Source organism: Streptomyces hygroscopicus subsp. hygroscopicus (assembly GCF_030269125.1).
Lineage (GTDB): Bacteria > Actinomycetota > Actinomycetes > Streptomycetales > Streptomycetaceae > Streptomyces > Streptomyces hygroscopicus_C.
In genome coordinates this window covers 170,476-218,939 of sequence record NZ_BSSM01000014.1, presented here as the reverse complement: position 1 = coordinate 218,939, position 48,464 = coordinate 170,476, and the positions used below count along the sequence as shown (strand labels likewise).

General features: G+C 73.0%; 36 protein-coding genes and 2 pseudogenes (1 of these 38 running past the window's edge). 19 read left to right on the top strand and 19 right to left on the bottom strand.

Translation table 11 applies throughout. From position 1 onward, the window contains the following. From QSK45_RS28295 to QSK45_RS28280, 4 genes are all read right to left on the bottom strand, one after another. A partial coding sequence (locus QSK45_RS28295) for a cellulase family glycosylhydrolase (RefSeq protein ID WP_285561723.1) occupies positions 1-1,546 on the bottom strand: 1,546 nt, incomplete at its 3' end. A 966-nt stretch (positions 1,547-2,512) separates the two neighbouring features. Further along, on the bottom strand, positions 2,513-3,562 hold the full coding sequence (locus QSK45_RS28290) for a LacI family DNA-binding transcriptional regulator (RefSeq protein ID WP_285561722.1): 1,050 nt from the start codon (positions 3,560-3,562) through the stop codon (positions 2,513-2,515). A 313-nt stretch (positions 3,563-3,875) separates the two neighbouring features. Continuing rightward, positions 3,876-5,372, bottom strand: a complete 1,497-nt coding sequence (locus QSK45_RS28285) for an MFS transporter (protein WP_285561721.1) — start codon at positions 5,370-5,372, stop codon at positions 3,876-3,878. Between the two features lie 130 nt (positions 5,373-5,502). Continuing rightward, the gene (locus QSK45_RS28280; RefSeq protein WP_285561720.1) at positions 5,503-5,775 is read right to left on the bottom strand and encodes a hypothetical protein; all 273 of its coding nucleotides are present in this window, start codon (positions 5,773-5,775) and stop codon (positions 5,503-5,505) included. A 171-nt stretch (positions 5,776-5,946) separates the two neighbouring features. Between QSK45_RS28280 and QSK45_RS28275 the strand changes: the two genes are divergently transcribed. Then, entirely contained in the window at positions 5,947-7,455 is a 1,509-nt protein-coding gene (locus tag QSK45_RS28275; protein WP_285561719.1) for an MFS transporter, read from the top strand. 9 nt (positions 7,456-7,464) lie between these two features. Here the strand turns inward: QSK45_RS28275 and QSK45_RS28270 are convergent, their stop codons facing one another. Beyond that, complete coding sequence (locus QSK45_RS28270) at positions 7,465-8,247, bottom strand: SDR family NAD(P)-dependent oxidoreductase (RefSeq protein ID WP_285561718.1); 783 nt, start codon at positions 8,245-8,247, stop codon at positions 7,465-7,467. Between the two features lie 1,266 nt (positions 8,248-9,513). Beyond that, positions 9,514-10,395 carry an SDR family NAD(P)-dependent oxidoreductase gene (locus tag QSK45_RS28265; protein WP_285561717.1) on the bottom strand — a complete coding sequence of 294 codons (882 nt, stop codon included), beginning with the start codon at positions 10,393-10,395 and terminating at the stop codon, positions 9,514-9,516. A gap of 69 nt (positions 10,396-10,464) precedes the next feature. On the opposite strand from QSK45_RS28265, the gene QSK45_RS28260 reads away from it, so the two are divergent. Next, entirely contained in the window at positions 10,465-11,133 is a 669-nt protein-coding gene (locus QSK45_RS28260; RefSeq protein WP_285561716.1) for a TetR/AcrR family transcriptional regulator, read from the top strand. 391 nt (positions 11,134-11,524) lie between these two features. On the opposite strand, the gene QSK45_RS28255 is transcribed toward QSK45_RS28260, so the two are convergent. Continuing rightward, complete coding sequence (locus QSK45_RS28255; protein ID WP_490993628.1) at positions 11,525-12,190, bottom strand: TetR/AcrR family transcriptional regulator; 666 nt, start codon at positions 12,188-12,190, stop codon at positions 11,525-11,527. Positions 12,191-12,322: 132 nt separating this feature from the next. On the opposite strand from QSK45_RS28255, the gene QSK45_RS28250 reads away from it, so the two are divergent. The 6 genes and pseudogenes from QSK45_RS28250 to QSK45_RS38635 form a co-directional block, all read left to right on the top strand. Next, entirely contained in the window at positions 12,323-13,513 is a 1,191-nt protein-coding gene (locus QSK45_RS28250) for a cytochrome P450 (protein WP_285561715.1), read from the top strand. Between the two features lie 7 nt (positions 13,514-13,520). Then, positions 13,521-13,742 carry a ferredoxin gene (locus QSK45_RS28245; protein ID WP_285561714.1) on the top strand — a complete coding sequence of 74 codons (222 nt, stop codon included), beginning with the start codon at positions 13,521-13,523 and terminating at the stop codon, positions 13,740-13,742. Between the two features lie 142 nt (positions 13,743-13,884). Then, the gene (locus QSK45_RS28240) at positions 13,885-14,304 is read left to right on the top strand and encodes a hypothetical protein (RefSeq protein WP_285561713.1); all 420 of its coding nucleotides are present in this window, start codon (positions 13,885-13,887) and stop codon (positions 14,302-14,304) included. Positions 14,305-14,544: 240 nt separating this feature from the next. Then, on the top strand, positions 14,545-15,006 hold the full coding sequence (locus tag QSK45_RS28235; protein ID WP_285561712.1) for a MarR family winged helix-turn-helix transcriptional regulator: 462 nt from the start codon (positions 14,545-14,547) through the stop codon (positions 15,004-15,006). Beyond that, positions 15,003-17,354 carry an MFS transporter gene (locus QSK45_RS28230; protein ID WP_490993627.1) on the top strand — a complete coding sequence of 784 codons (2,352 nt, stop codon included), beginning with the start codon at positions 15,003-15,005 and terminating at the stop codon, positions 17,352-17,354. Before QSK45_RS28235 ends, QSK45_RS28230 begins: the two co-directional genes overlap by 4 nt. Positions 17,355-17,598: 244 nt before the next feature. Beyond that, positions 17,599-17,691, top strand: a pseudogene (locus QSK45_RS38635) (SDR family NAD(P)-dependent oxidoreductase); the annotation flags it as partial. Positions 17,692-18,105: 414 nt separating this feature from the next. Here the strand turns inward: QSK45_RS38635 and QSK45_RS28220 are convergent. Next, positions 18,106-19,092 (bottom strand): alpha/beta fold hydrolase, encoded by a 987-nt coding sequence (locus QSK45_RS28220; protein WP_285561711.1) that lies wholly within the window; start codon positions 19,090-19,092, stop codon positions 18,106-18,108. A 143-nt stretch (positions 19,093-19,235) separates the two neighbouring features. On the opposite strand from QSK45_RS28220, the gene QSK45_RS28215 reads away from it, so the two are divergent. From QSK45_RS28215 to QSK45_RS28185, 7 genes are all read left to right on the top strand, one after another. Beyond that, the gene (locus tag QSK45_RS28215; RefSeq protein WP_285561710.1) at positions 19,236-19,841 is read left to right on the top strand and encodes a helix-turn-helix transcriptional regulator; all 606 of its coding nucleotides are present in this window, start codon (positions 19,236-19,238) and stop codon (positions 19,839-19,841) included. 308 nt (positions 19,842-20,149) lie between these two features. After that, positions 20,150-21,367: an acyltransferase family protein gene (locus tag QSK45_RS28210; RefSeq protein WP_285561709.1), complete on the top strand. Its 1,218-nt coding sequence runs from the start codon at positions 20,150-20,152 to the stop codon at positions 21,365-21,367. A 1,008-nt stretch (positions 21,368-22,375) separates the two neighbouring features. After that, positions 22,376-23,266 carry an STAS domain-containing protein gene (locus tag QSK45_RS28205; protein WP_285561708.1) on the top strand — a complete coding sequence of 297 codons (891 nt, stop codon included), beginning with the start codon at positions 22,376-22,378 and terminating at the stop codon, positions 23,264-23,266. Further along, complete coding sequence (locus tag QSK45_RS28200) at positions 23,263-23,640, top strand: STAS domain-containing protein (protein WP_285561707.1); 378 nt, start codon at positions 23,263-23,265, stop codon at positions 23,638-23,640. The genes QSK45_RS28205 and QSK45_RS28200 overlap by 4 nt, the downstream gene beginning before the upstream one ends. Beyond that, a complete protein-coding gene (locus QSK45_RS28195; protein ID WP_285561733.1) occupies positions 23,640-24,086 on the top strand; it encodes an ATP-binding protein in 447 nt (148 codons plus the stop codon). The genes QSK45_RS28200 and QSK45_RS28195 overlap by 1 nt, the downstream gene beginning before the upstream one ends. Continuing rightward, positions 24,083-25,120, top strand: coding sequence for an ATP-binding SpoIIE family protein phosphatase (locus QSK45_RS28190; RefSeq protein WP_285561706.1), 1,038 nt, complete (start codon positions 24,083-24,085; stop codon positions 25,118-25,120). The genes QSK45_RS28195 and QSK45_RS28190 overlap by 4 nt, the downstream gene beginning before the upstream one ends. Next, positions 25,117-26,787: a PP2C family protein-serine/threonine phosphatase gene (locus QSK45_RS28185; protein ID WP_285561705.1), complete on the top strand. Its 1,671-nt coding sequence runs from the start codon at positions 25,117-25,119 to the stop codon at positions 26,785-26,787. Before QSK45_RS28190 ends, QSK45_RS28185 begins: the two co-directional genes overlap by 4 nt. Before the next feature lie 52 nt (positions 26,788-26,839). Here QSK45_RS28185 and QSK45_RS28180 read toward each other — a convergent pair whose 3' ends face one another. The 5 genes from QSK45_RS28180 to QSK45_RS28160 all read right to left on the bottom strand — a co-directional run bounded on the left by QSK45_RS28180 (position 26,840) and on the right by QSK45_RS28160 (position 34,509). Next, positions 26,840-27,082 (bottom strand): chaplin, encoded by a 243-nt coding sequence (locus QSK45_RS28180; RefSeq protein ID WP_285561704.1) that lies wholly within the window; start codon positions 27,080-27,082, stop codon positions 26,840-26,842. 129 nt (positions 27,083-27,211) lie between these two features. Then, the gene (locus QSK45_RS28175; RefSeq protein WP_285561703.1) at positions 27,212-29,476 is read right to left on the bottom strand and encodes a catalase; all 2,265 of its coding nucleotides are present in this window, start codon (positions 29,474-29,476) and stop codon (positions 27,212-27,214) included. A gap of 390 nt (positions 29,477-29,866) precedes the next feature. After that, entirely contained in the window at positions 29,867-31,330 is a 1,464-nt protein-coding gene (locus tag QSK45_RS28170) for an aminotransferase class I/II-fold pyridoxal phosphate-dependent enzyme (RefSeq protein ID WP_285561702.1), read from the bottom strand. Between the two features lie 281 nt (positions 31,331-31,611). Next, the gene (locus tag QSK45_RS28165; RefSeq protein WP_285561701.1) at positions 31,612-32,430 is read right to left on the bottom strand and encodes an inositol monophosphatase family protein; all 819 of its coding nucleotides are present in this window, start codon (positions 32,428-32,430) and stop codon (positions 31,612-31,614) included. 906 nt (positions 32,431-33,336) lie between these two features. Further along, a complete protein-coding gene (locus tag QSK45_RS28160; RefSeq protein WP_285561700.1) occupies positions 33,337-34,509 on the bottom strand; it encodes an FAD-dependent oxidoreductase in 1,173 nt (390 codons plus the stop codon). A 219-nt stretch (positions 34,510-34,728) separates the two neighbouring features. On the opposite strand from QSK45_RS28160, the gene QSK45_RS28155 reads away from it, so the two are divergent. Further along, the gene (locus tag QSK45_RS28155; RefSeq protein WP_285561699.1) at positions 34,729-35,739 is read left to right on the top strand and encodes a Ppx/GppA family phosphatase; all 1,011 of its coding nucleotides are present in this window, start codon (positions 34,729-34,731) and stop codon (positions 35,737-35,739) included. A gap of 45 nt (positions 35,740-35,784) precedes the next feature. On the opposite strand, the gene QSK45_RS28150 is transcribed toward QSK45_RS28155, so the two are convergent. Next, positions 35,785-38,424, bottom strand: coding sequence for a WD40/YVTN/BNR-like repeat-containing protein (locus QSK45_RS28150; RefSeq protein WP_285561698.1), 2,640 nt, complete (start codon positions 38,422-38,424; stop codon positions 35,785-35,787). A 707-nt stretch (positions 38,425-39,131) separates the two neighbouring features. Here QSK45_RS28150 and QSK45_RS28140 point away from each other — a divergent pair. The 3 genes from QSK45_RS28140 (at position 39,132) to QSK45_RS28130 (ending at position 41,757) form a co-directional block, all read left to right on the top strand. Beyond that, a complete protein-coding gene (locus QSK45_RS28140) occupies positions 39,132-39,548 on the top strand; it encodes a PaaI family thioesterase (RefSeq protein ID WP_285561697.1) in 417 nt (138 codons plus the stop codon). A 310-nt stretch (positions 39,549-39,858) separates the two neighbouring features. Beyond that, positions 39,859-41,073, top strand: a complete 1,215-nt coding sequence (locus QSK45_RS28135) for a carbohydrate-binding protein (protein WP_285561696.1) — start codon at positions 39,859-39,861, stop codon at positions 41,071-41,073. Positions 41,074-41,265: 192 nt separating this feature from the next. Beyond that, positions 41,266-41,757 carry a hypothetical protein gene (locus QSK45_RS28130; protein WP_285561695.1) on the top strand — a complete coding sequence of 164 codons (492 nt, stop codon included), beginning with the start codon at positions 41,266-41,268 and terminating at the stop codon, positions 41,755-41,757. An 88-nt stretch (positions 41,758-41,845) separates the two neighbouring features. Here QSK45_RS28130 and QSK45_RS28125 read toward each other — a convergent pair whose 3' ends face one another. The 5 genes and pseudogenes from QSK45_RS28125 to QSK45_RS28105 all read right to left on the bottom strand — a co-directional run. Next, entirely contained in the window at positions 41,846-45,220 is a 3,375-nt protein-coding gene (locus QSK45_RS28125; RefSeq protein ID WP_285561694.1) for a pyruvate carboxylase, read from the bottom strand. 236 nt (positions 45,221-45,456) lie between these two features. Further along, positions 45,457-46,332: a hypothetical protein gene (locus QSK45_RS28120; protein ID WP_285561693.1), complete on the bottom strand. Its 876-nt coding sequence runs from the start codon at positions 46,330-46,332 to the stop codon at positions 45,457-45,459. A 345-nt stretch (positions 46,333-46,677) separates the two neighbouring features. Next, the gene (sigJ, locus tag QSK45_RS28115; protein WP_285561692.1) at positions 46,678-47,538 is read right to left on the bottom strand and encodes an RNA polymerase sigma factor SigJ; all 861 of its coding nucleotides are present in this window, start codon (positions 47,536-47,538) and stop codon (positions 46,678-46,680) included. Beyond that, positions 47,535-48,110, bottom strand: coding sequence for a carboxymuconolactone decarboxylase family protein (locus QSK45_RS28110; protein WP_285561691.1), 576 nt, complete (start codon positions 48,108-48,110; stop codon positions 47,535-47,537). Before QSK45_RS28110 ends, sigJ begins: the two co-directional genes overlap by 4 nt. A 91-nt stretch (positions 48,111-48,201) precedes the next feature. Beyond that, positions 48,202-48,464: pseudogene (locus tag QSK45_RS28105) on the bottom strand (MFS transporter) (it continues 845 nt past the right edge of the window).

Sequence of the window (48,464 nt, the reverse complement as noted above, 5' to 3'; positions counted from 1 at the left end):
TCACCACCCGCAGACCCGGCTTGATCTGATTGTCGGTGGCCGAGCTGTCGTTGTTCTTGTACTGCACCTTCACCGCACCCGTGCCCGGCGTACCACCACCACTCGCGGCCGTCGTCGCCGTCACCGCGCCGGAAGCCGCCGACACATTGCCGGCCGCGTCCCTCGCCTTCACCGTGTACGAGTACGCCGTCGAGGCCGACAGCCCGCTGTCCGTGTACGACGTCGACGTGGTACTGCCCACCTTCGTCGACCCCCGGTACACGTCGTACCCGGTCACCCCCACATTGTCCGTCGAAGCCGACCACTTCAGCGACACACTCGACGCCGTCGTCCCCGACACCGCGAGGTTCGTCGGCGCGGACGGAGCGGTCGTGTCGGAGGCACCACCGCCACCGGAGCCGAACCCCGGCGCCTTGACGGACGTCAGATAGCCGTCCTTGGCGGTGTCGACCGTCTGCCAGTCGTCCTTGAGGATGCCGCCGGTGTCACCGGAGTCGGGGTTCCAGCACCAGAAGGTCCACTGGAAGCTGTCGGCGCCGTACTGCGAGGTCGGGCGGAGGTAGTCGACCAGGGCCTTCAGCCAGGTCTGGTCGGTGGCCGACTGGAGCGTCGTGCCGAACTCGCCGACCCAGACGGGGGCGATGTTGTTCTTGAAGAGGTAGCCCCAGTGCTTGTCCCAGATGCCGGGCATGTTGCTCGGGAAGGACGGGTCGCTGAACCAGGGCTGGTCGGCGACGCTGGTGGCGTAGTCGTGGGCCGAGTAGACCACGCGGTTGGCCACGTCGAGCTGGACCGGGTAGGTGCCGGCGCCCTCCAGGTTGCCGCCCCACCAGGTGGAGTCGCCGTTGTACGTCTGGACGCCCTCCACGAAGATCAGCATGTCGGGGTTGGCCGACAGCACCGCGTTGCCGCCGCGCTCGGCCGCGAGCCGCCAGTCGATGCTCGTGTCGCCGCAGCCCCAGCAGGCCGGGTCGTGCGGCTCGTTGTGCAGGTCGATGCCGATGACCGTGGGATTGTTCGCGTAACGGCTCGCCAGCGACTTCAGGTTGGCGATCCAGGTCGACTCCGGAACGCTGTTGGTGTACCAGAGGGCGCTCTGTCCGCTGGAGTCCGGCCGGTGCCGGTCGAGGATGACCTTCAGACCGATCTGCCCCGAGTAGTCCACGATCTTGTCCAGGACATGAAGGGAGTCGAGCCCCTGGAGGTCCGCGTTCTTGCCGCTGGAGAAGTCGATGCTGGACGGCGTCGTGCCGGACTTGAGGATGTCGTCGGAATACGGGATGCGCAGCGTGTTGTATCCGGTCGCGGCGATCTGGTCGAGCATGCTCTTGTAATCCCGTGACCACAGGCCGTGGACCACGTGGTTGTCGGTCTCGAAGCCGAACCAGTTGATCCCGGCGATGCGTACCGGGTTGCCGTTCGCGTCCACGATCTGGCGGCCGCTGGTGTGCCAGTAGCCCGATCCCGCGGTGCCCGCCGCCCGCGCGGGCGCCGTACCGGCCACGGCGGCCAGCAGGGCGAGCAGGATCACGGCCACGGTCCCCATGACCGTATACCGCCGAGGTGGTCCCAACTCCGCAGGTCTCATAGCAGCCAACTCCTCTTGTATGGCGTGCCTTCGTGCTGCTGACGGCGCTGCCGCACCGTGGCGCGCCGTTGCGCCGCCGTGCGGTCGGACATGCGGTTCGCATGCGGTGCGAATCGGTGGTACTGCGCCGGGGAGCGCCGCCCTGGTGCCACGGACCGCAGGCTTCCGCCACTCGGTACCGGGGGCGTCAACTCCGGCTTGGGTTAAGAGCGTTGAACGTGGGAGCGCTCCCAGCGCTGAGGAAAGTAACAACTCGAAACAGCGCTGTGAAGGGGCCTCGGCGAAACCTGGGCGCAATGGCGTGTTCACGTGCCCTCTCAAAGAGGGGACCGGCGTGCTCGGCGGCGGCGGGTCGTCACCACCCGAAAACGCGGTGAACTCGCCGCATCCGGCGGCGATGCATGACCGGGCGGAGACCTACCGCCGGGTATCCGACGCGGGCCGTCGGGGACCGGACGCCGCGCCGAGGCAGAGGCAAGACGGAGAAACAGCCATTCGGCAATTGCACGGACGACGCCGCGCGCCGCGCCCGCGTTCCCCCGGTTTGACGCAGGGGTTGCGAGGGCAGCCCTCATGGCCGACGGCAGGGAGGAGCCGGGGCAGGCTCCGACTCGACGGCATGCGCGAGACCAGACAGACCCCCGGCTCGACGGCGCACGGATACCGGGGGCAAGGACTTCACGGTCCGACGGCGTACCGGTACCGACACAGGGCCCACAACTCGACGGCATGCGCGAGACCGGACGGCCCCCGACTCGACGGCGCACGGGCACCGGGGCAAGGGCCTCGCGGTCGACGGGACACCGGGCAGACCCTGGCGGGGCGGAATGCCGCTACCGGAGTCACACGCCTCCCTGCGTGCGAACGCCCCGGGCAAACCACCGTCACCCCGGGTGCGGTGCCGGGGAAACCCCGGTACCGTCCTCAGGCGGACCCGCGGAGCACCAGCTCCGTGGACAGCACCACATGGCGCCGGACGCCGGTGCGGGACTCGATCTCCTCCAGCAGCACCCGCGCCATGGTGCGGCCCATCTCCTCCGTCGGCTGCCCCACGCTGGTGAGCGGCGGATCGGCGTGCCGGGCCACCGCGGAGTCGTCGAAGCCGACCAGCGCCACGTCCTCGGGGACGCGACGGCCCGACTGGCGCAGGACGTGCAGGGCGCCGCTGGCCATGACGTCGGAGGCGGCGAAGACGGCGTCGATCCCCGGGTGCCGCTCCAGCAGGGCCCGCATGGCGGCGCGGCCGCCCTCCTCGGTGAAGTCGCCGTGGGCGACCAGCGAGGTGTCCCCGCCGAGCCCCGCGGAGTTCATCGCCTGGGTGTAGCCGTCGAGCCGGCAACGGGCGACGTACATGTCCAGGGGGCCGGTGATCGTGGCGACGGTCCGCCGGCCCATTCCGAGCAGGTGCTCGGCGGCCGACCGGGCGCCGCCGACGTTGTCGGCGTCGACGTAGGACATCCGTTCCCGCTCCGAGCGCCGGCCGTTCAGCACGGTCGGCACCCGCAGCCGCTCCAGGAGGCTGGGCAGCGGGTCGTTCTCGTGCACCGACACCAGCAGCACGCCGTCGACGCGGCGGGCCTCCAGGTGCTGGGCCAGACGCTGGCGTTCGCGTGGGGTCCGGATGAGGGTGAGCAGCAACTGCATGTCCGTGTCGGCGAGTTCGGTGCTCACGCCGCGCACGATGTCCAGGAAGTACGGCTCCGCGCCGAGCCGCGTCTCCGGTTCCGGGATGACCAGGGCGACCGCGTCCGTGCGGTCGGCGGCCAGGGCGCGGGCGGCGCGGTTGGGCACATAGCCCAGCTCCGCGATCGCCGCCTCCACCGCCGCGCGCGCCTGGGCGCTGACCTGCGGGGAGCCGTTGACGACCCGCGAGACCGTGCCCCGCCCGACACCGGCTCGCGCGGCGACCATCTCCAGCGTCGGCCGGCCGCCCCGCCCCTCGCCCGCAGCCGTCGTGCCCTTGCCCGTCACCATGGATGACAACCCGTCAGTCGCACCAACTCGGAGTGTTCGTTCCCTTGACACGCCCGCGGGAACGGCGGACCTTCATTATGCCAACCTGGGAGCGCTCCCACGGGAGCGCTCCCAGATTAATGCCGCTTTGATCACGCCGCGGTCCGGGAAGAACGGCGTGAACGCACGGTCACGGAGGGGAGGGGGCAGGATGCGCGGGTCGTCTCCACGCCGGGTCCGCGTCGCCCGCGCGTGCCGGATCACCGGGCTCGGTGATCCCGGTGATCCGGAAGGAACCGGTGGCCGACGGGGCCCGGCGGGGACGGCCCGGTCGTCAGAACTTCGGGGCGGGTGACTGGGCCCTGACCAGTTCCACGGCCTCCGCCTCCGATTCCACTGACGGCGGGGAGCCGTCCAGTGGCTTGTTCGCCGTCTCCCTCATGCACAGGACGGCGACGACGCCGACGGCCGCGGCACCGACGGCGTAGAACGCCGGCACCAGATCGGTGTGGAACACGCCGATCAGAGCGGTGATCACCAGCGGGGTGGTGCCGCCGAAGAGCGAGGCCGAGAAGTTGTAGGCGACCGACAGGGAGCCGTAGCGGACGTGCGTCGGGAAGATGGCCGGGAGGGCCGCCGACATCGTGCCGAGCATGGCCACCAGGGACAGGCCCATCAGGAGCAGGCCCAGGGTGATCAGCGCGACGCCGCCCTGCCGGATGAGCAGGAAGGACGGCACGGACAGGACCAGGAACCCGAGCATCCCCGTCATCAGCAGCGGTTTACGGCCGAAGCGGTCGGAGAGGCGGCCTACCTGGTTGATGACGCACATTTGCAGGACCATCACGATCAGCAGGATCAACAGCCCGTGGTTGGTGTCGTAGCCGAGTTCGTCGGAGAGATAGGTCGGCATGTACGACAGCAGCATGTAGTCGGTGATGTTGTACGCCGCCACCAACGCGACGCACAGCAGCAGCGGCCGCCAGTAGCGGGTGAAGATCTTGCCGAGGTCGGCGGCGGCGGAGGTCTCCACCGCGTCGGCGGCCTCGGTCGCCCGCGCCTGGCCGCCCTCCAGCTTCTGGAAGGCCGGCGTCTCGTCCAGCCTGAGCCGCAGATACAGGCCGATGAAGCCGAGCGGGGCCGCGACCAGGAAGGGGACGCGCCAGCCCCAGTGCAGCATCTGCTCGTCACTGAGGAGACTGGTCAGCGCGACGACCAGGCCGGACGCCCCGACGTAGCCGGCGAGCGTGCCGAACTCCAGGAAGCTGCCGAAGTAGCCGCGCCGCTTGTCGGGCGCGTACTCCGCGATGAAGGTGGAGGCGCCGCCGTACTCGCCGCCGGTCGAGAAGCCCTGCACCAGACGGAAGAAGATCAGCAGGGCCGGGGCCCACATGCCGATCGCGGCGTGCGAGGGGATCACGCCGATGGCGAAGGTGCCGACCGCCATCATGATCATGGTGAGGGCGAGGATGCTCTTGCGGCCGATCCTGTCGCCGAGCGGCCCGAGGACCATGCCGCCGATGGGCCGCACCAGGAAGGCCACCGCGAAGGTCGCGAAGGTGCTGAGCAGCTGGGCGGTGTGGTTGTCCGAGGGGAAGAAGACCTTTCCCAGGGTCGCGGCCAGATAGCTGTAGATGCCGAAGTCGTACCACTCCATCGCGTTGCCGAGCGCCGCGGCCTTCGTGGCGCGTTTGACCGCGGGTTCGTCGGTCACGGTGATGTCGCCGCGGCGCAGCTTGGGGTGGCGTCGCTTCTCGATGGCGCGGAAGAGCATGCGGTGGCGTCTGACCGCGGCGGGATCCACCGGACTGTCTTGGTCAGTCGCCGTCATCACGGGGCTCCTCTCGCCGATCTCGTTGCACACGCCAACGCCTGCGCAGATCTCGCGCGTTCAAACTCGTCGCTTCGTACCGTACTCGCGACGTCACGTGGGGTGCATGACGATCCTGGTCCGGTGCGCGTCAGGGGATGTCGCCGGTCCAGTCGAGACGGGTGCGGTCACCGGGGCGCGGGATGTATATCGCCCGGCCGCCGGTGCCGAACCGGCCCAGCTCGGTGGGGAGCGCGATGCCCGTGGCAGAGGCGTCGTCGGCCCGGTCGGTGATGTCCAGGAGCAGGCCGTCCAGGGGGCCGCCGACCAGTTCGGCGTACCTGCGGTCCGGGCGCGGGCCCGGGTCCTCGTGGTCATGGCCGTAGACCCGGCCGCGCAGCAGCTGCTCGTCGTCGCCGTTCATGGTCCAAGCCTCGCAGCCACCACTGACAACGGGATCTTGGCCTATGGCCTCGCCGATGGTGCTCGGGCGGATTTTCTTCCCCCCCCTTTGCGGTTGCAGCTAGAGGTGTGTTTCCGTGACCCGGCGGGGAACGTGGTTCCTCCTGGCGGGTCCGAGCGGAGAGGAGCCCAGGTGACAACGTCGACGCCGGCGGCGGACGGTCGCGGCCGGGGGGCCCAGGAGGCCGGTTACCAGCCGGACCCACGCCGGTGGCGCGCCCTGTGGGTCACGCTCGTGGCCGGCTTCATGAGCCTGCTGGACGTGACGATCGTGGCGGTCGCCCTGCCCACCATCCAGCGCGATCTCGGCGCCTCCCCCGCTCAGGTGCAGTGGGTGGTGTCCGGATACGCGCTCACCTTCGCCCTCGCCCTGGTGACCGCCGGACGGCTCGGCGACGCCCTGGACCGGCGCCGGATATTCCTGCTCTCGCTCAGCGCCTTCGTCCTGGTCAGCGCGGCCTGCGGGGCGGCGCCGAACATCACGCTGCTGGTGGTGGCCCGGCTCGCCCAGGGTCTCGCGGCCGGGTTCATGGCGCCCCAGAACTCCGCGCTCATCCAGCAGTTGTTCCGGGGCGCGGAACGCGGGCGGGCCTTCGGGTTCTTCGGCGCGACCGTCGGCATCTCGTCGGCCGTCGGGCCGATCACCGGCGGCGCGATCCTGGCACTGGCCTCGGGCGCCGACGGCTGGCGGTGGATCTTCTACGTCAATGTGCCCATCGGCATCCTCGCCGTGCTGCTCGGCCGCCGGCTGCTGCCCCGGGTCGAGGGTTCGGGGCGGGGCCATGTGGACGCGACCGGTGTCCTGCTCCTCGGGCTCGGTGTGCTCGCGCTCATGTACCCGCTGGTCCAGGCGGAATCCGGCGGGATCGACCGGCTGTGGTGGCTGTTCCCGGCGGGCGCCCTGGTGCTCGTCGCCTTCGCCCAGTGGCAGCGCCGTCTGGTGGCCAGGGGCGACCAGCCGCTGCTCGATCCGCGCCTGTTCAGCAGCGTGCGCGGCTACGCGGTCGGCGCGGGTGTCGGCACGCTGTACTTCATCGGCTTCAGCGGGGTCTGGCTGGTCTTCGCGCTCTTCTACCAGCACGGTCTGGGCTTCTCCCCGCTGCGCTCCGGGCTCGCCGTGACCCCCTTCGCGGTGGGCTCGTCGGTCGCGGCCGTCATCGCGGGGCGGCTGGTGGAGCGGCTGGGCCGCCTGCTCACCGTGTGCGGTCTCGCGGGCGTGATCCTCGGCCTGGGCGGCACCGCGCTGCTGCTGCGCTCCGTGGACCTCGGCGTCGCGCCCTGGGTCGCCGCCCCGGTGCTGTTCCTCGGCGGTGTCGGCAGCGGGTTCGTGGTCTCCCCCAACTTCACGATGACGCTGCGGGACGTGCCGGTGCGGATGGCGGGCGCGGCGGGCGGCGCGCTGCAGACCGGGCAGCGGCTCGGTGCCGCGGTGGGCACGGCCGCCCTGCCCGGCCTCTACTACCTGATGCTCGGCCGGCACCACGACTACCGATCCGCCGTCGTCCTGGCGCTGGGTGCCGCGCTCATCGGCATGCTGGCCTCCCTGGCGCTCGCCACGTTCGACTGGCAGCGGGACCGGCCGGCCCGCGTGGGCCCTCCTCGGGAAGTGGCCGACGACCCGGTGCGGTCCGGGCGGTCCTGAGCGCCCGGATCAGAAGAAGCCGCCGTCCAGGGGGAGCGTACGGCCGGTCATGTACGCGGCGTCGTCGCCGGCCAGGTAGGCGTAGCCCGCCGCGATCTCCTCGGGCCGGGCCAGACGGCCGAGCGCGCCGTGCACCGACAGCCACTTTCCGAGCGGCACGTCGCCGCGCAGCCGGGGGTGCTGGTACCCGGCGGCGTTCTCGGCGGCCATGTCCGTGTCGGTGCCGCCGGGCGCGATGGCGTTGATCGTGATGCCTCGCTGTCCCAGCTCGGCGGAGAGGTTGAGGACGATCGCCTCCACGGCGGCCTTGGAGGCGGCGTACAGGGTGTGCGCGAAGACCGCGCGGGAGGCGCTGACCGAGGAGGTGAGCACGATCCTGCCGCCTTCCCGCATCCGGGCGGCCGCGTACTGGGCCGCGAAGAGCTGGCCGCGGGTGTTCACGGCGAAGACGCGGTCGAAGTCGGCCGGGGTGAGGTCCGCCAGGGCGCCGAAGTGTTCGATGCCCGCGCAGGAGGCCAGCACGTCCAGGCGTCCGAACTCCGCGACCGCGCGCTCGATCAGGGCCTCGCTCTGGCCGGGATCGGCCACGTCCGCGCCGTGGGCCACGGCGCGGCCGCCGTCCGCCTCGATCGCGGAGACCAGCGCGTCGGCCGCGGCCCTGTTGCCGCGGTAGCCGACGACGACGGCCGCCCCCTCTGCCGCCAGGCGCCTGACGACCGCCGCCCCGATGCCCCGGCTGCCGCCGGTCACCACCGCGGCCCTGCCCACGAAACGCCCGGTGTCCCTTGTCATGGAGACCTTCCTTCCTGTCCTTCGCGGGTCCCTCGTCGCCCGCGCCCAGCGGCGGTCGGACGCAGGCGGGTCGCGGACGGCCCGATGACGCGTGGGCAACGCGCCATCCGCGTCCGGCCCCTCGTCAGAGTTGCGAGCCCGGTGGGGTCATGTGATCAAATCTGCCGATGCGTACCCCCCACACAGCGACGCATCACACCTCTCACTCCGACGGACCCGGCCTCGGCCGGCCTCCGTCCGCGCGAAGTCCGTACGACGAACCGGCCACGCTCGGGCACGATCCCTCGGAGCGCCTCGGGGACGATCCCGCGGAGCGCCTCCCGGCGATCCCGCGGGCGGCCCCCCGGACGATCCGCTGGACGCCTTCCTCCAGGTGAACGACACCCCGGAGCCGCGCGACGAGGAAGCCGACGCTCCCCGGGCGCCACCCGACCACAGGCGCCGGGGCCGCCGCCGCAACCGGGCCACCGGGCTGCCCACCCTGCTCAGGCTGCTCGTCCGGGTGCTGACATACGCGTCGACGGCGACGGACCGACCGCCGTACGCGGGGCCCTGGTTATCAGCGGACGCACGGACAGGTGCCGCTGTCCTTCGCCGACATGGACCGGGAACCGGGCGCCTCCCAGGTGTCCTTCAGCGCCCACGGACCGGGCCGGATCCGGGCGCTCGGCTCCCCGCGGCCGGCCGGCCACGACGTGCGGGTGCGCGCCGACGCCCAGGTCCGGCGCGACGGGGACCGCGGCTCAGCACCTCGGTGGCCGGGATGCGGCCGGACATCGGCGACCTCGCGACCTACCGGCCCGGCACCGGCCGCGCCGAGGGGCTGCACCACACCCGGTCGGCGGCGCGCCGGATCACCAAGGAGACGGACAGGATCGAGGCGCTGCTGGGCGTCGCGGAGATCGTCCACCGCATGGGCGTGCCGGACGGCGCGGCGCACGCCGCGCCGCACGACGAGGACGAACTCCCACCGGCTCACCGGGGCGTCGCGCTTCCTGCACCAGCTGGCCCGGGTGAACCTGATGGACGTGGCGCTCGCCCACCCCGGGGTGCTCAAGCGGCTCGGCGTCGGCCCCTCTCTGCCCACTTCCCGGCCGAGCTGACCCGTCCGCGGATCGCGGACCGGTTCGCATCCGCCTTCCGGGTCCCGGAGCCGCCCTCCGGGACCCCGCGGTCGAGCGGGTCGCCGTGGACAAGGCCGGGGTCCACGTCCACGTCAGCGGGACGGGACTGCTCCTGGGCGAGCGAGCCGCCCCCCGGGCGGGGTTACGCGGGGTCCGCGGACGGGAGCGGCGCGGGATAGGGCTCGCCGAAGTCGGCCGAGCGGCTCACCTTCTCCCAGGCGCTCGCCTCGGCGAGCTGACGGCGGGAGTAGTCCAGCGCCATGGTCACGGCGTTCACCCCGAGCAGGAGATGGCCCGGGATCTCCCCGCTCCGCACCGTCTCGACGATGATCCCGGCGGCGCGGCGCGGGTCCCCGGCCGCGCCGGCCGTGTTCTGCCGCACCAGCCGGTTCATCGCGCCCACGGTCGCGTCGTAGGCATCGGGAACGTCGTGGACGGTCATGGAGGAGCCGGCCCAGTCCGTGGCGAAGCCGCTCGGCTCGACCACCATGACCCGCACCCCGAACGGCGCGGTCTCCGTCGCCAGCACCCGGCTGAAGCCGTCCACGGCGAACTTGGCCGCCTGGTAGGACGCGATGCCGGGTGAGCCCCCGACCCTGCCGCCGATCGAGGAGAACTGCACCACGGTGCCCGCCCCCTGCCGGCGCAGGACCGGCAGCGCGGCCTTGGTGACGTGGTAGACGCCCCAGAAGTTCGTCTCGAACTGGGCGCGGAAGTCGTCGTCCTCGGTCGTCTCGATGGGCGAGACGTTCGCGTACCCGGCGTTGTTCACCAGCACGTCGATGCGCCCGAAGCGGGCGACGGCCGCCTCGACGGCCGAACGCGCCGCGTCCGCGTCGGTGACGTCCAGGGCGACGGTCAGGACGCGGTCGCCGTACGCGGCGAGGTCCGCCGCGAGGGCTTCTGGGCGGCGGGCGGTGGCCACGACGCTGTCGCCGGCCTCCAGCGCGGCGGCCACCAGGGCGCGACCGAGGCCGCGCGACGAACCGGTGATGAACCAGATCTTGGGATCCTGTGCACTCATGCGCTTAGTACAACACTGTTCTCTTATTAGCGCAACACCGTTGCCTTAACTCTTCCTATGATGTCCTGCATGAGTGAGCCTGCCTTTCAGCGTGCGCGCAGTGCCGAGGCCAAACAGGCGCGGGAAGCGGCGATCCTGGACGCCGCCCGGACGCTCGGCGGACTGCGGGGGGTGCGGGACGTCACCCTCACGGACATCGCGGCGGAAGTGGGCATGCACAAGTCGGCACTGCTGCGCTACTTCGAGACGCGGGAGCAGATCTTCCTCGCGTTGACCGCCGAGGGCTGGCGCGAGTGGTCCGCCGGACTGCGCGGCGATCTGGGGCGACGGGCCGAGGCGACGCCCGCCGAGGTGGCGGCGGTGTTCGCGGGCACGCTGGCGGCGCGGCCCATGTTCTGCGACCTGCTCGCGCAGGCGCCGCTGAACCTGGAACGGAACGTGTCGATCGAGTCGGTGCGCTCCTTCAAGCTCGTCACGCTGAAGGAGGTCGAGCTGATCGGCGGCGAACTGGGCCGGCTGCTCGGCCTCGACGAGTCGCAGGGCGTCGACACGATCGCCACGGCGACCAGTCTCGCAGGGGCACTGTGGCAGATGGCCACCCCGGGCCCGCGCCTGCGCGAGCTGTACACGAGCGATCCCCGGCTCGGGCATGCGGTGGTGGAGGTGGAGCCGCGGCTGAACCGGGTGCTCACCGCGTATCTCACCGGACTCGGCGTACGGTCGCCCGCGGTCGGCTGAGCCACGGGCCGCATGCGCGGCCCACGTCGCCCGCGGGCGCAGACGCCGGCCTGCGCGCCGGAGACCAGATCCACCGGTCGGAGGCCAACCCCCGCCAGAGGGCCGGACCGCACGCCGGAGACCCGTGCCCCCGGACCGGAGGACCCCACGCCAGGGACCGAATTCGGCACCCGAAGAGACGAACCCCCACCGGACGACGGCCCGCACACAGACGACCAGCCCCCGCCCGGAGGCCGACCCCGCACCCGAGGACCAGCTCCCCGGCCGCGAGGGCCCCACGCCGGGAACCGGATCCCGCGGCGGAGCGGACGGACCGCACGCCGGCGACCGGCCTCGCCTCCGGAGGCGATGTCGTACCGGGTACGGCGGGTGGGTGTCGTACCCACAGGTCTCAGGACCGCACGCCCGGCCGCTCCTCCCCCGCCCGCGTCTCTTCCCCGGGCGGCATCGGCAGCAGCCGGTCAAGGGCCGTGAGGACGTGGGCGCAGACGGCGTCCGGTGCGGCGCTCGCCAGGGGTTCCTGGCGTACGACGACCCGCATCAGCCCGATGCCGAGCAGCCAGGCCATGGCGAGCTGCGCGCGCAGGGTGCCGTCGTCGGCCTCGGAGAGGGCGGCGAGCGCGGCGGCGTACTCCTCGCCCAGCGCGCGGACCGTCTCCGGGGCGGCGTCCCCGCTGCCGATGGAGCGCAGATAGACGGCGAGCAGCCGGTCGGCGTCGGCGCCGCCCTCGGCGAGGACGCCACGCAGCGCGGTCTCGAACAGCCGCTCGGGCGGCGTGGTGCTCACCTGCTCCTTGCCGTCCTGGGCCATCACCTCGGTGAGCAGGGCTTTCTTGGAGCCGAAGTAGCGGAATATGAGCGCCTGGTTCACCCCGGCGCGGGCGGCGACGTAGCGGACCGTTGCCGCGTCGTATCCGCGTTCGGCGAAGACCGCGCCGGCCGCGCGGAGGATGCGCGCGCGGGTCTCCCGGGCGTCGCGCGGACGCTGCGGCGGCTCCCCGCCCGGGACACCGCCGGCACTCCGGTCCTGGCCCTGCGTGTGCTCGCCGCCGTCCACCCGCTGCTCCTTCCGCCGCCCCGCGCCCGCGCGCCTCCGAGGACCCGCAGAGTAACGGCCGATTAGCGTCGTTGCGCCGTCGGTGAGCAGCTCCTAGCGTTGTAAGCGTGTGCTTACACAAGGGAGACAGCTGTGACGGCAACGGACCACGCACCCCTCGCCTACCCCTTCAACTCCGCCTCGGACCTGGACCTGTCCGAGGCGTACGACCGCGCACGTGACACCCCCGGACTGCTGCGCGTGCGGATGCCGTACGGGGAGCCGGCCTGGCTCGCCACCCGGTACGCGGACGCCCGGCTGGTCCTCGGCGACCAGCGTTTCAGCCGCGCGCTGAGCCTCGAACACGACGAGCCGCGGGCTTCCGAGGGCCGCCGGGACAGCGGGATCCTCAGCATGGACCCGCCCGACCACACCCGGCTGCGCTCCTTGGTCGCGAAAGCGTTCACCGTGCGCCAGGTGGAGAAACTCCGGCCGCAGGTACGGGAGTTGACGGCGTCCCTGCTGGACGCGATGGAGGCGGCGGGCCCGCCCGCCGATCTGGTCGACCGCTACGCCCTGCCCATTCCGGTGGCGGTGATCTGCCGGCTGCTCGGGGTGCCGGAGCGGGACCGGCCGCAGTTCCGCGTGTGGAGCGACGCGGCGCTGTCCACCAGCTCGCTGACGGCCGAGGAGTTCGACCGCAACCGTGAGGAACTGCGTTCGTACATGGCCGACTTGATCGCCGCGCACCGTGCGGAGCCGCAGGACGATCTGATGACGGCGCTGATCGAGGCACGCGACCACGGCGACCGGCTGTCGGAACTGGAGCTGGTCGACCTGTGCGTCGGCATCCTCGTGGCCGGGCACGAGACCACCGCCACGCAGATCCCCAACTTCGTGCTCACGCTGCTCGATCACCCGGAGGCGCTGGCCCGGCTGCGCGCGGAGCCCGAGCTGATCACACAGGCGATCGAGGAGCTGCTGCGGTTCGTGCCCCTGGGCAGCGGGGCGGGGCAGGCCCGTTACGCGACGGTGGACATCGAGGTCGGCGGCACGCTGGTGCGGGCCGGGGAGCCGGTGCTGGTCGCCATCGGCGCGGCCAACCGGGACGCGCTGCGCTTCACCGACGCAGGGACACTCGACATCTCCCGCGGTGGCAACGCGCACCTGGGCTTCGGCCACGGCGTGCACCACTGCCTCGGCGCTCCGCTCGCCCGGCTCGAACTCCAGGAGGCCATCGGGGCGTTGGTGGCCCGCTTCCCCGAGCTGCACGTCTCCGGTGACATCACCTGGAAGACCGAGATGCTGGTGCGCGGGCCCCGTGTCATGCCGGTGGGCTGGTGAGGCGGCGATGAGCTGGCAGTTGCGTGTGGACCCCGGCCATTGCATCGGTTCCGGCATGTGCGCCGGGGCCGCTCCGGACCTGTTCACCCTCGACGGCGACCGTTCGCATCCGGTGCGCGAGCACCTTCCGGACGGCGACGAACGCGCCCTGGACGCCGCGGACATCTGCCCGATGCGGGCCATCACCGTCCGGGACGCCGACGGCAAGGAGATCGGGCCCCGGGAGTGACCCCACGGCTGTTACAGAACGAGGACGAACCATCAGTGAACGCCCGCCCTCGTGGTGTCGTCGTTTCAAGTGACCGCGCCAAGCGGCATGTTCCTCTCCTTTGGCGTGAACAGTTGAACTCACCACAGAAAAGGACAGAATCATGATGGTCACGAAGCGGCGTTCCCTGCGCCTCGCCGTCGTCGGCGTCCTCGGCGCGACCTCTCTCGCCCTCGCGGGCACGGCGATGGCGGCCACCCCGGCCGCCCACACCGTCGCTCCCACCGGTGCCCGCACGGCTACGGCCGCCAAGCCCGCCATCACGGCCACGCCGTCCGTGTCCTCGGTGCGTGCCTGGACGCTGTTCCGGGTCACGGGCAAGACCACCGGCATCAAGGCGGGCAGCAAGGTGACCCTCCAGCAGAAGCAGCACGGCACGTGGGTCACCCTGCCCGCCTCCACGCCGGTCGACCGCAGCGGCTCCTACGCGCTGCGCGTCGAGCTGGGCCTGAAGGGCAAGAACGACCTGCGCATGGTCAGCGGCGGCACGGCGTCCCCGGTCTTCGGGGTCACGGTGCTCTAAGCGGCCGCTTTTCCACGGAACACCGGTGCCGGGACGGGTCATCCGTCCCGGCACCGGCATGTCCGCGCGGTCTGCGGCCCGACCCGTTCCCCGCCCCGGAACTCCTTACGAAAATTTTCATAGGGTTCCTATATAGGCGGGTGATACTTAAAGGGTGTGGATCACTCTCACAGAGATCACCCTCACCGAGACGCGGACGTGCGGCAGACCGCACAGTCACTGACGGAGACGGCAGCCGCCGTGATCAGAGCCGTGACGGACCACCGGGACCTCAGTTTCACCGCGGCCTCCACCTTGGCGCGACTGGAACGCGAGGGTCCGGTCCGGCTCACGCTCCTCGCCGCCGCGGAGGGCGTGGCCCAGCCCTCCATGACCCAGTTGGTGCAGCGACTGGAACGCCAGGACCTGGTCATGCGCGTCGGTGACGCGATGGACGGCCGGGTGACGCTGATCGCCATCAGTGACGCGGGACGGCAGGTGCTCGCCGCCCGCCGCCGGTCGCGCGACGCACGCCTGGCCGAGCTGATGGCCGCCCTGCCGGACGACGACCAGCGGGCCCTCGCCGACGCGATGCGCGTCGTCGCACCGCTCGTGCGGCGCATGCTCGGCGGCACCGCGCGGCCCGCGCGGCCCGCGCGGCCGGCCCGGCCCGACGAGACCCCCCGTTCGCCCGAACGACCTGACACCGGGAGCGACCGATGACGACCAGGGAGACCGGCCTCATACCCGGCGCCGCCGACGCCGGGCAGCACCGCCGGCGCGGCTGGATCGGGGCGGACCACCCCGGCTACAAGTGGGTGGCGCTGACCAACACCACCTTGGGCATGCTGCTCGCCACCATCAACAGCTCGATCGTGCTGATCTCGCTGCCCGGCATCTTCACCGGTATCCGCCTGGACCCGCTGGAGCCCGCCAACGTCAGCTACCTGCTGTGGATGCTGATGGGGTACATGCTCGTCACCGCGGTGCTGGTCGTGGCGCTCGGCAGGCTCGGCGACATGATGGGCCGGGTCCGCATCTACAACGCGGGCTTCCTGATCTTCACGCTCACCTCGGTGGTCCTCTCGCTCGACCCCTTCCACGGCGGCGACGGCGCGCTGTGGCTGATCGGCTGGCGCATCGTGCAGGCCGTCGGCGGTTCGATGCTGATGGCCAACTCGGCGGCGATCCTCACCGACGCCTTCCCCGCCCGCCAGCGCGGCATGGCGCTGGGCGTCAACATGGTGGCCGGCATCGCCGGTTCGTTCCTCGGCCTGGTGCTCGGCGGTGTGCTCGTCACCTGGAACTGGCGCTCGATCTTCTGGGTCAACGTGCCCATCGGCCTGATCGGCACGGTGTGGGCGTACAAATCGCTGCACGAGACCGGCGTCCGCAGGCCGGGACGGATGGACTGGTGGGGCAACATCACCTTCGCCATCGGCCTGACCGCGCTGCTCGCCGGGATCACCTACGGCATCCAGCCGTACGGCGGCCACACCATGGGCTGGACCAACCCGTGGGTGCTGGCGGGCCTGATCGGCGGCGCCGTGATGCTCGGGGTCTTCTGCCTGGTGGAGACCAAGGTCCCCGAACCGATGTTCCCGCTGCGGCTGTTCCGCGACGCCGCCTTCGCGGGCGGCAACGCCGCCACGCTGCTCGGCGCCATCGCCCGGGGCGGGCTGCAGTTCATGCTGATCATCTGGCTGCAGGGCATCTGGCTGCCGCTGCACGGCTACGACTATGCCGACACACCCCTGTGGGCGGGCATCTACATGCTCCCGCTGACCATCGGCTTCCTGCTGGCGGGGCCGCTGTCGGGCGCCCTGTCGGACAAGTTCGGGGCGCGGCTGTTCGCGGCGTGCGGCTTCCTGGTGATGGCGGTGTCGTTCGCCGGGCTGCTCGTGCTGCCGAGCGACTTCTCGTACTGGGTGTTCGCCGCGCTGATCTTCCTCAACGGGCTCGGCGGCGGTCTGTTCGCCGCCCCCAACACCGCGATCATCATGTCGAGCGTGCCCGCCCACGCCCGCGGCGCGGCCTCCGGCATGCGCGCCACCTTCCAGAACGCGGGCATGGTGCTGTCCATGGGCGTGTTCTTCTCGCTCATGGTGGCGGGTCTCGCCGGCACCCTCCCCGACACCCTCACCACGGGTCTGACGGCCCAGGGCGTGCCCCCGGGGGCCGCGCACACGGTGTCCGCGCTGCCGCCGGTGGGCGTCCTGTTCGCCGCCTTCCTCGGTTACAACCCGATCCAGCACCTGCTCGGCCCGGACATCCTGCACCATCTGTCGCCGGGCGCCGCCGCGCACCTCACCGGCCGCGAGTTCTTCCCCCACCTGATCTCGCAGCCCTTCCACGACGGCCTCGTCGTGGTCTTCTCCCTCGCCATCGCGATGTCGCTGGCGGCGGCGGGAGCGTCACTGGTCCGCGGACGCGGGCCGGAGCCGGTGGCCGCCGCGGGATCGCCGGCTCCGGCACCGGCAGGGGCCGCGGCCCCGGCCGAGGACGCCGACGTCCCTGCCGAGGCGTCGCACCAGGCCGCCGCGACCACCACCGCGCCGGCCACCGGGGTACTGCGCGGCCGGGTGTACGACAGCGCGGGGCGGCCCCTCGCACGGGCGACCCTCACCCTGGTCGACCGCTTCGGCCGGCAGCGGGCGCTGACCGGCACGGACGAGGACGGCAGTTACGAACTGGCGGCGCGGCCGTCCGCGTACACGCTGGTCGTCGCGGCCACCGGACACCGCCCGCGGGCCGTCCGGCTCGACGCCGAGGCCGGTCCCGTCGTCCCGGACGTCACCCTCGCGGGCCTGGGCGGCGTCCACGGCACGGTGCGCCACGAGCACACCGGCCTGCCGGTCCCGGACGCCCTCGTCACCCTGCTCAGCGCCTCCGGCGAGGTGATCGCCTCGGCCACCACGGACACCGACGGCACCTACACCCTGCGGAACCTGGCCCCGGGCGCCTACACGGTCGTCACCTCCGGCTACGCCCCCGTCCTCACCGACGTGGAACTGGGCGAGGGCGGGTCCCGCGAGGTGGACCTGCACGTGGGCCACCACGACGCCGACTGAGGTCCGGCGACTTCGAGGGGCGCGGTTCAGGCAACCGCGCCCCTTTCCGCGACCTGACGACCCGCAGGGTTCCCGGTGTGAGTAGTTGCGGTACAGGAAATCCCGGTGAGATCGATCCTGCTGCGGTTCCCCACTCCTGATGAGGCCCGGGTGTGGTGCATACGGCAGCGGTCTCCTCGGGTTCGGTCTCCCACCGTCGAAGCGTCCCTGGTCCGGCTCTCTCGTCCAGGCAACCATCGAAGGCATGACGATCACTCTCATCACCGGAGCCACCAAGGGCATCGGCCGCGAGACCGCCCGCCGCCTCGTCGCGTGCGGTCACACCGTTCTCCTGGGCGGAGCTTCGACGGGCGGGCCCGCCTTCCACGGCCGCCCCGGGCCGCGGTCCTCGGGGACGGTCACCTCCAGCTCCCGCGGAGCGCGGGGACGAGGAGGAAGCGGGTGGTGTGGTACTTCGTTACGCATTTCCCGCTCCGAGTGCGGCAGGCGCCGCCCGTCGGGGCTTCACACTTCGGACGGTCGTTTCGCCCTACCGCGTCTGCTGCTTGATCGGGCGCCAGTCCACCCGCGCAGTCTGTCAGAACCGTCTCGCACACCATGCTGGTCGGATTCGTGAGCAGCACCGGTGTGTTCGCAGAACTCTCGCAACCGGTCATCTGTGAGAATCACGCGGCACCCGGCCGTAGCCGCCGCGCTCGGGTACGCGGGCCGAACTGTTCCATGTACGGAAGCCCCGGCCGCGCCTGGCGGTTCAACCCGTGAGGGTGTTGAGCCAGCCGGTCAGCAGACGGTTGATCTCCTCGGGGCGTTCCTGCTGGATCCAGTGGCCGCAGCCCTCTACGAGGTGGGAGGCGGTCAGGCCGGGGAGGGTGGTGGGGAAGGCGTCGATAGCGTCGGACATCCAGGTGGTGGAGGCGTCCAGGGCGCCGCCGATGAACAGGGACGGCTGCTTGATCGGGGCTCCGCGGTGGGGGGTGAGGTCCTCCCAGTCGCGGTCCACGTTGCGGTAGCGGTTGAGGGCGCCCGTCAGACCCGTGCGCTCGAACTCCCCGGCGTAGACGTCGAGGTCGTCCTCGGCCAGCCAGGCCGGGAGGATGCCGGCGGGAAAACGGTCACGCAGCCGGCCGCCGTGGGCGACGAAGTGCGGGTCGGGCTCGCCCTGGGCGGGCATGGTGTCGGCGGACAGGGCGGCGTAGAAGCCCGCGAGCCAGCCCCGCACGTCAGGCTCGATCTCCGTCTCGGCGCGGCCGGGCTCCTGGAAGTAGGAGACGTAGAACTCCTGCTCGGGGCCGCCGACCTGGCCGAAGACGTCGGTGGGGCGGGGGCCGCCGGGTGGCGCGTAGGGGACGCTCAGCAGGGCGACGGCCCGGAAGACCTCGGGGTGGAGCAGGGCGGAGGTGGCGGCGATGTTGGAGCCCCAGTCGTGGCCGACGACCACCGCGTTCTCCTCGCCGAGGGCGCGCACGAGGGCGACGTTGTCCTCCACCAGGTCCAGCAACCGGTAGGCATCGGTCTCCGCAGGCTTGGAGGAGCGGCCGTAGCCGCGCACGTCGAGCGCCACCGCCCGGTAGCCGGCCGCGGCGAGGGCCGGGAGCTGGCGGCGCCAGGAGTACCAGGACTCGGGGAAGCCGTGCACGAGCAGGACCAGCGGGCCGGTGCCCTGCTCGACCAGGTGCAGGCGCCCGGCAGGGGCCTCGACGATGCGGTGGCGGAGTGCGGCGGACGGCTCGGGCTGCATGGGTTCTTCTCTCGGTTCGCGGGTGGACGCGGGTACGCATCGATCATGCGGCGCGGCGACCGTCCACCGCGATTACCCTTGCCAATCTGGCAAACCTGCACGACAGGATGGTGGAGCGGCACGTCCGGAAGGGGGCGGAGCGGGTGACAGGCGACGACGTGGCCGACACGCTGGCGGCGATGGGCCCCCGGCTGCGGGCCGCACGCGAACACCGCGGCTCCACGCTCACCGGCGTCAGCTGCGCGACCGGCATCTCCCCGAGCACGCTGTCGCGGATCGAGACCGGCCGGCGCAAGCCCACCCTGGAAGTGGTGCTGCGGTTGGCGAAGGAGTACGGCGTCTCCCTGGACGAGCTGGCCGGCACCGCTCCCGCCGCCGAGCCCCGCACCTCCGCGCTCCAGCGTTTCGGCGACGACAAGGCGGTGCTGCCGCTGACCCGGTACGTCGGGGGCCTGCACGCCCACAAACACGTCCTACCCGCCGTCCAGGAGCCGCCCGCGCGGCCCCGGCAGGTCTCCCACGACGGCTGGGAATGGCTGTGCGTCCTGTACGGGCGGCTGTGGCTCGCACTCGGCACTCAGGACCTCGTCCTGAGTGCCGGGGACGTCGCCGAGTTCGACACCCGCAATCCCCATGGGGTCGCGAACGCCGGCCGCGGCGGCCCGGTCGAGTACCTGATCATGTTCGGGCCGCAGGGAGAGCGCCTGCGACCGCGCACCCCGCCCGCCCCCGGCCCCAGGGCCCGGTAGCAAGCAGCGAGCGAACGGCCTGACGTCCCGGGTACGCCCAGGATGTCAGGCTCGTACCAGAACGGGCGTTTGAGTTCGGCCCTCTGATGTGCCCCCAGCCGCCATGTCGTGGCCGTACGTCGGCGCGCGGCCACGCGGTGGAGGTGGTGTCGCTCGTACGGGTGGAGCGGGGGGTGATGTCCGTGGCGCGCGCGGGGTTGTCTCGTTCGGCATCTGTGTGATGTTCGACATGTGACGTGATGGAACGGGGAGGAGCGGGCAGCAGTTCCCTTCCTTCCCCATGCCAACCCTCTGCGGCAGGTGATTCGATGACCACGGCGACGACCCGGGCGCTCCGGACGACGCCGCCCGCTCCGACCGGCACGACGAACGCCCGTGTCCCACCCGCCGCCAATCCCTCCCTGCCGTCCTTGACGGGGCTGCGGTGGATGGCGGCGCTGCTGGTGTTCGGACTGCACGTCAACAACTTCGGCTATTTCGGAGGCACCGGAGGCCACCTGGTCAGCTGGGGATTCGGTGCCGGTGCCACCGGGGTGTCGTTCTTCTTCGTCCTGTCGGGATTCGTCCTGACCTGGTCGGCACGGCCGGGCGACAGACCCCTCGCCTTCTGGCGGCGCCGCCTCGCCCGGATCTACCCGGTGCACCTGGTCACCCTCGCCGTGGCCCTGCTCATGGGCCTCACCCTGGCGCACCAGAGCGAGCCCGCGCCGCAGCAGGCCCTGGCCAACGCCCTGCTGCTGCACTCCTGGTGGCACCCCTGGTGGCAGACGCTCAACCCGGTCAGCTGGTCGCTCGCCTGCGAGGCGTTCTTCTACGCCGGCTTCCCGCTGCTGATCCTGCTGCTGCGCCGCCTCGGCCCCCGCTCGTCGGCCGCGCTGGGCGCCCTGTCGGCGGCCTCGGTGCTCGTGCTGGCCTGGTCGGACGCGCACCACTGGTGGACGTACACGCTCTACTCGTTCCCCGCGGCGCGGCTGCCCGAGTTCGTGCTCGGCGCGGTCACCGCCAGGCTGGTGCTGCTCGGCCGGTGGCGCGGGCCGGGCATGGAGGCATCCCTCGCGCTGGCGATCATCGGTTACTTCTTCGTACCCCAGGTCACGCCCGGCTATTCCGCCACGGTGTGCACGCTTGCCGGGTTCACCCTGCTCATCCCGGCGGCGGCCGTCGCCGATCTGAACGGGTTGCCGTCCCTGTGGCGGCACCGGCGCCTGGTGCGGCTCGGGGAGCTGTCGTTCGCCTTCTACATGATCCACCTGCTGGTGCTGCGCGCCGCCACCGAGCTCCTGGGCAGCAAACCCCACTTCGGCGCCCTCGCGGGTCTCGCCGTCACCGCCACCGCGTTCGCGATCTCGCTCGGGCTGTCCTGGGTTCTCTACGAGGCGGTCGAGTGCCCGGCCAGACGACTGCTGCTGCGGCGCCGACGGGGGGCCGCCCCGGAGGCGCAGCGACAGCAGCCGCAGCCGGACCCCCTCCCGAGTCGCCCTGCGGTCCCGACAGGTACGTCGGAGCGACGGGCCGAGAGGGAATAGAGGAGCGGCGGGGGACGGGGCACCGGCGGGGCTCCGGCTGCCCCTCGGGCGCGCGCCCTGCCCTCCGGCGAGGCTCCCGCCGCGGCCCGGCTGCCCCTCGGGCGCGCGCCCCGCCCTCCGCCGGTGCCACGCGGGCATCCACGGGGTGGAGGACCTCGGCCCCGGTCCGGTCCCCGCCGGCCGGGTGCTGGGCCTCGGCTGCGGTCCGGCCGCAACGCGCCCTCGACGAGCGCGGCTTCGCGGTGGACGCCGTCGGGCCCTCCCCCACCGCGCTCGGCGCGGCCGACGAGCGCGGGAGGCCGGCGCGGTGTCCGCTTCCGCTCCGGGAACGTCTTCCCGCCCGTCCCCGAGGCGCTGCGCGGCCCCGTACCGCTGATCCACGACTCGGCTGTTTCCACTTTCCACCACCCGCCCCCGCGCCGCCGGGTCGGCCGTCCCGCCTCCCGGCCCCCGCCCCGGCGCCCGGCGGGTACGTCTCGCTCACCCGCTTCGCCGCCGGGCTGACGGGCTGACGGGCTGACGGGCTGACGGGCTCGGAGCCTTCCGACGCGGCCGTCCACCGCGAGCAGAGTCCGCGCGGCGGTCTCGCCCTCCGCGCCCGAGGCGCTGCGCCGCGTCTTCGCCGACCTGGGAAAGGGCCGACCACGCGCCGTGGGGGACGAGCCGCCGGAGTCCGCGTTGTTCGGGCGGCCCCTGCCGTGGACGGCCCTCTTCCGCCGACCGGCCGGGAACACCCCGGGCGGCCACCCGGACGGGTGACATCCGCAACAGTCGGGAGACTCTCGCGCCATCCGGGGTAGACGGCCAACCGGCAACCGCGCCGCAACGCGGTGCCGGATGGCCGCCACCGGACCTCGGCTGTGTCAACGCCCTTCGCTACGACGGGAGTTGGCAGGTCAGACGCCCTCTTGGGTTTGGCCCGTCCGGACGGTGGGGGCTAGGGTGCCGGGCGGCGAGGATCGACTGCCGGACGATGGCGCCCGGGTGTGCGAGAGGAGAGTGTGAACAGTGCCCAAGGAGCAGGACGCGGCCGCGTCGGCACCGCAGTTGGTGGGGTCCTTCCTGGAGCGGCGCCGCGAGCAGATCGCCCAGCGGTGGGCGGACGCCCCCCTGTTCAGGTCGGTGTTCACGGTCTCCCGGGACGAGGCGGTCGAGGCCAGCAAGGCGGTCGTGGACGCCCTGTCCGACGTGGCCGTGAGCGGGCGCCTGGAGGACACGGGCGCACCCGGGTACGAGCCGGTGCGCGATCAGTTGGGGCGGATGACCCAGAACCGGGCCCGCACCGGTGCCACGCCGTCCGGGATCGCCGACGAGGTGGCCGCCCTGCGCGCCCCCGCCGTCGGCCTGCTGCGCGAGGAGTTCGCCGACCCCACCGCCCCGCAGGCCCAGGAGAGCGTGCTGGCGCTGACCCTGCTGCTCGGCACCCTTCGCCTGGTCGTGATGGAGACCGCCCTGGACGCGGGCGCGGAGCTGATCGAGCGGCAGCGCCAGCAACTGCTCGAAGTGGCCACCCCGGTCATCAAGCTGTGGGAGGGCACCGTCGCCGTACCGCTGATCGGGACCCTGGACAGCGCCCGCAGCCAGGTCGTGATGGAGTCGCTCCTCGAAGCCATCGTCGACCAGCGCGCGCGGTACGCCATCCTGGACATCACCGGCGTGCCCACGGTGGACTCGCTGGTGGCGCAGCACCTGATGAAGACGGTGGCCGCGGCGCGGCTGATGGGGGCCGAGTGCATCGTCTCCGGTATCCGTCCGGCGATCGCGCAGACCATCGTGCAGCTCGGCATCGACCTGGGCTCGGTGCTCACCCGGGCCTCGCTCGCCGACGCGCTGGCCTACGCGCTGAGCCGGCAGGGCATCGAGGTCTCCCGTGCGCAGACGGGTACGAGCGCCCGGTGAACGAGCCCACCCCCCATCCGGCCCCCGTACCGGTGCTCGCCCTGGGGGACGTCCTGCTCGTCTCGCTCCAGGGCGAACTCCACGACGGCCTCGCCGAACAGCTGCAGCAGGACCTCAGCCACCGCGTCGCCACCACCAGGGTGACGGGGGTGGTCATCGACATCTCCGGAGTGGACGTCGTCGACTCCTTCCTCGGGCGGGTGCTCGCGGAGATCGCGTCCACCGCCCGGCTGCTCGCCGCCCGTACGGTCCTCGCGGGCATGCGGCCCGCCGTCGCGATCACCCTGGTGGAGCTGGGGCTGGCGCTGCCCGGTCTGACCACCGCGCTGGACGTCGACCGGGCCATGGAAGTGCTGTCCCAGAGGGGGAGATGATGCGGTCGTCCGGCCAGACGTCCGCGACCAGCGTGCCCATCGGTTCGGACGCGGATCTGGCCTGGGTGCGGCAGCAGGTGCGGCAGTGCGCGGCGGCCCTCGGATTCGGTCTGGTGCAGCAGACGAAGCTGGTCACGGCGGCGAGCGAACTGGCCCGCAACACCCTGGTGCACGGCGGTGGCGGGCACGCGGAGATCACTCCGCTGGACAACGGCCGCGCCCGCGGCCTCAGGATGAGCTTCGTCGACAGCGGACCCGGCATCCGCGACCTGGAGCTGGCCATGACCGACGGCTACACCACCGGGGGCGGCCTCGGGCTGGGACTCAGCGGTGCCAAGCGGCTGGTGCAGGAGTTCAGCGTGGACACCGAACCGGGCCGGGGCACGACCGTCACGGCCGTGGCCTGGGTGAACCAGGTGCCTTCGTCGCGGCCGGGGGTGGGATGAGCCGGGTGTGGGAGGTCCCGGTGCACGACTCCACGCGGGTCCGGGACGCCCGTACGGCGGTCCGGGAGGCGTGCGGGCAGGCGGGACTGGGACCGGACCGTACGGCGGCCGGGGAGCTGGTGGCCACCGAGCTGGCCACCAACCTGCTGCGGCACGCGGGCGGGGGCACCCTGGTGGTCAACCTCGTGGCCTCGCCCTCGGGCACGGGCACCTCGGTACGGCTGTTCGCGCTGGACCACGGGCCCGGCATCGCCGATGTCGCGGCGGCCCTGCGCGACGGCTGCACCACCGCCGAATCCTCCCTCGGCGCGGGACTCGGCAGCTGTCTGCGCAACGCCGACGTCTTCCGGCTGTACGGCGCCCCGGGGCGCGGCACGGTGGCGACGGCGCGGATAGATCCGGAGCGCGAGCGGGGCGGCCCGAAGACCGAAGGTCCCTCGGCCGGCGGCATCGTCGTGTCCCTCGCTCGGGCCGAGACCTCCGGGGACGCCTGGGACTGCGTGCGCCGGGACGGGCGGGCGACCCTGCTGCTCGCCGACGGGCTGGGGCACGGGCCCAAGGCGGGGCACGCGTCCACCGCGGCGGTGACGGAGCTGCGGCGGGCCGCGCACCTGCCGCCGCCGGAGATCCTGCGGCGGCTGCACGGCGCGCTGCGCCCGACCCGGGGAGCCGCGGTCGCCGTGGCCCAGGTGGACACGGCGAAGGGGGAACTCGCGTTCGCCGGGGTCGGCAACATAGGCGCCCGGCTGCGCACCGCGGACGGGTGGACGTCCCTGGTGTCGCATCCGGGGATCGTCGGGGCGTACTTCCCGGCGCACGTCCCCTTGCGCCGCGTGCCGTGGCACCGGGACAGTCTGCTCGTGGTGCACAGTGACGGGCTGCCCAGCCGCTGGACCCCGCCCGAGGACCCGCGGCTGCTCGCCCACGATCCGTCGGTGCTGGCCGCTGCCGTCCTGCGGGACGCGGGCAGCCCCGCCCGCCCCCCGCGCGACGACACCAGCGTCGCCGTACTCGCCCCGGACCCGTGCCCATGACGACGACCTCCGCCACCTGGACCCTCACCGGCCCCGTCGACGCGGCCCGCGCCCGTGCCCTGCTGGCGCGGCTCACCGCCGACGCGGGGGTACCGGCGCGCGACCGCGCCCGTTTCCTGGCCGCGCTGACCAGCCGGCTGCGGCCCTGCCGGGACGGGCAGCGGCAGCAACTGACCCTGACCGCCGGCGGGACGCTCCGCCTCGCCCTGGACGGTCCCGAGCCCTGGCGGCACACCCTGGCCTGTCCCTCCCCCTTGCCCCGGCCCCTGCCCCGGCCGGGCGAGGTGACCGAGGCCGACCTCGCGCGGGCGCTGCTCGACGCGGGCGAGGACACCGCCGTCGTGCTGGCGGGGCTGGACGAGGCGGAGGAGCTGGTCCGGTTCCATCGGGAGGAGCTGCACCAGACCAACCAGGGTGTGCTCGCACTGCACGCCGAGCTGGAGGCGGCCGCGCTGGCGCAGCGGGAACTGCTCGACGCCGAGCGGGCGGCTCGCGCGGAGGCGGAGGACGCCCGCCGTCTGCTGACCTTCCTCGCCGACGCCAGCGCCGCGCTCAACGCCTCCCTCGACCACGAGGACATCCTGCGCCGGCTGCCCAAGCTGCTGGTGCCGGAGTACGCCCGGCACGTGGACGTCTGGCTGGTCGACGACGAGCGGACCCCGCCGGCCGAACGGGCGGCGGCCGCGGTGACGGCGGCCCGCACCGGGCGCCCCCAGCACGCGGGGCCCTACCCCGGTGGACTGCCGGGCGTGGACGATCTGCCGGCCTCCGCGCTCTCCCCCGACCGGCCGCTGTTGTGCCTGCCCCTGGGCGCGCGCACCGTGCAGGGCGTGCTGACCCTGTCGGCGCCCGGCGAGCGGTTCGCCCCGGACACCGCCGTGATGCTGCTGGAGCTGGCCCGCCGGGCCGGCATCGCGCTGGACAACGCCCGCCAGTACGAGCAGCACCGGGACGTCGCCGAGGCCCTACAGCGCGCCCAGCTCACCGAGTTGCCGGACACGCCGGGCCTCGCGCTCGCGGCGCGCTATCTGCCGGCCACGCACGGGCTGAACATCGGTGGCGACTGGTACGACGCGTTCCCCGGGCCCGACGGCAGTGTGCTGGCGGTGATCGGGGACGTCACCGGGCACGGGCTGCGCGCCGCGGTGATCATGGGCCAGTTGCGCACCGCGCTGCGCGCCTACGCCGTGGAGGGCAACGGGCCCGCGCGCATCCTCACGCTGCTGCACCGGATGCTGCGCCATCAGCAGCCGGAGCTGTACGCGACCTGTGCCGTCGCCCGGTTCACGCCCGGCGAGCCCGGGGTGGTGTGGGCGGCGGCCGGGCATCCGCCCGCGCTGGTGCGCGGCCCCGGCGGCGAGGTGCGGGTGCTGGACGCCAAGCCGGGGATCATGCTCGGGGTGCCGGTGCCGTACGAATACGAGGAGCACCACGAGGAGTTGCCGCCGGGCGCCATGCTCGCGCTCTACACGGACGGCCTGGTGGAGCGGCGTTCCGCGGGGATCGACGCGGGCATCGAGCGGCTGGCGCGGGCCATGGGCGCGCTCGGCGCGGCGGAGCTCCGGCAACTGGACGCGGCGGCCGACGCCGTGTTGAGGCCGATGCTGCGCGACTCCGAACACGACGACGACATCTGCCTGTTGCTGTGCCGTACCGCGGCGTCCTGACGGCCCCGTGCGCCGGCCCCCCGGGGCGGGGAGCCGGCGCACGGACGCTCCGTCACTGGTTGACGCAGGTGTTGCCGACCGCCGGGTTCAGCAGCGAAGCGTAGCCGAAGGTGTCGCCACAGATGTTGACCGGGATGTCGATCGGCATCTGGAAGACGTTGCCGGACAGGAAGCCCGGACTGCCGACGGCGACACCGGTCGTCGGGTCGTGGTCGGACGCGAAGGCGCCGGTGGCGCCGCCCAGCGCGAAGGCGCCTGCGAGAACGGCCGTTGCGGCGATGCTGCGGATGCGCATGGATCTGCCTCACTGGTTGAAACTAGGGACAGGACCATCACACCCGGCGCCCGGCGGGCCCGCCTCCCCGGATACGCCGACGGGGTGGCCCCCATCGGGGGGAACCACCCCGCGGCACACCCGGGCCGCTCAGGCGGTGGCCGGGAAACGCTCCCAGACGCGGTGGGCGCCCAGCAGTCGGACGAGCTCCTGGAGGACCGCCGTCGCGCCGTCCCCGACGATCACCCCGGGGGCGTCGAGCGGGATGCCGGCCGCCTCCAGGACGTCCTGGCCGCCCTTGGCGGCGCCGATGGCCTTGCCGTGCCTGAACGCCTCCGCGAGCAGCAGCCCCACCCGGGGGTCCGGGGTGGACGGGGCGGTCGGCAGGCCGGCCTTGGCGTCGCGGGCGCCGTACGCGTCGGCGCCGACGCCGGGGGTGCCTGCCACCAGCAGGGCGTCGTACTCCACCGAGCGCGCGGTGGCGTAGGTCCGCTGCACGGTCAGGGCGTCGCCGCCCGAGCCGAGCTGGCCGCCCTTGGGGGCGATGACCAGCGGGACCATGCCGCCGTCCAGCACCTCCTGGCGGACGGCGGCCACGCCGTCGAGGTCGCCGTCCTCGCCGGTGATGATGCCGATGACCCGGCCGTCGGTGGGCCAGGTGCGGCCGACCTGGGACAGGGCGGGGCTGGGCTCGACGTCGGCGAGCGGTTCGGTGGGCTCGGGGGCGGGCAGGCCGAGGCCGGCGGCGACGCCTTCGCACAGCTCCGGGTCGATGTTGGCGAGCACCTGCAACGCCCGCTCGCGGATGGCCTGTTCGTAGCACTTGGCGAGTTCGAAGGTGTAGGCGCCGATGATGTGCTCGCGCTCCACCGGGCTCATGCTCAGCCAGAACCGGCGCGGCTGGCTGAAGTGGTCGGCGAACGACTCCGGCGCCTCACGGACCTTGGTCGCCTCCGGGACCCGTACGGGCGCCTCGACGTAGGCGCCCATGTCGGCGCCCGCGGTGAACGGGCAGCCGCCGTCGAGGGAGTTGGGACGGTAGGGGGCCACGCCCCGGTGCACGGCGGTCTGGTGGAAGCTGTCGCGCAGCATGTCGTTGACGGGCGCGTGCGGCCGGTTGATCGGGATCTGCGGGAAGTTGGGGCCGCCGAGACGGGTGACCTGGGTGTCCAGGTAGGAGAAGAGCCGGCCGGCCAGCAGCGGATCGTCGGTGATGTCGATGCCGGGGACGAGGTGGCCGGGGTGGAAGGCGACCTGCTCGGTCTCGGCGAAGAAGTTCGACGGGTTGCGGTCCAGGGTGAGCAGCCCGATGGGCTGAACGGGGGCCAGTTCCTCGGGGACGATGTTCGTCGGGTCCAGCAGGTCGATGCCCTCGAAGGTCTGGTCGGGGGTGTCGGGGAAGGTCTGGATGCCGAACTCCCACTCGGGGTAGGCGCCCGCCTCGATCGCGTCGGCGAGGTCCCGGCGGTGGAAGTCGGGGTCGACGCCGTTGATGATCTGCGCCTCCTCCCACACCAGGGAGTGCACGCCCAGCTTCGGCTTCCAGTGGAACTTCACCAGGGTGGTGCCGCCGTCGGCGTCCACCAGGCGGAAGGTGTGGATCCCGAAGCCCTCCATGGTGCGGAAGGAGCGCGGGATGCCCCGGTCGGACATGTTCCACAGGGTGTGGTGGGCGGCCTCGGTGTGCAGGGTGACGAAGTCCCAGAAGGTGTCGTGCGCGCTCTGCGCCTGCGGGATCTCCCGGTCCGGGTGCGGCTTGCCGGCGTGGATGACGTCCGGGAACTTGATCGCGTCCTGGATGAAGAAGACCGGGATGTTGTTGCCGACCAGGTCGAAGACGCCCTCGCTGGTGTAGAACTTCGTGGCGAAACCGCGGGTGTCGCGCACGGTGTCGGCGGAGCCGCGGGAGCCGAGGACCGTGGAGAAGCGGACGAACACCGGGGTCTCGACGTCCTCGGCGAGGAAGGCCGCCTTGGTGACGTTCGCCGCCGTGCCGTAGCTGCGGAAGACGCCGTGGGCGCCGGCGCCGCGGGCGTGCACCACGCGCTCGGGGATGCGCTCGTGGTCGAAGTGCATCACCTTCTCGCGCAGGTGGTGGTCCTGGAGGAGGACCGGGCCCCGGGGCCCCGCTTTGAGGGAGTGGTCCGTGTCGGGGAGACGGGTGCCCTGGGCGTTGGTGAGGTAGCTGCCGCTCTGGGCCATCCGGGCCTGGTCCGCGCCGGTGGGCTGGCCGGTCGGGGAGACGGTGTCCGGGCCGGTCTGGTCGGGCTTGGGGGGCAGCGGCTCGCGGGCCTCGGTCGGCTCGGCGACGGACGGCGACTCGGGTCCCGGCTTGCCGGGGATGCCTTCCTCCGGCCCGCCACCCGTACCCTTCAGGGCGTCCGCCGCTCGCTTCAGGGGGTTCTTCTCGCTCATCGGTACCATTCCTTCGCTGATCACGGGGCGGGCCCGGCACGGCGAGGTGCGGTCGGCCGTCGGACGGACGAATCAGGCCGGACATGAACAAAAGGGCGGTCGGCCCTCGTTCCGAGGTCCCCGGGCCGGGGCGTCCGAAACCGGGGAATCGGTTGATTTCCCGGCCGGGGTGAAGTCGGGCCGTCTCCCATAGAGTTGCCGGGACAGCTGGCCCGCCGGACGCGCTGGTCCGTGCCCGGAGACCGCTCGGGCAGGGTCAAGCCCCCTTTGCCGAGGGCGCCTTCGTCAGGGGGCCGGTTTCTTGACCCGGGTCAGGGCAGCACCCGGCTGCCCGCATACGACACCCTAGGGGCAGCTCCGCGTCCGCGCAGTTCGGGACGGCCGGGGGTCTCAGTCCCGGGCGACGACCCGCAGGGTCTTGAGCGTGGGGTCCGCCGCGTCCGCGATCAGGAAGCCGTGCGCGACTCCGCTGCGCAGGAAGTCCACCATCTCCTCGGTGATGACCTCGCCGGGCGCGACGACCGGTACTCCGGGCGGGTAGGGGCTGACCATCTCGGCGGCGACGCGTCCGGCGGCGCGTTCGGCGGGCACCTGTTCGGCGGGCCCGAAGAAGGCCGTGCGGGGCAGCATCGCCTGTTCCGGTTCCAGGACGGCGGGCTCGGGCAGGTGCACCCGGGGCCGCCGTTCGATCGAGTCGGCGTGCTCCACCAGGGAGCGCAGCGACTCCACGAGGATCTTCTCGGTCTCGTCGTCGTCGGCGTAGGTGATGGAGGCGTTGACCCGGCAGGTGTCGGAGCCGCCCATGTCGACGTGGCAGTGGGCGCGCAGCCATTCGGTGGCCTGCATGCCGCTGATGCCGAGGCCGCGTACGTCCACGACGATCTTCATGGGGTCGAACTCGGCCGCCAGTCCCTCCTCGATGACCTCGCCGCCCATCACCTCCAGCCCCGGCAGCTCGCGCAGCACGGCACGGATCCGTTCGGCGCGGTGCAGGGCCGCGTCCATCAGTTCGCGCCCCCGTTCGGCCATCTGGCGCCGCCAGCCGTCCAGGGCGCCGTACACCAGGGAGGAGGCGCTGGTGGTGCCGAGCAGGTCCTCGCGCTGTTTGAGCACCTCGGGGGCGACCCGGTCGTGCTGGAGGTGGAAGACCGAACTCTGCTCGATGGCGCCGCCCATCTTGTGGACGCTGGTGACCACGAGGTCGGCGTCGGCGTCCATGCCCCAGGCGGGCAGTCCGGGGTGGAAGGGCAGATGGGCGCCCCACGCCTCGTCCACGATGAGCGGCACGTCCTCGGCGTGGCAGGCGCCGGCCAAGCCTCGGATGTCGGCGCAGGTGCCCCAGTCGGTGGGCGTGATCAGCAGCATGCCCTTCGCGTCCGGGTGCTCACGCAGCCGGCGCCGTACGTCGTCGGGCTCGGGCGGATGGGCCAGATGGCGCTCGGTGTCGAACTTGGGGTGGACCCAGACCGGGTCCACGCCGTTGATGATCACTGCGGCGATGACCGACTTGTGGGCGTTGCGGGACAGCAGCAGCTTCTCACCCGGGCCCGCCACCGCGAGCATCGCGGTCTTGACCGACAGGGAGCTGCCGCAGGTGGAGAAGAAGGCGTGTTCGGCGCCGACGGCGTCCGCCATCAGCTCCTGGGCCTGCTCCAGCACACCCTGGGACTGGCGGCGGTCGTCGAGGCCGTTCAGGGAGAGCACGTCCGAGCGGAAGACGTCCAGGCCGAGGACGTCGGCGACCCGGGGGTCGGTGCCGCGGCCCTGTTTGTGTCCGGGTGGCCCGAAGACCACGTCTCCCCGGCGCCGGAACTCCTCCAGAGCCTCCAGTACGGGTGCGCGCGAGTGGTCCATTGCTCCTCCTGAGCCGGTCGGTGCCGTGTCGGACGGGTTGCACCGGGCGAGCCGCGCAAACCCGCGAAGGCGCTCAGGTCCTGGGGCGATCCACGCGGGGCGCGTCCCGGGACCGGACCGGTGGCACCCGGTCCCAGGGCGCGGGCGGGGGCACGGGAAGGACGTCGGGCGACACGCTCGCGCACTGTTCGGTCCACGCTTCGGTTTGATCGGCGAGCCGCGGGGCGCACAAGCCTTCGGAAGCCGAACCGCCAGTGCGGACGGCGGCTCATGACATACCGTCAGGTCACCTCTCGTGTCTGCCGCCTGACCATCGCGAGGAGTGCGGCATGCGTACCGGGATCGGCCGCGGCGATCAGTCCGCCCCTGCCGGTGTGCACCGGCTCGCCGTACAGGCCGGTCACCGTGCAGCCGGCGGCCCGGCACAGGGCGATCCCGGCGGCGAAGTGCACGCTGTCGCGGAGGTCGCCGTCGGTGACGTAGGCGGCGCGGCGTCCGGCGGCGACCCAGGCGACGGCCAGGGTGCTGGAGATCACCCGGGGCCGGAACCACTCGGTGAAGCCGGGGTCGGCGAGCAGGAGGGGCACCCGGAAACCGGGGGCGTTGGGGAAGGGCGGGTCCAGGTTGACGTCCACCAGCGCGGAGGCCGCGGACGGGGCGAGCTTCTCGTCGCCGCCCTGCTCGGTGCCCAGCCGGGCCCGGGAGCCGTCGGTCCAGAAGACCTCGCCGGTGAACGGGTCGGCCGTCGCCGCCGCGGTCACCTCTCCGTCCACCCGCAGTGCCACGTTGACGCCGACGAGCATGGTCCGCACCGCGTAGTTGAGGGTGCCGCACAGCGGGTCGACCAGCCAGCGGCGGCGGGCCCCCTCGGCGCCGGTCGCACCGCTCTCCTCGCCGGTGACGGCGTCGTCCGGGCGGGCGGTGCGCAGCACGTCCAGGATGGCCCGCTCGGCTGCGATGTCCGCCTCGGTCGCGAAGTCGCCCGCGGTCTTCTCGTGGCGCGCGAGCCGGCCGCCGTACAGGTCGCGCACGACGGCGGCGCCCGCCCGTGCCGCGGTCACGGCCAGGCGGGCATCGGACTCCCCGTAGGTGATCGTCATGGGCGCAGCCTATGCCCGACTGCCTGGTGGTGGACCGGAGTTGTCCCCGTTCCGGGGTGAGGGCGGGCGTCTGCTCGGCGGCGGTGCGGCCCCTGCCGACGGCGCTGCCGCCGGGGGCGCTCCAGGTGCGCGCCGGGGCGGTCCCGGCGAGCCGCCCGGAGTGGGCGGACAGACCGGGGACGAGGCCGCTGTGGCGGTGACGAGGCGGTGGGCGCCGGTCGGGGGACGTCCGGGATCACTGACCACCACTGTCCGACGGCCGGGCTCCCCCTCCGCCCGGTGGCGGTGGGCGTGGTGCCCCGGGCGCGGTCCGCCGTCGTGGTGGAGTCGACGCCGAGCGGGGCGCCGGTCCCGGCGTCGCCGACGGCGCGGGCCCCGTCGCCGGTCGGCGTGAACGTCCGGGAGGCGCGGGCCGTGGGGGTGGGTGGACCGGGCCGCGGCGGCGGCGGAGCCGCCGGGGAGCGGGACGAGGATACGGCCGGTGCCCGCGGCGATCCGGTGGCGGCGTCCGGCGGGGTCGCGGGAGGGTGAGGTCGACGTACCCGCCGTCCGCGTCGTGCGTGCGGTCGTAGGCGCGGCACGACCGCACGGTCCTCCCGACGATCGGGGAGCTGGTCCGGTCGGCGCCGTCGAGGAACCAGCGGTGGCAGGAGGCGTTCGCGTAGGCGCCCGCGTCGCCGGTCGGACGCCGTTTGCGGGTGGCGACGTCGCTCTCCTTGCCGCCGGTGCCGGGCGGGGACCAGGCGCGGTCGTACCACTCGTGCCAGGAGCCGGGGGCCGTCTTGGCGGCGATCGGGGCGCGTGCGACGTGCTCGTAGAACGCCTTCCAGCCGCCCTCCGTGTCCACGATCCGGGACATGGCCTCCCGTGCGCCGGCTCTTGCGCTGTCGCGCGCGGGCCGTGCGGTCAGCCGTTCTCGGACAGGGGCCGGTCCCAGGCGAGCCGGCGGATCAGTTCCTCGTCCCGGTGGTCGGGGCGGTGGTTCGGGTCCGCGGGGCGGGCGGGGGCGTGGGTGCCGCGCGAGATGCCGCCGCTGACGGTGATGTTGTGCTCCACGCGCGGGCGCCGGTGCCGCTCGTAGGCGTCGAACGCCCGTGCGGCGTCCGGGAGGTCGCGCAGCGCCTTGGCGATGACGACCGCGTCCTCCAGCCCCATCGAGGCGCCCTGTCCGGTGGCCGGGGAGGCCGCGTGGGCGGCGTCCCCGATGAGCAGGACACGGCCGACGTGCCAGCGGGTGCCGAGCGGCATCTCGGTGGCGTTGGCGACCATGACGGGGGCCGCCGCGGCGGCGACGAGCGCGGCGGCCGGCGTGGTGTCCCCGCGCAGCAGGGGCAGCAGGTCGGCGCGCGGTACGGCCTTCCGGGCGCCCGTCGCCCGGCCTGGCAGCGGGTCGCCGCCGACGCGGGCGAACCAGTACGCCTCCCCCGTCGGCGCGTTGGCGTACCCGAAGGCGCTCTCGCTGCCTCGCACCATGGTGATGACGCCGCTGCCGCCCGTGCCCGGGACACCCGGTGTGCGGCCGTAGAAGACGCGTTGTCCCGCGTAGGCGGGCCGGACACCGGGCAGGAGGGCGCGGCGGACGGCGGAGTTCAGGCCGTCGGCGCCGATGAGCAGATCGCCGGTCGCGGTGGTGCCGTCCGCGAAGCGCGCGGTCACGGCGCTCGGGCCGTCCGTCACGGACGTCAGCCGGGCGCCGTGGACGAGGCGGATGCCGCGCCGCAGCACCTCCTTGTGGAGCGCGGCGTTCAGCTCGCCGCGCCGCAGGCAGCGGTAGCGCAGATCGGGGTCGGCGATCTCGCCGAGCGGGACATGGGCCAGTTCGGCGCCCCGCGCGTCGAGCAGGCGCAGCGAAGTCAGCGGAAAACCGATGGCCGTCACGGCGGTGACCGCGTCGAGCTGGGCCAGGGCACGCATGCCGGTGCTGGCGAGGGTGAGGAAGGCGCCGATGTGTTCGGCAGGGCCGCGGTGCGCCTCGTACACGCGGACGTCGCAGCCCGCTCGGTGCAGGCCCAGTGCGGCGGCGCTGCCCGCGATGCCGCCGCCGATCACCAGGACTCTGGTCGCTGCCGTACCGGTCATGTGCCGCTCCCCATGCCGACAGTGGTGGCGTCCATCCAAGTACAGCGGTGGGCCACGGGGGGCGGGCGGGGCCCGGATCCGGACAGGGGCGGGCGGTCGCCCGGTGCGCGCCGGCCGGTGTCCGGCGCGCCCCGGGCGCCGCCCGCGGGGCCGGGGTGTGCGCGCGTCCGCCCCTCGGGCGCAGGCGTTCCGGGGGGTGGAGTGGGTACGCACCCGGCCATGCGGCTGAGTGTGGTGGACGCGGGATCGAACACGGTGCGACTGGTGATCGCGGATGTGGAAGGGGGTGTTCCGCTGCCGGTGCACACCGTCAAGTGGAAGCTGCGCCTGTCCGAACAGGTCGGTGCGGACGGCACGATCGCGGAGGAGGCGGTGGAGCGGCTGGTCAAGGCGGTGGCCGAGGCGGGCGACACGGCACTGCGGTGGAGCGCCTCGGGCCCGCTGGCGTTCGCCACGGCGGTGGTGCGCGGTGCCCCGAACCGCGCGGAGGTGCTGGAGCGGGTGGCGTCCGGGACCGGGATCCGGATGTGCACGCTGCCGGGCGAGACAGAGGCCGAGCTGACGTTCCTGGCGGCCCGCCGCTGGCTCGGCTGGAAGGCGGGCCCGCTCGCACTGCTGGACATCGGCGGCGGCTCGCTGGAAGTCGCCTTCGGGCGGGGGCGGCTGCCGGACTTCGCCGCCTCGCTGCCGCTGGGCGCGAACCGCCTCACCCGCGAGTACCTGGGCGTCCAGGACCCGCCCGGGGCCGGCGAGTTGAAGGAGCTGCGCCGCCGGATCCGTCATGAACTGCGGGACGTGGCGGCGCGGATACGGTGGGAGTCGCCGCGCACCGCGGCCGTCAGCTCCCGGACGTTCCAGCAGCTGGCCCGGCTGTGCGGGGCGGCGCCGGGGCGGTTCGGCCCCTTCGAGCCGCGCGCGCTGCTGCGCCGGGACCTGCGGGAGGCCGTGGGGGCGCTGGCCGCCCGCCCCGCCGCCGAGCGCGCCCAGTTACCCGGCATCTCCGCGCCGCGCGCCGCCCAGAGCCTGGCCGGTGCCGTCGTCGGGCACACGGCCCTGAAGCTGATGGGGCTGCGCCGGGCCGTGGTCTGCCCGTGGGCGATCCGCGAGGGCATCCTGCTGCGCTACGTCGAGGACGGCGCCGACTGGTGGACACGGACCACGGGGGCCGGTCTCACGACGGCGCCGCCCTCGGCGGTGTCGCTGCGGAGCGTCGCGGGACCGTCCGCGTGACGCGCAGGAGGGGTGACCGTACGGCCACCCCTCCCCCGGTCCCGGTCAGCGCAGCTTGCCGACCTTGAAGGTGTAGATGCCCCGGCCGTGCGTGGCGGCGTACAGCGTGCCGCCGTCGGGGCTGGTCTTCAGCTGGAGCACGGCGACGGCGGGCAGGTCGCCGACGCGCTTCCAGGTGGTGCCGCCCGGCGCCCGGTAGACGACGCCGAGGTCGGTGGCGACGGCGAGGCCGCCGTCCGCGGTCACCAGCGCGCCGTTGGTGGGCACGTCCGGGAGGTTCTCGGAGATGTCCTTCCAGGTGGTGCCACCGTCGGTGGACTCGAACACGTGGCCGACCCCGGCGCCGGGACCCTCGGTCCAGTGGCGGGAGAAGCCGTTGACCGTCAGGTAGACGTGGTCGGCGTCGTCCGGGTCGACGGCGAAGCCGCTGAGGTAGCGGTTGGGCACCGTGCCGTCCACGGGCAGGCTGATGTCGTGCCAGCCGGTGCCGTCCGCGTTGCCGACCGAGATGCCGCGGGCGAAGCCCTGGTCGTTGCAGGGGCCGCACCAGGCGGCGTACACCTTCCCGCCGGAGGCGGCGACGGCGGTGGTGGTACGCCCCTTGCCGAGGTCGTGGGCGCTGGTCCACTCGGAGCCGCTGCGGATGGCGTAGCCGTGGTGCTGCACCCACACGTGCCGGCCGCCGGCGACCCAGGTGTCGCTGTCCTTCAGGTCCGCGGCGAGCGGGGCGATGAAGCGGGCCTCGCCGGTGGCGTTGTCGGGCGGGGCGACCGAGTACGACGTGATCTTGCTCGGATCGTTCACCCAACCACCGTCGTTGACCGCGCAGTTCTGGGTGACCTGGACGGCGAGGTAGACGTACTCCTGGGCGATGTTGCAGCCGTTGGCGGGGTCGGTGAGCGTGTCGCCGCCGTCGCCGCCGAAGTTGGAGCCCATCACCGTGTCGTTGCCGCGCAGCATGGACTGGCCGTTGTCCTGCAGACCGCCGGTGACGGAGACGCCCCCGTGGTCGAGGTCCTTGCCGATGCCCACGGAGTAGTACTCCAGGGCGTCGATGGTGCCGTCGTTCAGGGACGTCCAGTCGGTGGCGTGGCCGTCGGCGTCCTGGGAGCCGTCGACCGGGCGCCTGTAGACGCCGCCGTCGTTGCCCACGTACACGTACGGCTTGCCGTGGTAGGTGCCGATGGCGACGCCGTGCTGGTCGGAGTGGGTGGTGGGGTTGCAGTCACCGGTCTGCTTCGCGGGGTCGATGCTCCAGCAGGAGAAGGTGAAGTTCCAGTACGGGCCCACGGTCGACCAGGTGCTGCCGCCGTCCTTGGTCTCGTAGACCTCTTCGAGTCCGGCGTACAGGTGTTCCGGGTCGCTCGGGTCGACGGCGAGGAACTGGTTGTACCAGGCCTGCACGCCGGGCATGTAACCCGGGGAGGTCAGCGCCGAGTTGTCGGCGGCCAGGCCCTTGTAGTCGGCGATCTTCGTCCACGGGCCCGCCGGCGAGCCGGACTTGGAGACGTAGATGCCCTCCAGGCCGCTGTCCGGGTTGGTGCCGAGCTGCTCGGGCGACTGGTCGATGGCGTAGTAGCGGGAGCCGTCGGCGGACCGGGCGAAGGTCACGTTGCCGACGTCCTCCGGGTCGGCCGGCAGGTCGCCGAGGCCGCTGGTGATCCGCTTCCACGCGCCGTCGGACTTGGTGTAGAAGCCGTTGTAGTCGTCGCCGCTGCGCCAGCCGACCGCGAGGACCACCTTGGCCGGGTCCTGGGGGTCGATGGCGATGTCATTGGCGATGTTCTTGTACGCCGCGGCCGGGTCGTGGGCCTTCGGGCCGTTCGGCAGGTAGTCGGGATTCGGTGCGAACTCCAGCTTCCAGGGACCGTCGAGGTCCCTGGTGGAGTGGCTCCACACGCCCTCGCTGGTGGCCGCCCACACCGTGCCGCCGGCGAAGCGCAGCTCGTGGATGGTGGTGCTCTCCAGCTCGTCGCCGCCGACCCGGGTGCGCTGGGAGAAGCTGCCGTGGTGCGGGTGGGCGAGGACGTAGACGCCGCTGCCGAGGTAGGCGTCGGAGTTGGTCGTGGCCTCGCCGGTGCCGAGCCACAGCCGGCCGCCCCCGTCGACGGCGAGGGCACCGGTGGACTGGGAGGGCAGCTCGTCGCTGATGGGCTGCCAGTTCCCGCCGCCGGTGCGCGAGCGCCACACGCCGCCGCCCGCGCTGCCCGCGTACACGTAACCGTCGTCGTCGGCGGCGACGGCTGCCATCCGTCCGGTGACGTCGCCCGAGCCGCCGCTGGAGTTGGAGTCGAAGTCGCGGTAGCGCGGGTCGTCCGAGTCGTACGGCAGGTCCGTGATGTTGCGCCAGCTGCCGCCGGTGCTCCTGAGCCTGCCGAGGTCGCCCCACGCGGCGCCGTAGGCGCCCGGTGCGACGATACCGGGCGACGTGCGGGCCTCGGCGTACTGGTCCGCGCCCTCGGCGATCTCGTCCGCCTCGTTGCCGCCGTCGCCGTCCGCCGACAGGTGCGGCGTCATGGCGCCCACCGACTGGGTCCGCTCCTTGGCGAGCTGATCGAGGGCGCGGACGCCGAAGGGGCTCGCCGAGCGGCCGGCGGCCGACGACGGGGGTATCGCCACGAGCGCGGCGGACGCGGTGATCGCGCAGACGGTGAACCACCGTCTGCCGCGGGTTGGTTCGGACACCAGACCTCCAGGAACAGGCATTCGACTCTGCCGACGCAGGAGACCTGATCACATCGATGGGCAGCACTCCACAACTTGGTGAACATTTGACACGTACGCGCCAGTAATAGGCCCCGGACCGTTCGCACAGGCCGCGCGCGGCGACAGGCGGGGGCGGCCGGGTCCGGGCCGCGGGTGCGTACAGCGGCCGGATCCCGGCCGCGGGTGCGCGGGGCGCCCATGACCAAAGGGCCGATTGTCAGGGCGCGTTCGTGGCCGCGGGTGCGCGGGGCGCCCGCCGTCCGCAGCAGCCGGCCGGCGGGCCCGCGCAGCCGCGGGTGGGCCGGCACGGTGTTGCGCGGTCCGCGCAACGGGCCGGCGCCACAGGCGGCGGGCGAGGGCCACCGGACGCGGCCGGGCCAGGAACCCCTTCCCCACCCGCAGTTCACGGGTCTTCAGCCAGTCCCTGCACTCCTTGTCGCGGCGCCCGAGGTCCCCAGGCGCACCCCGCGCCGGACGGCCGCCTCGGCGATGCGCGGATGCGTCATCATCCCCGGGCAGCACCGGTGCGGTTCGGGGCCGTACGCGGCGGACCGGGCGACCAGGACGGTGCGTCCGAAACGGGACCCGCGAACTCCCCGTTCCCGCACGGGAGGAGACTCCGGCTGGCAGACTCGTGATCAACCGGCACCCGTGATCCACCCGGCACCCACGAAAGGCGGTACGTCATGACGTCCCTCTCCGAGCCCGCCGAGCTGCTGGCCTCCATGCCGTTCGCGGCCGGCCTCGGCATCGAGCTGCGGGAGGCCACCGCCGAGCGCACCGTGGGCGCACTCGCCTGGTCACCCGAGGCGTGCACGGTCGGCGGCGCGCTGCACGGCGGGGCGCTGATGGCGCTGGCGGACAGCGTGGGCGCGGTGTGCGCGTACCTCAATCTGCCCGAGGGGGCCGTCGGCACCTCCACGGTGGAGTCCAAGACCAACTTCCTGCGGGCGGTCACCTCGGGCCGGGTCCACGCCACGGCCCGGCCGCTGCACCTGGGCGGCACGCTCATCGTGGTGCAGACGGACCTGCGGGACGACCGGGACCGGCTGGTCGGGCAGACGACGCAGACGCAGATCGTGTTGCGGAAGCAGGCCGGCTGAGCCACCGGGGCCGGGGGGCCGGACCGCGCCGGAAGGCGGGGTCCGGCCCCCTTGCCGTATGCGTGGACGCCGACTTCCGTCCGCCGCCCGGTCGTTCGATCCGGCGACCCGGGGCACGTCGGTCACCACGGGAGCCTGCCGCCGAACGGGGCTTCGGTCTGTGTTTGGTCGGCAAAGGGCAAAGGGAACGTATGGTCTAGTCCAAAGAGCGGGTTGGTCCAGGCCAACTCATTGACGTGAGCGCAACAACTCCCGGAGGGTGGGGCCACCTCCCCCACGCGGGCTCACCCCCACCCTCTGGAGGCACGCAGTGAGACGTCTTCACGCCTGTCTGAGCGCGGCGGCCGCCGTCGTGCTCGCCGCCGCGGGCACCACCGCACTGGTCGCGGCCAACGCCTCGGGCGCCACTCCCCAGGACGCCCTGAGCAACCGCTGGTACGCGGCCGCTCCGTACTTGATGCCGCTGGACAACGACCCGCCGGACCCGGCCGCCATCATGGACGCCACCGGTCTCAAGGCGTTCCAGCTGGCCTTCGTGCTCGCCCCCGCCGGGGGCGGCTGCTCGCCCACCTGGGGCGGCACGGCACCGGTGTCCTCGGACACCGCCGTGAAGTCGATGATCGACACCATCCGCGCCAAGGGCGGCGACGTGTCCGTCTCCATCGGCGGCTACGGCGGCACCAAGCTCGGCCAGGCGTGCGCGGACGCGGCGTCCACGGCGGCGGCGTACCAGCAGGTGATCACCAAGTACGGCCTGCACGCGATCGACTTCGACCTGGAGGAGCCGGAGTACGAGAACACCGCGGCCATCAAGAACGAGATCGGCGCCGCGAAGATCCTCCAGCAGGACAACCCGGGCCTGTACGTCTCCGTGACCACGGCCGGCACGGCGGACGGCACCGGCTGGTTCGGCAAGCAGATGCTGCTGGAGGCGAAGGCGCAGGGGTTCACCCCGAACAACTTCTCCATCATGCCGTTCGACGGCGGATTCAGCGGGGCGGCGAGCCAGACCAGCGCGCTCACCGACTTCAACTCGATCCTGCGGTCCACCTTCGGCTGGGACGAGGCCACCGCCTACGCCCACGAGGGCTTCTCCGGCATGAACGGCCGCAGCGACACCGGCGAGATCTTCGGCCAGAGCGACTTCCAGACGGTCCTGGACTACGCGACCGGCCACCACATGGACCGGTTCACCTTCTGGTCGCTCAACCGGGACCGGCAGTGCAGCCCGCCCGACAACGGGGGCCGCACGTCCGGCACGTGTTCGAGCGTGGCGCAGAACGACTGGGACTTCGCCAGGTACTCGGTGACGTTCGCGGGTGCGACCCCGCCGACCGGCACCCCGACCCCCACCCCCACGCCGACGCCCTCCTCCTGCAAGCCCGCCTGGAACTCGTCCACCGCGTACACGGGCGGGACCGAGGTGTCGTACGACCAGCACAACTGGAAGGCCAAGTGGTGGACCCAGAACGAGGTGCCCGGCGCCTCGACCTGGGGCCCCTGGCAGGACGAGGGCGCCTGCTGAGCACGCGCCCGCCCTCCGGCCGGGGACGCGTCCGGTGCGCACGATCGTGGACGCGTCCTCGGCCGCACGCCCCTCCCGCGGCCGGTCCGTCCGGGTGACACGCGGTACGACCTGCGCGACTGGTGGAATGCGCCGCGTGGTCGTAGCGTCGATGTGACCTGCTCGGACACGGCACGAACGGTGGGAGCGGCCATGCGCGCAACAGTGGTGGGAACGGCGGTGACCCTGGCGACGGCGGCTCTGCTGACGGCGGGGGCGGCGACGGCCTCGGCCAGCCCGCCGACCACGTCCTCGTCGCCGACCGCGTCAGCGCGGGCCGCACACGGGGACAGGGTGCTCGTGGACTGCTTCGCCCACCGCAACGTACGCCCCGCGGACTTCATCCTGGCCTGTGGTGACGGCAACAGCCGCCTCAAGGGGCTCCAGTGGAGTTCCTGGGGCGCCGGCGGCGCCACGGGCACCGGCACGAACTGGGTGAACGACTGCAAGCCGTACTGCGCGGCCGGCACCTTCCACCCCTACCCGGTGGTCATCCGGCTCAGCGGCGACACGAAGTGGACGAAGCACCCGTCCTTCGACCGCTACACACAGCTGAGCCTGACCTACACGGGCGCGCGCCCCGAGGGCTTCCAGCGGGTCATGTCGTACCCGCTCTGGGACGGGCCCTCGGCGCCGCAGGGCTGAGGCGCCCCGGACCGCACGCCCCGCGCGGGAGCGCCGGGGGGCCGCACGCCCCCCGGCGCTCCCGCGCATCGCGCTGCCCGGTGCCGGCTCAGGCGATCTCGACCAGCAGGTCGCCGCCCTCCACCTGCTGGATGCGGTTGATGGCCAGCCGGGAGATCCGGCCCGCCTTCGGGGCGGTGATGGCGGCCTCCATCTTCATCGCCTCGATGGTGGCGATGGTGACCCCGGCCGCCACCTCGTCGCCCTCGGCCACGGTGAGGGTCACCACGCCGGCGAACGGGGCCGCGACGTGGCCCGGGTTCGCGCGGTCGGCCTTCTCCGTCACCGGCACGTCCGAGGCCGCCGCCCGGTCACGCACCTGAATGGGCCGCAGCTGGCCGTTGAGCGTCGACATCACCGTGCGCATACCGCGCTCGTCGGCCTCGCCGATCGCCTGCAGCTCGATCAGCAGCCGCACGCCGGGCTCCAGGTCGACGGCGTACTCCTTGGCCGGCCGCAGCCCGTAGAAGAACGCCTTGCTGTCGAGGACGCTCGTGTCGCCGTACGCCTGCCGGTGTGCGTCGAACTCCCTGGTGGGCGCCGGGAACAGCAGCCGGTTGAGGGTCGCCCGGCGGTCCTTGGCCAGCCCCTCGCGGTCCTCGGCGGACAGCTCGGCCACCGGCTTGGCCGCGGCACGCCCCTTCAGCGCCTTGGTGCGGAACGGCTCCGGCCACCCGCCGGGCGGGGTGCCCAGCTCCCCGCGCAGGAAGCCGATCACCGAGTCCGGGATGTCGAACCGGTCGGGGGTCTGTTCGAAGTCTTCCGGGGAAACGCCCGCGCCGACCAGGTGGAGGGCGAGGTCGCCGACCACCTTGGAGGACGGGGTGACCTTGACCAGGCGGCCGAGGATGCGGTCGGCGGCGGCGTACATCGCCTCGATGTCCTCGAAGCGGTCGCCGAGGCCGAGGGCCACGGCCTGGGTGCGCAGGTTGGACAGCTGGCCGCCCGGGATCTCGTGGTGGTAGACGCGCCCGGTGGGCGAGGCGAGGCCCGCCTCGAACGGCGCGTAGATCCGGCGCACGCCCTCCCAGTACGGCTCCAGCTCGCCGACCGCCTGGAGGTCGAGGCCGGTGGGCCGCTCGGAGTGGTCGGTGGCGGCCACGATCGCGGACAGGGAGGGCTGCGAGGTCGTACCGGCCATGGAGGCGACCGCGCCGTCCACCGCGTCCGCGCCCGCCTGGATCGCGGCGAGGTAGGTGGCGAGCTGGCCGCCCGCGGTGTCGTGGGTGTGCAGATGCACGGGCAGGTCGAACTCCCGGCGCAGCGCCGAGACCAGCGTGGCGGCGGCCGGGGCGCGCAGCAGTCCGGCCATGTCCTTGATCGCGAGGACATGGGCGCCCGCGTCGACGATCTGCTCGGCGAGCCGCAGGTAGTAGTCGAGGGTGTAGAGCCGCTCGGCGGGGTCGCTCAGGTCGCCGGTGTAGCAGAGGGCGACCTCGGCGATCGCCGTGCCGGTCTCGCGTACGGCGTCGATGGCGGGCCGCATCTGGCCGACGTCGTTCAGGGCGTCGAAGATGCGGAAGATGTCGATGCCGGTGGCGGCGGCCTCCTGGACGAAGGCGTCGGTGACCTCGGTCGGGTACGGGGTGTAGCCGACGGTGTTGCGGCCACGCAGCAGCATCTGGAGGCAGATGTTGGGCACGGCCTCGCGCAGGGCGGCCAGCCGCTCCCAGGGGTCCTCGGCCAGGAAGCGCAGGGCGACGTCGTAGGTGGCGCCGCCCCAGCACTCCAGGGACAGCAGCTCGGGCAGGGTGCGGGCGACGACCGGGGCGACGGCGAGCAGGTCCCTGGTGCGCACCCGGGTGGCGAGCAGCGACTGGTGGGCGTCGCGGAAGGTGGTGTCGGTGACGCCGATCGTCGGCGACTCGCGCAGTCGGCGGGCGAAGCCCTCGGGGCCCAGCTCGACCAGGAGTTGGCGGGAACCGGCGGGCGGCTCACCGGCCGGCAGCGCGGGCAGCTTGGTCGACGGGTCGAACAGGTCGGGGCGCTCGCCGTGCGGCTTGTTCACCGTGACGTCGGCGAGGTAGGTGAGCAGCTTGGTGCCGCGGTCCGCGGAGGAGCGGGCGGTCAGCAGGTGCGGGCGCTCCTCGATGAACGAGGTGGTGATCCGCCCGGCCTGGAAGTCCGGGTCGTCCAACACGGCCTGGAGGAAGGGGATGTTGGTGGCCACGCCGCGGATGCGGAACTCGGCGACGGCACGCCGGGCGCGGCCGATGGCTGCCCTGAAGTCCCGTCCCCGGCAGGTGAGCTTGACCAGCATCGAGTCGAAGTGGGCGCTGATCTCCGTACCGGCGTGGGTGGTTCCGCCGTCGAGGCGGATGCCGGAGCCGCCCGGCGAGCGGTAGGCGCTGATCCGGCCGGTGTCCGGGCGGAAGCCGTTGGCAGGGTCCTCGGTGGTGATACGGCACTGGAGCGCGGCCCCGTGCAGGGTGATGGTGTCCTGGGCGAGGCCGAGGTCGGCGAGGGTCTCGCCGGCCGCGATCCGCAGCTGCGCCTGGACCAGGTCGACGTCCGTCACCTCCTCGGTGACGGTGTGCTCGACCTGGATGCGGGGGTTCATCTCGATGAAGACGTGGTTGCCGGCCCGGTCGAGCAGGAACTCCACGGTGCCCGCGTTGCGGTAGCCGATCTCGCGGGCGAAGCGGACGGCGTCGGCGCAGATCCGGTCGCGCAGTTCCGGGTCGAGGTTCGGCGCGGGCGCCAGCTCGATGACCTTCTGGTGGCGGCGCTGCACCGAACAGTCGCGCTCGAAGAGGTGGACGACGTTGCCCTCGCCGTCGGCGAGGATCTGCACCTCGATGTGGCGGGGGTCGACGACGGCCTTCTCCAGGAAGACGGTCGGGTCGCCGAACGCGGACGCGGCCTCCCGGGAGGCGGCCTCGATGGACTCGCGCAGCTGGGCGGGTTCCTCGACCCGGCGCATGCCGCGACCGCCGCCGCCCGCGACCGCCTTGACGAACACGGGGAAGCCGATCTCCTCGGCGGCGCGCACCAGTTCGTCCACGTCGGTGGAGGGCTGGGAGGAGCCGAGCACCGGCACGCCGGCCGCACGGGCGGCGGCGACCGCGCGCGCCTTGTTGCCGGTCAGCTCCAGGGTGGCCGTGTCGGGGCCGACGAAGGTGATGCCCGCCTCCTCGCAGGCGCGGGCCAGCTCCGGGTTCTCGGACAGGAAGCCGTAGCCGGGGTAGACGGCGTCCGCGCCGGCCCGGCGGGCGGCGGCCACGATCTCCTCGACGGAGAGGTAGGCGCGGACGGGGTGCCCCGGTTCCCCGATCTCGTAGGCCTCGTCGGCCTTGAGCCGGTGGAGCGAGTTGCGGTCTTCGTGCGGGAACACGGCGACGGTGCGCGCGCCGAGTTCGTAGCCCGCCCGGAACGCGCGGATCGCGATCTCTCCGCGGTTGGCGACCAGCACCTTACGGAACATCCTGGAATCCCTTCAGCTGCCTGTCGGCGACGAACGTCATGGTGTCAGACACGCCCTGCCCTGGCGTTTACCGCGCAACCCTAGGGGCTGGCCGCAGGGGGCCGTATGCGAAAACCATCACACCGCGGGTGTGGGCGGCGCCACAGGTGTGCCGGGCGGGTCGCGGCGCGTTTCCGGGTCCCGGTCGGAGCCGGGATCGGGCCGTGGCCCCGGCTCCGGCTCCGGCTCCGGCTCGGTCAGCGTTCGAGGGATGTCATCGCGGTCTTGCCGGTCCGGCCGCCGGCGGGGTGGGCGGGCGCGGGGACCGGGACCGGGGCCGAGGCGGGCTTCGGCAGGACCGGGGACGCCGTAGGGGCCGCAGGGGCCGGTCGGCCGGAGGGGGCGGGGAGCAGGGAGCGTCCGAGGGTCCGCAGCCGGTCCCGGCGGCCGCGCAGCAGGCCGAGGACGACGGCCGAGCCCACCGCGATCAGATGCTCGCGGCCGGCGAGGTTGGGGACGGCGACGGACTCCCACACCATCGAGCCACCGGTCAGCGTGAAGACCACGGGCGCGCGCCTGATGACCGACAGGTAGGTGAACAGGCCGACGACCGCCGCCGAGGGTCCGGTGTCCAGGACCTGCCCGCAGGCGGCCGGCAGACCGAGGCCCCCCCAGCCGGGCCCGACCGCGATCATCAGCCGGGCGACGAGGGTGCCGGCCAGCGTGGTGGCGTAGGCGACCACGAGGGTGCGGGAGCGGCCGAGGGCGAGTTCGGCGAGGGCGAAGGCCAGGAACAGCTGGGTGATGCCGGCCCAGACCGGGAGGTCGAGCGCCGGGACGTACAGCGACACCGGGGTGCGCAGCAGGGACAGCCACAGCGGCAGGTCGGCCTTGACGCCACCGAGCCGGGTGACCCAGACCGCGCCGGTGGGGTGCTGGGCGATGTCGTGGAAGAAGATGACACCGAGCGCCGCGACGAAGGCCAGCAGCAGCCCGGACAGCCCGCGCCGGGCGAGCTGACGTACCGGGTCGACGACGATCGCGTGCCACTCGCCGCGCAGCGTGCGCCCGGCGAACCGGGCGAGGCGGGCCGCCGACGGACGGAGCCGGTCGAGACGTCCTTCAGCGGTCATGAGACGGGACAGCCCGTCACCTTCGTCTTCGACGCACCTGTCATGCACATCGCCCCCTTCGCCCCGCTCGGTGATCGACCGTACGAGGCTTTTCCCGTTGCCCGCCCGTTTCAGGCATCACCAGGTGAATACCGGCGGAATTCCCCCGGGCCGTGTGGTCGCACGGCCCGGGGACAGTTCAGCGATCCGGACCACCGTCGTCAAGATCTTTAACGGGTGGGAAGCCCCACAGGCGGACGGAACGGAAAACAGGGACGCGAAGGCAACCTCTCCCCCGTCGGTCACGTCATCCGACTCGGATGCTGTCGGCACGGCGGCGGGGCGACCACCGATGCCGCGGCGGCTCTACCGCGCGAGGGCGACCGGCTCGTCGAGCCGGGTCAGCTTCCGCGGGTTCGCCGAGGCGTAGATGCGGGTGACCCGGCCGTCCGCCACCACCAGGCTCACCGTGGCCGGTCGGCCGTCGGTGTCGATCCTGGCCGCGGGCGCGCCGTTGAGCCATACGGCCGTCGTCCTGGACGCCGAGCGGTCCACGCGGGACAGGAGCGTCGCCACCAGCTCGGCCCCGCGCAGCGGAACCCGGGCCGCGGACGCCAGCCCGCCGCCGTCGGCGACCATCACCACGTCCGGGGCCATGACCGCCATCAGCTCCTGGATCTCCCCGGTGCGCAGCGCGGCCAGGAACCGTTCCAGCACGGCCTGCTGCTCCGAGCGGCTCACCCGGACCCGCGGCTGCCTGGCCGCCACGTGGTCACGGGCCCGGCGCGCGATCTGCCGGACCGCCGCCGCGGACTTCCCGACGGCCTCGGCGATCTCGGCGTACGGCACGTCGAAGACCTCGCGGAGCACGAACACCGCCCGTTCCACGGGCCCGAGCGTCTCCAGCACGGTGAGCATGGCGATGGAGACGCTCTCGGCGAGTTCGACGTCGTCGGCGACGTCCGGGCTGGTCAGCAGCGGCTCCGGCAGCCACTCGCCGACGTAGTCCTCGCGGCTGCGGGTGAGCGTCCGCAGGCGGTTGAGCGCCTGCCGGGTGACGGTCCGCACGAGGTAGGACCGCGGATCGCGCACCCCCGCCCGGTCGACGGCCGCCCAGCGCAGCCAGGACTCCTGGAGCACGTCCTCGGCGTCGGCGGCCGAGCCCAGCATCTCGTAGGCGACCGTGAACAGCAGGCTGCGGTGGGCGACGAAGGGGTCCTCGGTCATCGGGCGGCGGCCTCGGGCCGCTCCGGGCGCGCGGCCAGCGGGATCTCGCAGGCGGCGGAGAATCCCTGCGAGGTGACGCCGTTGGCCACGTTGGCCCGCGTCGCCAGGTTCACGAAGGCGATGTACGCGGTGAGTTCGACCATCGCCGGGGCGCCGAGCCGCTCCAGCAGGCTCGCGTACTGCGCGTCGGTGACGGTCGGCGGCGTGTTCGTCATGGCCTCGGCGTACTCCATCACGTCCCGCTCCAGAGGCGTGAACACGTCCGAGTCCCGCCAGACGGGGACCTGGCTCGCCTTGGCGAGGTCCAGGTCCTGGTTCCGCGCCTGGAAGTAGCCGACGTCGAGGCACCAGCTGCACCCGACCTGCGCGGCGACGGCCATGTGCGCGTACGACTTCAGGCCCGCGTCGGCGTCGCCCCACGCGCCCACCTTGCCGCCGAACTCGAGGTTGTCCCGGGCGACCTGGGGACTGTGCCAGGTCACCTCGACGTTCTCGGGCACGGCACCGAGCTGCTTGAGCATGTTCTCCTCGATCTCGGTGGGGAGTTCGGCCCTGGGGATGCGAAGCGCCATGGTTGCTCTCCTTGCATGTCGTATGTCGTACGCCGTATGCCGCACGTCCGCACGCGATGCCCGCGTGTACGACATGAAGACACCGGCCGGCCTACGGATGTGACAGCCGTCCGCCGAGCAGCACCGCGCAGGCCCCGGCGGTCAGCAGCCCGCCGGCGAGGAAGGCGGCGCGCACGTCCGCGAGCGGCAGGATCAGGCCGCCGAGGGCGGCGCCCGCGGCGATGCCGGCGTTGTAGGCACCGGAGTTGGCCGCGAGGGCGAGGTCCGTGCGGCCGGGCGCGCACGTCAGCATCTCGTTCTGGGTGGCCATGAACACCGGTCCGAGGGCGCCGCCCACCAGCGCGAGGAACACCA

Bases quoted from the DNA above. Each gene is read 5' to 3' on its own strand.
- QSK45_RS28290 (WP_285561722.1), bottom strand. From the start codon at position 3,562: ATGGTGACGGGCAAGGGCACGACGGCTGCGGGCGAGGGGCGGGGCGGC.
- QSK45_RS28285 (WP_285561721.1), bottom strand. From the start codon at position 5,372: ATGACGGCGACTGACCAAGACAGTCCGGTGGATCCCGCCGCGGTCAGA.
- QSK45_RS28280 (WP_285561720.1), bottom strand. From the start codon at position 5,775: ATGAACGGCGACGACGAGCAGCTGCTGCGCGGCCGGGTCTACGGCCAT.
- QSK45_RS28270 (WP_285561718.1), bottom strand. From the start codon at position 8,247: ATGACAAGGGACACCGGGCGTTTCGTGGGCAGGGCCGCGGTGGTGACC.
- QSK45_RS28265 (WP_285561717.1), bottom strand. From the start codon at position 10,395: ATGAGTGCACAGGATCCCAAGATCTGGTTCATCACCGGTTCGTCGCGC.
- QSK45_RS28260 (WP_285561716.1), top strand. From the start codon at position 10,465: ATGAGTGAGCCTGCCTTTCAGCGTGCGCGCAGTGCCGAGGCCAAACAG.
- QSK45_RS28245 (WP_285561714.1), top strand. From the start codon at position 13,521: ATGAGCTGGCAGTTGCGTGTGGACCCCGGCCATTGCATCGGTTCCGGC.
- QSK45_RS28240 (WP_285561713.1), top strand. From the start codon at position 13,885: ATGATGGTCACGAAGCGGCGTTCCCTGCGCCTCGCCGTCGTCGGCGTC.
- QSK45_RS28230 (WP_490993627.1), top strand. From the start codon at position 15,003: ATGACGACCAGGGAGACCGGCCTCATACCCGGCGCCGCCGACGCCGGG.
- QSK45_RS28220 (WP_285561711.1), bottom strand. From the start codon at position 19,092: ATGCAGCCCGAGCCGTCCGCCGCACTCCGCCACCGCATCGTCGAGGCC.
- QSK45_RS28210 (WP_285561709.1), top strand. From the start codon at position 20,150: ATGACCACGGCGACGACCCGGGCGCTCCGGACGACGCCGCCCGCTCCG.
- QSK45_RS28195 (WP_285561733.1), top strand. From the start codon at position 23,640: ATGCGGTCGTCCGGCCAGACGTCCGCGACCAGCGTGCCCATCGGTTCG.
- QSK45_RS28190 (WP_285561706.1), top strand. From the start codon at position 24,083: ATGAGCCGGGTGTGGGAGGTCCCGGTGCACGACTCCACGCGGGTCCGG.
- QSK45_RS28185 (WP_285561705.1), top strand. From the start codon at position 25,117: ATGACGACGACCTCCGCCACCTGGACCCTCACCGGCCCCGTCGACGCG.
- QSK45_RS28180 (WP_285561704.1), bottom strand. From the start codon at position 27,082: ATGCGCATCCGCAGCATCGCCGCAACGGCCGTTCTCGCAGGCGCCTTC.
- QSK45_RS28175 (WP_285561703.1), bottom strand. From the start codon at position 29,476: ATGAGCGAGAAGAACCCCCTGAAGCGAGCGGCGGACGCCCTGAAGGGT.
- QSK45_RS28170 (WP_285561702.1), bottom strand. From the start codon at position 31,330: ATGGACCACTCGCGCGCACCCGTACTGGAGGCTCTGGAGGAGTTCCGG.
- QSK45_RS28165 (WP_285561701.1), bottom strand. From the start codon at position 32,430: ATGACGATCACCTACGGGGAGTCCGATGCCCGCCTGGCCGTGACCGCG.
- QSK45_RS28160 (WP_285561700.1), bottom strand. From the start codon at position 34,509: ATGACCGGTACGGCAGCGACCAGAGTCCTGGTGATCGGCGGCGGCATC.
- QSK45_RS28155 (WP_285561699.1), top strand. From the start codon at position 34,729: ATGCGGCTGAGTGTGGTGGACGCGGGATCGAACACGGTGCGACTGGTG.
- QSK45_RS28140 (WP_285561697.1), top strand. From the start codon at position 39,132: ATGACGTCCCTCTCCGAGCCCGCCGAGCTGCTGGCCTCCATGCCGTTC.
- QSK45_RS28130 (WP_285561695.1), top strand. From the start codon at position 41,266: ATGCGCGCAACAGTGGTGGGAACGGCGGTGACCCTGGCGACGGCGGCT.
- QSK45_RS28125 (WP_285561694.1), bottom strand. From the start codon at position 45,220: ATGTTCCGTAAGGTGCTGGTCGCCAACCGCGGAGAGATCGCGATCCGC.
- QSK45_RS28120 (WP_285561693.1), bottom strand. From the start codon at position 46,332: ATGACCGCTGAAGGACGTCTCGACCGGCTCCGTCCGTCGGCGGCCCGC.
- sigJ (WP_285561692.1), bottom strand. From the start codon at position 47,538: ATGACCGAGGACCCCTTCGTCGCCCACCGCAGCCTGCTGTTCACGGTC.
- QSK45_RS28110 (WP_285561691.1), bottom strand. From the start codon at position 48,110: ATGGCGCTTCGCATCCCCAGGGCCGAACTCCCCACCGAGATCGAGGAG.